Annotated in this window: 59 protein-coding genes, 17 tRNA genes and 1 other annotated feature (1 of these 77 running past the window's edge); of the genes, 68 read left to right on the top strand and 8 right to left on the bottom strand. The window is 43.0% G+C overall.

What is annotated here, in order from left to right; translation table 11 throughout:
• Positions 1-67 precede the first annotated feature (67 nt).
• From FD17_RS04270 to FD17_RS04350, 17 genes are all read left to right on the top strand, one after another.
• Positions 68-140 (top strand) — tRNA-Thr (locus FD17_RS04270).
• A 4-nt stretch (positions 141-144) separates the two neighbouring features.
• Positions 145-216: transfer RNA gene (locus tag FD17_RS04275), tRNA-Gly, on the top strand.
• Between the two features lie 6 nt (positions 217-222).
• Positions 223-308, top strand: a tRNA-Leu gene (locus FD17_RS04280).
• Between the two features lie 6 nt (positions 309-314).
• Positions 315-388: transfer RNA gene (locus tag FD17_RS04285), tRNA-Arg, on the top strand.
• Positions 389-397: 9 nt separating this feature from the next.
• Positions 398-471: transfer RNA gene (locus tag FD17_RS04290), tRNA-Pro, on the top strand.
• Between the two features lie 25 nt (positions 472-496).
• Positions 497-570, top strand: a tRNA-Met gene (locus FD17_RS04295).
• 10 nt (positions 571-580) lie between these two features.
• Positions 581-654, top strand: a tRNA-Ile gene (locus FD17_RS04300).
• Between the two features lie 39 nt (positions 655-693).
• A tRNA-Ser gene (locus FD17_RS04305) sits at positions 694-781 on the top strand.
• Positions 782-787: 6 nt separating this feature from the next.
• Positions 788-861, top strand: a tRNA-Met gene (locus FD17_RS04310).
• Between the two features lie 4 nt (positions 862-865).
• Positions 866-939, top strand: a tRNA-Asp gene (locus tag FD17_RS04315).
• Positions 940-943: 4 nt separating this feature from the next.
• A tRNA-Phe gene (locus tag FD17_RS04320) sits at positions 944-1016 on the top strand.
• 20 nt (positions 1017-1036) lie between these two features.
• Positions 1037-1107, top strand: a tRNA-Gly gene (locus FD17_RS04325).
• Between the two features lie 12 nt (positions 1108-1119).
• A tRNA-Ile gene (locus FD17_RS04330) sits at positions 1120-1193 on the top strand.
• Between the two features lie 7 nt (positions 1194-1200).
• Positions 1201-1288, top strand: a tRNA-Ser gene (locus FD17_RS04335).
• An 8-nt stretch (positions 1289-1296) separates the two neighbouring features.
• Positions 1297-1368 (top strand) — tRNA-Glu (locus FD17_RS04340).
• 21 nt (positions 1369-1389) lie between these two features.
• Positions 1390-1463 (top strand) — tRNA-Met (locus tag FD17_RS04345).
• A 4-nt stretch (positions 1464-1467) separates the two neighbouring features.
• Positions 1468-1541: transfer RNA gene (locus tag FD17_RS04350), tRNA-Asp, on the top strand.
• A gap of 255 nt (positions 1542-1796) precedes the next feature.
• Here the strand turns inward: FD17_RS04350 and FD17_RS04355 are convergent.
• Positions 1797-2300: a hypothetical protein gene (locus FD17_RS04355; protein ID WP_057823972.1), complete on the bottom strand. Its 504-nt coding sequence runs from the start codon at positions 2298-2300 to the stop codon at positions 1797-1799.
• A gap of 113 nt (positions 2301-2413) precedes the next feature.
• Between FD17_RS04355 and FD17_RS04360 the strand changes: the two genes are divergently transcribed.
• The 3 genes from FD17_RS04360 (at position 2414) to FD17_RS04370 (ending at position 4463) form a co-directional block, all read left to right on the top strand.
• Positions 2414-3154 (top strand): MBL fold metallo-hydrolase, encoded by a 741-nt coding sequence (locus FD17_RS04360; RefSeq protein WP_057823975.1) that lies wholly within the window; start codon positions 2414-2416, stop codon positions 3152-3154.
• Positions 3155-3267: 113 nt separating this feature from the next.
• The gene (spx, locus tag FD17_RS04365) at positions 3268-3666 is read left to right on the top strand and encodes a transcriptional regulator Spx (protein WP_057823977.1); all 399 of its coding nucleotides are present in this window, start codon (positions 3268-3270) and stop codon (positions 3664-3666) included.
• 116 nt (positions 3667-3782) lie between these two features.
• A complete protein-coding gene (locus FD17_RS04370; RefSeq protein ID WP_057823979.1) occupies positions 3783-4463 on the top strand; it encodes an adaptor protein MecA in 681 nt (226 codons plus the stop codon).
• Positions 4464-4528: 65 nt separating this feature from the next.
• Here the strand turns inward: FD17_RS04370 and FD17_RS04375 are convergent, their stop codons facing one another.
• Genes FD17_RS04375 through FD17_RS04385 form a run of 3 tightly spaced genes read right to left on the bottom strand, consistent with a single transcriptional unit; the run spans position 4529 to position 8198 of the window.
• Positions 4529-5521 (bottom strand): glycosyltransferase family 2 protein, encoded by a 993-nt coding sequence (locus FD17_RS04375; protein WP_057823981.1) that lies wholly within the window; start codon positions 5519-5521, stop codon positions 4529-4531.
• 15 nt (positions 5522-5536) lie between these two features.
• Positions 5537-7846: a glycosyltransferase family 39 protein gene (locus FD17_RS04380; protein ID WP_057823983.1), complete on the bottom strand. Its 2310-nt coding sequence runs from the start codon at positions 7844-7846 to the stop codon at positions 5537-5539.
• A complete protein-coding gene (locus FD17_RS04385) occupies positions 7833-8198 on the bottom strand; it encodes a GtrA family protein (RefSeq protein ID WP_235803172.1) in 366 nt (121 codons plus the stop codon). The genes FD17_RS04380 and FD17_RS04385 overlap by 14 nt, the downstream gene beginning before the upstream one ends.
• Positions 8199-8418: 220 nt before the next feature.
• On the opposite strand from FD17_RS04385, the gene FD17_RS04390 reads away from it, so the two are divergent.
• Positions 8419-9111 (top strand): response regulator transcription factor, encoded by a 693-nt coding sequence (locus FD17_RS04390; RefSeq protein WP_057823985.1) that lies wholly within the window; start codon positions 8419-8421, stop codon positions 9109-9111.
• Positions 9108-10421 (top strand): sensor histidine kinase, encoded by a 1314-nt coding sequence (locus FD17_RS04395; protein WP_057823987.1) that lies wholly within the window; start codon positions 9108-9110, stop codon positions 10419-10421. The genes FD17_RS04390 and FD17_RS04395 overlap by 4 nt, the downstream gene beginning before the upstream one ends.
• Before the next feature lie 121 nt (positions 10422-10542).
• Here FD17_RS04395 and FD17_RS04400 read toward each other — a convergent pair whose 3' ends face one another.
• The gene (locus FD17_RS04400; RefSeq protein WP_057823989.1) at positions 10543-12075 is read right to left on the bottom strand and encodes a gamma-glutamylcysteine synthetase; all 1533 of its coding nucleotides are present in this window, start codon (positions 12073-12075) and stop codon (positions 10543-10545) included.
• Positions 12076-12230: 155 nt separating this feature from the next.
• Between FD17_RS04400 and FD17_RS04405 the strand changes: the two genes are divergently transcribed.
• Both FD17_RS04405 and pepF read left to right on the top strand, forming a co-directional pair.
• The gene (locus tag FD17_RS04405; protein ID WP_057823992.1) at positions 12231-13370 is read left to right on the top strand and encodes a competence protein CoiA; all 1140 of its coding nucleotides are present in this window, start codon (positions 12231-12233) and stop codon (positions 13368-13370) included.
• Positions 13371-13402: 32 nt separating this feature from the next.
• Positions 13403-15214, top strand: a complete 1812-nt coding sequence (gene pepF, locus FD17_RS04410) for an oligoendopeptidase F (RefSeq protein ID WP_057823994.1) — start codon at positions 13403-13405, stop codon at positions 15212-15214.
• Between the two features lie 68 nt (positions 15215-15282).
• Here the strand turns inward: pepF and FD17_RS04415 are convergent, their stop codons facing one another.
• A complete protein-coding gene (locus FD17_RS04415) occupies positions 15283-15912 on the bottom strand; it encodes a DsbA family protein (protein WP_057823995.1) in 630 nt (209 codons plus the stop codon).
• A gap of 212 nt (positions 15913-16124) precedes the next feature.
• Here FD17_RS04415 and yjbM point away from each other — a divergent pair, with 212 nt between their 5' ends.
• The 6 genes from yjbM (at position 16125) to FD17_RS04445 (ending at position 22300) form a co-directional block, all read left to right on the top strand.
• Positions 16125-16778 carry a GTP diphosphokinase gene (gene yjbM / locus FD17_RS04420; RefSeq protein WP_057823997.1) on the top strand — a complete coding sequence of 218 codons (654 nt, stop codon included), beginning with the start codon at positions 16125-16127 and terminating at the stop codon, positions 16776-16778.
• On the top strand, positions 16756-17568 hold the full coding sequence (locus FD17_RS04425; protein WP_057823999.1) for an NAD kinase: 813 nt from the start codon (positions 16756-16758) through the stop codon (positions 17566-17568). Before yjbM ends, FD17_RS04425 begins: the two co-directional genes overlap by 23 nt.
• Entirely contained in the window at positions 17561-18454 is an 894-nt protein-coding gene (locus tag FD17_RS04430; protein ID WP_057824000.1) for an RluA family pseudouridine synthase, read from the top strand. The genes FD17_RS04425 and FD17_RS04430 overlap by 8 nt, the downstream gene beginning before the upstream one ends.
• Positions 18455-18561: 107 nt before the next feature.
• Complete coding sequence (locus FD17_RS04435) at positions 18562-19410, top strand: methyltransferase domain-containing protein (RefSeq protein WP_057824002.1); 849 nt, start codon at positions 18562-18564, stop codon at positions 19408-19410.
• A 17-nt stretch (positions 19411-19427) separates the two neighbouring features.
• Positions 19428-19940 (top strand): tRNA (cytidine(34)-2'-O)-methyltransferase, encoded by a 513-nt coding sequence (locus FD17_RS04440; RefSeq protein WP_057824004.1) that lies wholly within the window; start codon positions 19428-19430, stop codon positions 19938-19940.
• Between the two features lie 32 nt (positions 19941-19972).
• Positions 19973-22300, top strand: a complete 2328-nt coding sequence (locus FD17_RS04445) for a DNA translocase FtsK (RefSeq protein ID WP_057824006.1) — start codon at positions 19973-19975, stop codon at positions 22298-22300.
• Between the two features lie 45 nt (positions 22301-22345).
• Here the strand turns inward: FD17_RS04445 and FD17_RS13040 are convergent, their stop codons facing one another.
• Positions 22346-22492, bottom strand: coding sequence for a DUF4044 domain-containing protein (locus tag FD17_RS13040; RefSeq protein WP_420864816.1), 147 nt, complete (start codon positions 22490-22492; stop codon positions 22346-22348).
• 59 nt (positions 22493-22551) lie between these two features.
• On the opposite strand from FD17_RS13040, the gene FD17_RS04450 reads away from it, so the two are divergent.
• The 35 genes from FD17_RS04450 to mnmA all read left to right on the top strand — a co-directional run bounded on the left by FD17_RS04450 (position 22552) and on the right by mnmA (position 54826).
• Positions 22552-22935, top strand: coding sequence for a DUF3397 domain-containing protein (locus FD17_RS04450; RefSeq protein WP_057824008.1), 384 nt, complete (start codon positions 22552-22554; stop codon positions 22933-22935).
• 236 nt (positions 22936-23171) lie between these two features.
• A complete protein-coding gene (gene mraZ / locus FD17_RS04455) occupies positions 23172-23597 on the top strand; it encodes a division/cell wall cluster transcriptional repressor MraZ (RefSeq protein WP_057824010.1) in 426 nt (141 codons plus the stop codon).
• Positions 23598-23628: 31 nt separating this feature from the next.
• A complete protein-coding gene (gene rsmH, locus FD17_RS04460) occupies positions 23629-24576 on the top strand; it encodes a 16S rRNA (cytosine(1402)-N(4))-methyltransferase RsmH (RefSeq protein WP_057824012.1) in 948 nt (315 codons plus the stop codon).
• 21 nt (positions 24577-24597) lie between these two features.
• A complete protein-coding gene (gene ftsL, locus FD17_RS04465; protein ID WP_057824014.1) occupies positions 24598-24972 on the top strand; it encodes a cell division protein FtsL in 375 nt (124 codons plus the stop codon).
• Entirely contained in the window at positions 24969-27128 is a 2160-nt protein-coding gene (locus FD17_RS04470) for a penicillin-binding transpeptidase domain-containing protein (RefSeq protein WP_057824016.1), read from the top strand. The genes ftsL and FD17_RS04470 overlap by 4 nt, the downstream gene beginning before the upstream one ends.
• 22 nt (positions 27129-27150) lie before the next feature.
• The gene (gene mraY, locus FD17_RS04475; RefSeq protein ID WP_420864817.1) at positions 27151-28110 is read left to right on the top strand and encodes a phospho-N-acetylmuramoyl-pentapeptide-transferase; all 960 of its coding nucleotides are present in this window, start codon (positions 27151-27153) and stop codon (positions 28108-28110) included.
• Positions 28111-28183: 73 nt separating this feature from the next.
• Positions 28184-29563, top strand: coding sequence for a UDP-N-acetylmuramoyl-L-alanine--D-glutamate ligase (murD, locus tag FD17_RS04480; RefSeq protein WP_057824021.1), 1380 nt, complete (start codon positions 28184-28186; stop codon positions 29561-29563).
• A complete protein-coding gene (gene murG / locus FD17_RS04485) occupies positions 29563-30654 on the top strand; it encodes an undecaprenyldiphospho-muramoylpentapeptide beta-N-acetylglucosaminyltransferase (protein WP_057824022.1) in 1092 nt (363 codons plus the stop codon). The genes murD and murG overlap by 1 nt, the downstream gene beginning before the upstream one ends.
• A gap of 24 nt (positions 30655-30678) precedes the next feature.
• Positions 30679-31458, top strand: coding sequence for a cell division protein FtsQ/DivIB (locus FD17_RS04490; RefSeq protein WP_057824024.1), 780 nt, complete (start codon positions 30679-30681; stop codon positions 31456-31458).
• 88 nt (positions 31459-31546) lie between these two features.
• Positions 31547-32851: a cell division protein FtsA gene (ftsA, locus tag FD17_RS04495; protein WP_176744959.1), complete on the top strand. Its 1305-nt coding sequence runs from the start codon at positions 31547-31549 to the stop codon at positions 32849-32851.
• Between the two features lie 27 nt (positions 32852-32878).
• Positions 32879-34165 (top strand): cell division protein FtsZ, encoded by a 1287-nt coding sequence (ftsZ, locus tag FD17_RS04500; RefSeq protein WP_057824028.1) that lies wholly within the window; start codon positions 32879-32881, stop codon positions 34163-34165.
• A gap of 48 nt (positions 34166-34213) precedes the next feature.
• Positions 34214-34558, top strand: a complete 345-nt coding sequence (locus FD17_RS04505; protein WP_057824031.1) for a cell division protein SepF — start codon at positions 34214-34216, stop codon at positions 34556-34558.
• A gap of 26 nt (positions 34559-34584) precedes the next feature.
• Positions 34585-34860, top strand: coding sequence for a YggT family protein (locus FD17_RS04510; protein ID WP_082617131.1), 276 nt, complete (start codon positions 34585-34587; stop codon positions 34858-34860).
• A gap of 36 nt (positions 34861-34896) precedes the next feature.
• Entirely contained in the window at positions 34897-35688 is a 792-nt protein-coding gene (locus FD17_RS04515; protein ID WP_082617132.1) for a YlmH family RNA-binding protein, read from the top strand.
• A 15-nt stretch (positions 35689-35703) separates the two neighbouring features.
• On the top strand, positions 35704-36384 hold the full coding sequence (locus FD17_RS04520; RefSeq protein WP_057824032.1) for a DivIVA domain-containing protein: 681 nt from the start codon (positions 35704-35706) through the stop codon (positions 36382-36384).
• A 575-nt stretch (positions 36385-36959) separates the two neighbouring features.
• Complete coding sequence (ileS, locus tag FD17_RS04525) at positions 36960-39764, top strand: isoleucine--tRNA ligase (protein ID WP_057824034.1); 2805 nt, start codon at positions 36960-36962, stop codon at positions 39762-39764.
• A 396-nt stretch (positions 39765-40160) separates the two neighbouring features.
• The gene (locus tag FD17_RS04530; protein ID WP_057824036.1) at positions 40161-40370 is read left to right on the top strand and encodes a cold-shock protein; all 210 of its coding nucleotides are present in this window, start codon (positions 40161-40163) and stop codon (positions 40368-40370) included.
• A 67-nt stretch (positions 40371-40437) separates the two neighbouring features.
• The gene (locus FD17_RS04535; protein ID WP_057824038.1) at positions 40438-40980 is read left to right on the top strand and encodes an NUDIX hydrolase; all 543 of its coding nucleotides are present in this window, start codon (positions 40438-40440) and stop codon (positions 40978-40980) included.
• A gap of 13 nt (positions 40981-40993) precedes the next feature.
• Positions 40994-41323, top strand: coding sequence for a hypothetical protein (locus FD17_RS04540; protein WP_057824041.1), 330 nt, complete (start codon positions 40994-40996; stop codon positions 41321-41323).
• Positions 41324-41334: 11 nt separating this feature from the next.
• Positions 41335-42024 carry a 5'-methylthioadenosine/adenosylhomocysteine nucleosidase gene (locus FD17_RS04545; RefSeq protein ID WP_057824042.1) on the top strand — a complete coding sequence of 230 codons (690 nt, stop codon included), beginning with the start codon at positions 41335-41337 and terminating at the stop codon, positions 42022-42024.
• Between the two features lie 18 nt (positions 42025-42042).
• On the top strand, positions 42043-43206 hold the full coding sequence (locus FD17_RS04550; protein ID WP_057824044.1) for a cysteine desulfurase family protein: 1164 nt from the start codon (positions 42043-42045) through the stop codon (positions 43204-43206).
• Positions 43206-43550: a DUF1831 domain-containing protein gene (locus FD17_RS04555; protein ID WP_057824046.1), complete on the top strand. Its 345-nt coding sequence runs from the start codon at positions 43206-43208 to the stop codon at positions 43548-43550. The genes FD17_RS04550 and FD17_RS04555 overlap by 1 nt, the downstream gene beginning before the upstream one ends.
• A 326-nt stretch (positions 43551-43876) precedes the next feature.
• On the top strand, positions 43877-44902 hold the full coding sequence (locus FD17_RS04560) for a branched-chain amino acid aminotransferase (protein WP_057824048.1): 1026 nt from the start codon (positions 43877-43879) through the stop codon (positions 44900-44902).
• Positions 44903-45058: 156 nt separating this feature from the next.
• Positions 45059-46096, top strand: coding sequence for a branched-chain amino acid aminotransferase (locus FD17_RS04565; RefSeq protein WP_057824051.1), 1038 nt, complete (start codon positions 45059-45061; stop codon positions 46094-46096).
• A 79-nt stretch (positions 46097-46175) separates the two neighbouring features.
• The gene (hisJ, locus tag FD17_RS04570) at positions 46176-47012 is read left to right on the top strand and encodes a histidinol-phosphatase HisJ (protein WP_191983125.1); all 837 of its coding nucleotides are present in this window, start codon (positions 46176-46178) and stop codon (positions 47010-47012) included.
• A gap of 60 nt (positions 47013-47072) precedes the next feature.
• Positions 47073-47327, top strand: a binding site (T-box leader).
• Positions 47328-47377: 50 nt separating this feature from the next.
• Positions 47378-48520, top strand: coding sequence for an ATP phosphoribosyltransferase regulatory subunit (locus FD17_RS04575; protein ID WP_235803173.1), 1143 nt, complete (start codon positions 47378-47380; stop codon positions 48518-48520).
• A 4-nt stretch (positions 48521-48524) separates the two neighbouring features.
• Positions 48525-49178 (top strand): ATP phosphoribosyltransferase, encoded by a 654-nt coding sequence (gene hisG, locus FD17_RS04580; protein WP_057824055.1) that lies wholly within the window; start codon positions 48525-48527, stop codon positions 49176-49178.
• Positions 49179-49183: 5 nt separating this feature from the next.
• The gene (gene hisB / locus FD17_RS04585; RefSeq protein WP_057824057.1) at positions 49184-49768 is read left to right on the top strand and encodes an imidazoleglycerol-phosphate dehydratase HisB; all 585 of its coding nucleotides are present in this window, start codon (positions 49184-49186) and stop codon (positions 49766-49768) included.
• Positions 49768-50394, top strand: a complete 627-nt coding sequence (hisH, locus tag FD17_RS04590; RefSeq protein ID WP_057824059.1) for an imidazole glycerol phosphate synthase subunit HisH — start codon at positions 49768-49770, stop codon at positions 50392-50394. Before hisB ends, hisH begins: the two co-directional genes overlap by 1 nt.
• Complete coding sequence (hisA, locus tag FD17_RS04595) at positions 50372-51100, top strand: 1-(5-phosphoribosyl)-5-[(5-phosphoribosylamino)methylideneamino]imidazole-4-carboxamide isomerase (protein ID WP_057824061.1); 729 nt, start codon at positions 50372-50374, stop codon at positions 51098-51100. Before hisH ends, hisA begins: the two co-directional genes overlap by 23 nt.
• On the top strand, positions 51090-51848 hold the full coding sequence (gene hisF, locus FD17_RS04600) for an imidazole glycerol phosphate synthase subunit HisF (protein WP_057824064.1): 759 nt from the start codon (positions 51090-51092) through the stop codon (positions 51846-51848). Before hisA ends, hisF begins: the two co-directional genes overlap by 11 nt.
• Positions 51845-52180, top strand: a complete 336-nt coding sequence (gene hisI, locus FD17_RS04605) for a phosphoribosyl-AMP cyclohydrolase (RefSeq protein ID WP_057824066.1) — start codon at positions 51845-51847, stop codon at positions 52178-52180. The genes hisF and hisI overlap by 4 nt, the downstream gene beginning before the upstream one ends.
• 3 nt (positions 52181-52183) lie before the next feature.
• Positions 52184-52504 (top strand): phosphoribosyl-ATP diphosphatase, encoded by a 321-nt coding sequence (gene hisE / locus FD17_RS04610; protein ID WP_057824068.1) that lies wholly within the window; start codon positions 52184-52186, stop codon positions 52502-52504.
• Between the two features lie 2 nt (positions 52505-52506).
• Positions 52507-53586 (top strand): histidinol-phosphate transaminase, encoded by a 1080-nt coding sequence (gene hisC / locus FD17_RS04615; protein ID WP_057824070.1) that lies wholly within the window; start codon positions 52507-52509, stop codon positions 53584-53586.
• Positions 53587-53701: 115 nt separating this feature from the next.
• Positions 53702-54826: a tRNA 2-thiouridine(34) synthase MnmA gene (gene mnmA / locus FD17_RS04620; protein ID WP_057824072.1), complete on the top strand. Its 1125-nt coding sequence runs from the start codon at positions 53702-53704 to the stop codon at positions 54824-54826.
• 75 nt (positions 54827-54901) lie between these two features.
• On the opposite strand, the gene FD17_RS04625 is transcribed toward mnmA, so the two are convergent.
• Positions 54902-55297 carry an iron-sulfur cluster biosynthesis family protein gene (locus tag FD17_RS04625; protein ID WP_057824074.1) on the bottom strand — a complete coding sequence of 132 codons (396 nt, stop codon included), beginning with the start codon at positions 55295-55297 and terminating at the stop codon, positions 54902-54904.
• A 144-nt stretch (positions 55298-55441) separates the two neighbouring features.
• Here FD17_RS04625 and FD17_RS04630 point away from each other — a divergent pair, with 144 nt between their 5' ends.
• The 3 genes in view from FD17_RS04630 to recD2 are tightly spaced (at most 27 nt apart) and all read left to right on the top strand, a layout consistent with a single transcriptional unit that may run on beyond the window.
• Positions 55442-56098 carry a histidine phosphatase family protein gene (locus FD17_RS04630; RefSeq protein WP_057824076.1) on the top strand — a complete coding sequence of 219 codons (657 nt, stop codon included), beginning with the start codon at positions 55442-55444 and terminating at the stop codon, positions 56096-56098.
• A gap of 8 nt (positions 56099-56106) precedes the next feature.
• A complete protein-coding gene (locus FD17_RS04635) occupies positions 56107-56847 on the top strand; it encodes a tetratricopeptide repeat protein (protein ID WP_057824078.1) in 741 nt (246 codons plus the stop codon).
• A 27-nt stretch (positions 56848-56874) separates the two neighbouring features.
• Positions 56875-57671, top strand: the 5' portion of a protein-coding gene (gene recD2, locus FD17_RS04640; protein WP_082617133.1) for an SF1B family DNA helicase RecD2. It continues 1684 nt past the right edge of the window; the window shows 797 of its 2481 coding nt (coding positions 1-797); it begins with the start codon at positions 56875-56877; its stop codon lies off the right edge, out of view.

Here is a 57671-nt window from a genome sequence, read left to right on the forward strand (position 1 = left end):
GGTCGGCAGTTCGAGACTGCCACGGCTCATTACAATTGAATATTATCAAACGCATAATATTTTGTATGCCGACTTAGCTCAGCTGGCAGAGCACCTGTCTTGTAAACAGGGGGTCGGAAGTTCGAATCTTCTAGTCGGCATTTTGCGGAAGTAGTTCAGTGGTAGAACATCACCTTGCCATGGTGGGGGTCGCGGGTTCGAATCCCGTCTTCCGCTTGTTATGCCGGGGTGGCGGAATTGGCAGACGCACAGGACTTAAAATCCTGCGGTCAGTGATGACCGTACCGGTTCGATCCCGGTCCTCGGCATATTATGCACCCATAGCGCAATTGGATAGAGTGTCTGACTACGAATCAGAAGGTTGTAGGTTCGACTCCTACTGGGTGCATTGTTTTAACGGGAAGTAGCTCAGCTTGGTAGAGCACCTGGTTTGGGACCAGGGGGTCGCAGGTTCGAATCCTGTCTTCCCGATTGATAGAATACTATCATTTTTCATCGCGGTGTAGCTCAGCTGGCTAGAGCGTCCGGTTCATACCCGGGAGGTCGAGGGTTCGATCCCCCCTGCCGCGATATAGGTCTTGGACCTTTAGCTCAGTTGGTTAGAGCAAACGGCTCATAACCGTTCGGTCGTAGGTTCGAGTCCTACAAGGTCCATCGACTCATTTTAATATTGGAGTTTTATACAGCTTTTATGGAGGATTACCCAAGTGGCTGAAGGGGGCGGTCTTGAAAACCGCTAGGTGGGTCAAACCACGCGAGAGTTCGAATCTCTCATCCTCCTTATTATCGCGGGATGGAGCAGTCTGGTAGCTCGTCGGGCTCATAACCCGAAGGTCGTTGGTTCAAACCCAGCTCCCGCAATTTTGGTTCGTTGGTCTAGTTGGTTAGGACGCCTGCCTGTCACGCAGGAGATCACGAGTTCGAGTCTCGTACGAACCGGTTTGGCTCGGTAGCTCAGTCGGTAGAGCAATGCATTGAAGCTGCATGTGTCGGCAGTTCGATTCTGTCCCGCGCCACTTGTTTTGAATATTATTATGCGGGTGTAGTTTAGTGGTAAAACCACAGCCTTCCAAGCTGTTGTCGCGAGTCCGATTCTCGTCACCCGCTTTTTCATATAATGGGCCTATAGCTCAGCTGGTTAGAGCGCACGCCTGATAAGCGTGAGGTCGATGGTTCGAGTCCATTTAGGCCCATATTTTTGGAGAAGTACTCAAGTGGCTGAAGAGGCGCCCCTGCTAAGGGTGTAGGTCGCGTAAGCGGCGCGAGAGTTCGAATCTCTCCTTCTCCGTTTTAAATGACCCGTTGGTCAAGTGGTTAAGACACCGCCCTTTCACGGCGGTAACATGGGTTCAAATCCCGTACGGGTCATTCAAGAAAATATTATATTATCGCGGGATGGAGCAGTCTGGTAGCTCGTCGGGCTCATAACCCGAAGGTCGTTGGTTCAAACCCAGCTCCCGCAATTTTGGTTCGTTGGTCTAGCCGGTTAGGACGCCTGCCTGTCACGCAGGAGATCACGAGTTCGAGTCTCGTACGAACCGGTGGAACAACGAATGCTCAAGTTACTTAGGTAGCTTGTTTTTTTTGCTTAAAATCCTGGTCGGATCGGACGCAATATTCGGTGATCATACTGGTCGTGCCGGTTCGAACCCCACCTCCGGTATTAACTCAAATAAAGTCTGTACTTTTAACCCAAGCCCATTGATTGTAAATCAATAGAAATAAAAAATCCGCAAACCAATGAGATATGTAAAGGATGCCTCATTGATTTGCGGATTTTTAAAATTGTAAATTGTTTATTTGCTTGTTTTCTTAGGAGCTGGGGTGTAATAGGCTTCGTGAGAATAAAAGTTTGGTGAATCACGATATTCTTTAGGAATAAATTCATCAGAACTATTTTTCCAAAGTTCGAAGTCGGAATAATCATCCCATGTGCCCAATATGATACGTTGACTGATATCTTTATGATAGTTAAGCGAATAAATTGAATGCATGCCATCAGGAAGACCATCACTGCGGAGCTTGTTGATTCGGGCATCGAAGACTTTTTGTTGATCGAAATTCAAGTCAAGCGTGGAGAAACTGATAAAGCCCTTCCACTTGTCTTCACCACTGTGACTTATAATGTCATAGAACACAGGTGCCTTAAATACAGAGTCCTTTCCAGAATAATCTAAGAGCATATATTCCCCTGGTTGACTGAGTGCTTGATACATGATTAAATCACGATCAGGATGCTCAGCTTTCAATTGTGTCAAAATTTCTTCATTTCCAAATGTTATAACGATCTGATTGTTCATTTGACCCACCTCCTATATACAATTCAATTATACTTTTTTTCAATATTGGAACCAAATATTTACTTCAATTAAGCGTAAAATATATGTGTATCAAAACATAGGGAGGAATTGAGTTGAAATTAACAGTAATCGGTTTTCTTGGCGGCTATCCTGCTAATGGGAATGCCACCAGTAGTTATCTTTTGGAATCTGGAAATTTTAAACTTTTGATTGATTGCGGAAGTGGGGCACTTCTAAGTCTCGAACAAGTTCTTGATCCGCTAAAATTAAACGCTGTGATTCTGAGCCACTATCACCACGATCACACCGCCGATGTTGGTGTCCTTCAATATTACTGGCAATTGCATGAGAAGCGCTACACAGAGCCAATTTTGCCGATTTATGGGCATACCTTGGATCCGATCAACTTTAAAGGGCTTGATTGGCCGAATTCCACAAAGGGCGTTGCCTATGATCCTAATAAGACCACGCATATAGGACCTTTTGATCTGACGTTTTTCAAAACTCATCATCCTGTTCCGGCTTTTGCGATGCGCATCAAAGAAGCAGCCACTGGAAAAGTCCTTGTATTTACTGCAGATACGGCATATTTCGAAGAGTTGACCGATTTTGTGAAGAACGCCGATCTTTTGATGACCGATACGAACTTCTTTGCTGATAAAACCGGCCAAAAATGGCACATGACATCAACGGAGTCTGGCCAACTGGCTCATGATTCCGGTGCCCATAAACTTTTGTTAACTCACTTGCCCGCCATTGGAAACTATCAGCAACTCAAACACGAAGCGCAACAATCTGCAGGGGCAGATCTGCCCATTTTACTCGCAAAAACGCATTTATCTGTGGATATCTAGGTCAAATTTGATCAAAATAAGGTCTTTATAAGTCCTTTTTGTGAATCTTATGATTTATATAACAATCTCCGATATAATCAGTTCAACAAATGATTATTAGGAGGCAACATATTATGAAAGTTAATTTATTATCTACCCCCAGCTGCACCTCTTGTCGAAAGGCCAAACAGTGGCTCATTGATCACAATGTGGAATTTGTCGAACGAAATATTTTCGCCAATCCACTTTCTGAGCAAGAATTAAAACAAATCTTCATGCTTTCAGAAGGAGGCACCGATGATGTGATTTCCACTCGTTCGTTCGTCTTTGATCAATGTAAGGACAAAATGAGTTCGATGACCATCAGCCAGGTGATTTCTCTGTTGGCGATCCATCCTGAACTGATCCGCCGCCCAATTTTAATGGACTCCAAACGGATTGAGTTTGGTTTTAACGAAGACGAAATTCGTTGTTTCTTACCTCGGGTTACTCGAAAATGTGAATTGGAACAGATGGTTCGAGAAGCACTATGAGGATGAAATCTTAATTGCTTGTTAATATCTATATTTAGCCGTATTATTTACTTAGACAATAATATGATACAATGTTATTATTAATTACCCTCAGATATTGAAAGGGGTGGCTAAATATGGAAATGGAACGAATTAATGAGAATACAATTCGTGTACTGATTGGTAATGATGATCTCGATAAGCGTGGGATTACTGTACTGGATTTACTCGGTAACCACAAGCAAATTGAAAGCTTCTTTTACAGTATTCTGGAAGAAGTTGATAAAGACCATCAGTTTCAAAATAATGATGCCGTCACTTTCCAAGTTCTTCCGAACCAAAATGGCTTGGAGTTATTCATCAGTAAGGATGTAGATATGTCTGACAACGACATGTTTGACTCAGGCGACGCTGATTCACAGCGGCCTGAAAAACGTGACCGGGTTTCTAAATATATCGCTGAACATGCCGATAATAATAAACCACAACCTGTAAGTGATAAGAAAACCAACGACGAGTTTGGTCATCAAAAACGAACAGTTATTCTTGAGTTCGATCAACTCGATGACTTCGTATCGCTTGCCAAGGCATTGCGACTTGAAAATGGGACATCAGATTTGTATCTGTATGAAGGTAAATATTACTTGAAGCTGGAATTGTTCAGCAACGACCCCGTTGACATGGTTGTCAGCGATGAAGTGGCAATTGCCAATGAATATGGTAAGAAGACCACCGTTACTGAAGAAGTCCTCAATGAATATGGCCAACATATAATGGAGAATAGTGCATTAGAGTTGAGCAGATATTATTTCAAGTAAAACTTAATCGATTCACACAAAAACGACAGCCACAATCGGCTGTCGTTTTTAGTATGAGTAATTATTTAGTGTTGTAATGCGCGTCCCTTGATCGTTGTCTTATAATACGTCTGCTGACTTTCCGGATCCCGTGAGGGGCGAAACCCCACCGTCTTTGAAACGATGTACAAAGGACGTTTCCTGGATGCCTCAAATACCCGATAAAGGTATGATCCCAGCATCCCAATCGTCAACAGCGTGATGCCAACCATCAAGAAGAGGGCAAATACCGCAAAATGAATGGTATCCATCGTTGTGAATAGTGACGCGATCAGATAGCCGATCCCAAATACAATTGAAAGACTGCCCAGCCAATTGGCAATCTGGAGTGGGAATGATGAAAACGAAGTGATTCCATCCATTGCCAGTCGGACCATCTTTCGAAGCGGGTACTTCGAGGTGCCCGCAATTCGTTCTTGGCGTTCGTAGGTGACGGCAGTCTGTTTGAAGCCAACCCAGCTGACCATTCCTCTTACAAATGGATCAGCCTCATTCATTCGCCTGAGCTGATGAACGACTTGCTTGTCCATCAGTCGAAAGTCACCGGTGTCCAGAGGGATATTGACGCTGGTCATTCGCTTGAGGACGCGGTAGAAGAGTGATGCAGTGGTTTTCTTGAAGAAGCTCTCGCCATCTCTTGAAAGTCGTTTTCCATAAACAACATCGAAACCTTGATGCCATTTATCAATCATATCAACAATCACAGCAGGTGGGTCTTGAAGATCGGCGTCCATCACAACGACGGCATCGCCTTTGGTATACCGGATTCCCGCTGTAATCGCTAATTGATGACCGAAGTTTCTCGAAAATTGGATCAGGCGGATGTTTTGATTAGATTCTTGATTTTTTTCGATTAATTTAACGCTGTTGTCTTGGGAACCATCATCAACAAAGATAATTTCAAAATTTTGCGGCTGATTGGCAGCAAATTTTTCTAACGTATCGATGGTCGTTTCAATTCCTGCCTCTTCGTTGAAAACTGGCAGTACAATTGAAATCAGTTCTTTGTTTTTATCCATTAAATGGCCTCCTTTTTATTTATAAATTGACGACAGGTCATACAGTACTCCTGATGAGCCCATTCCACCGGCTCCTGACATTGAGCCCCGTTGTTGAGTGGCCTTCTTATTCGTGTTAGCCGACCGCTTCTTAGGAGTGGTTTTGTTATTTTTCGACATTGAAGGTTTTGACCCGGGCTTGCCTTTACCCGATGGCATTTTGCCATTTTTGCCGGTTGGCTTTTGACCAGCTGGTTTTGATGGTGCTGACGACTTTTTCGATTTGGTAGAAGTGCCAGTTCCAGGTCCCCCAACGCCACCCATGGTGTTTGACGTGCTGGTTGACGATTGATACAGACTGGACTTGACTTTGGTAGCATGCTTCTTAATCCAGTTGATAATTGCCGTATTTCCAGATCTACCAGAGTAGTAGAAATATTTCAGATCGCCATTTTTCACCAGCTTTTTAAATTGTGAAAGGGTGATCGCCGGATCGGTACCATTAAAGCCACCCATGGCCATAACCGCTTTGCCGGTTTTAATGATGTATGGGGCCGCCGTTGTTGAATCACTGGTTGCAAACAGGTACTTTGCATTTCCCTGATGTTTTTCAACATAACTGAGGAGTTTCTTGTTGACGGAACTGTTACCCATACCGCCACCACCACCAGGCATCCCACTGCTGCTGGATGTTAATAGGGATGGCCCAGCGGTTGGAATCATCGCTGATTCAGCGGCAATGGTTGGGGTGAGTGACCACCAGGCTGGGGCTGCCATAATCGAAAGAATTCCACCGACCAAAAACGTCTGGAATGCTTTTCCACGGGGAAGAACTGCCAAACCAATCGAGAATCCAATGGCTGCAATTAAGATTGTCCAAGTCAACCATGGATAATAACTGTAGACGTACCAGGATTGAAGGGCCGCCGTTGCAATGATTGCCAACGGAAGCAGATAGAATTTCCAACTGGTTCGCAAGCTGTTTTTAAAGAGGCCGACAAGTGCGGTCAGACCGGTTCCAAATAGTGCAGCGATTGGTGGGGCGAGCATAATCATGTAATAGGGATGAAAGAAACTGGCAATACTGAAGAATCCGTAAACGGGAACCAGCCAGCCGGTCCACAAGATTAATTGTTTTTGTTTAGATGAAAGACTGAACCAACGTTTGCGACGATCTCTGAAGTAAACCAGACCGCCAATTAAACCGAATAACGCAAATGGCAGCAGCCAACTGACTTCTGGTCCAAGCGCAGACTGGAATAGTCTGAATGGCCCGGCAGTCCCGATATTAAAGGCACCGCCACCTCCGCCAGCACCGCCACCGGCACCCATTTTTCCTGGGCCGCCTTTCTTGGCGCCGTTTAGCTGACCTTTCATTTGTTTACCGCCAGGAGGGGTGCCAGTCTTACCGTTTTGTTTCATACCGGTTGGCACTTTTCCGCCGCCGGGCATGCCGCTACCTTTTTTATTCTGGGTCTTGCTGTTCATACCTGCGCCAAATGTACCGCCGGTTCCTGTGGTTTGTCCCAGGAGCCGTTCACTTCCGTTGTATCCGAAAGCCAGCTCAAGCAGTGAGTTTGTCTCTGAACCACCTACATATGGGCGGCTGCTGGCAGGGGTCATATCGACTGAGACCGGATACGCCAGTGTAAAGACCAGCAGTGACACCGATGCTAATGAAAGCTTATAAATCTTTTTCTTCCAGTTTTCATTTGCTGCCAGCCAGTAAAACAAATACATAGCAGGCAAGATCATGAATGCTTGGAGCATCTTGACGTTAAATGCAATTCCAATTAAGCCGAAACTGATCAAGAGTGACCAGATTTTGCGACTGCCAATGGCTTTTTCCAGGAAATACAGGGCCAACATGAGGAAGAACACCAGTGTCGCATCCATGTTGTTAGTTCTGGAATCAGCAACGACAATTGGTGTTAATGTCAACGCCAGCGCACTGAGCCGACCCGCATTCTTTCCAAAATAGGGTTGAACCAATCGGTACATCAGATAAACCGACCCGACTCCGAATAGAACCGAGGGGAGAACAATGCTCCATCCATGGAGCCCAAAGATTTTGGCACTGATCGCCATGAACCAAAGCGCAACTGGTGGCTTATCGACTGTGATGTAACCAGCGGGATCAAAACTTCCGTACCAAAAATTATGGAAGCTTTCGGTCATACTTTTGATTGCCGCGGTATAAAAAGCATTCGCAGATCCGGCTTTCCAGATCTGCCACCCATAGAGGAACATGGCTAACAGCAGGATAACGCCGAGGATCCAATCAAATCTGAACCTGTGTTTTTGACGATTTTGGGTATTTTCAATATATGAATTATTGGCTGCCATAGTGGCGGACCTCCTTTAAAGTTGTTTTGTGGAATACCCAAAATTTTGAAAGCAGGAAATTGGTGGGTACTGTGATCATAAGACTAATGATTGGAATTAATCGACTGTCAATGAGTGGCCATCCACTCGCAAAATGTGCGAACAGGACACTGATCAGCCAGGTAAACACATAGGTTGCATAGTATTTCCAAATGACTGACTTAACCGATGTTCCGGTTTGGAATACCCAGCGATTGCTCAAGGTCAACCCCAACAATGAGGTGATTCCATATCCGATTGCCATTGCCACCGTTGCGTTGGTTGGGTTGAGCAATGCCAAGTAGATTACATAGGTTAAAACCGTGTTAATCAAGCCGGTGATGCCAAATTTAAATAATTGCTTTGTACTTGTTATGGCTCATTCACTCCTTTCTTAATTGCTGAAATGAGTTTATCTGTTCAACCATAAAACAAGCTTAAAACTTTTGATTTATGATAAGTTATGTCTAACTTAGTTGACGGCTCAGAAAAAAACCTTTAATTTAATGACAATAGACAAAAGGACAAATCTTAGAAAACGAGGTAACAATTGAATGAAAGAACTTCATATACTAATAATTGAAGATGACGAAGATCTGGCTAAGAGCCTCCAGCTTTTCCTTGACGAATTTGCACAGACAACGGTCTCCCATGATGGCTTTGAAGGCCAAATGCTGGGACAGGAAGGGATTTATGATCTGGTGGTACTAGACTTGATGTTGCCTCAGGTCAGCGGCTACGATATTTTGAAGCATTGGCGAACCGAGGATCACTTAAGCATGCCGGTATTGATTTTGACTGCCAAAGACACCTTGGACGATAAAGTTCACGGCTTTGAACTCGGAGCGGATGATTATCTGACCAAGCCATTCCACCGTGAAGAGCTGATTATGCGGGTAAAAGCACTGCTCAAACGAAGCGGCCATCTTGGCGATGATAACACGTTGTCGGTCGGTCCCTTTAAAGTCAATTTGAGCAACCGAATTGTCGAGGTTAACGGCAAGGAGCTAGAGTTGAACGGTAAGGAATTCGATTTATTGGTATACTTTATCCAAAATCCCGATACGATTATCACCAAGGATCAAATTTTTGACCGCTTATGGGGATTTGAGTCTGAGACGGCTATCTCTGTGGTCGAGGTCTATATGAGCAATTTACGAAAAAAACTCAAAAAAGCCTCATCCCTTCAGCCCATCAAGACTTTGCGAAACGTCGGTTATATGTTTGAAACGGAGGAATCGGATTGAAAAAACGCGATCCGCAGCAAAAACAGCAGCTATCACTTTTCGTTAAAGAATTGGTGGGGTTTGCCCTGTTATTTGCTGTGCTTGGGTTAGTGGTGTTCTTCTTCTTTCACCAATCAATTTATAAAAATATTGACCAGGGCCTGGTTACCCAAAAACAAAATGTGTTGAGTAACCGTAAAGCGCCGCAGTTTCGGACCGGTGGCGGGAATGCGCAGTCTCCGGCTCCTGCAAAGCCGAATAACGGCGACACGCCATTTCGAACCAATATTTTAGTTTTCAATAAAAAGGGTCAGATTATTAATGCTCAAATGTTAGGTAATCGGATTTATAATTTGTTTATTAATACGGAACTGGATAAATCCGAGGTCAACAAGGTTCGTGAAGTGACATTAATGTCGACGGATAACACCCTCCATTACTTCAGAACGTTGCTGATTAAGGTGCCAAAATCCAATTCAAATCCCATTTATGCAGGAAATTACGTTTTAATCTTAGAAAACATTGATACTGACCTAATGGCGGTCAATAGTTTTAAGCGTTCGCTGTTAATCACACTGTTCTTCTTCTGGATTGTCGCGATCGCAATTGCTTACTACCTTTCCCGATCAAGCATGAGACCGATCATGGAAGCATGGAAACGTCAGCGCCAATTCAGTGCAAATGCCGCTCACGAATTACGAACCCCACTGACGGTTATCCAAAATCAAATGGAGTACATGCTGACCAAACCGAAGACTAAAGTGATTGATCAGGTTGATCCAATTTCAACTTCCCTTGACGAAGTCCGCCACCTGCAGACGCTGACAAACCGTTTGTTGATGCTGGCACGTTCGGATTCGGGAAGAATCGAAATCAATAAGGTGGAAGTCGACCTGCAACCATGGTTTAAACAAATTCTCAAACCGTATGAAGATATTGCTGCCAGTCAGCACAAATCGATGGTGACCGTTCTTAAAGCAGAAGGATCCGGTCATTTAGACGAAGACTTGATCCGCCAGCTTTTAATTATTTTGCTGGATAACGCAATCAAATATACACCTGCCGGGGGAACGGTAACAGTGCTGACACTGCTCGTCCGTGATCGGTTGACTATTGAGGTTCGAGATACCGGAGCCGGAATTCCCGATGCGGACAAAAAACGCATTTTTGAAAGATTCTACCGTTCGGATAAATCAAGAAATTCAAAAACTGGTGGCAACGGCCTGGGATTGGCCATCGCCAAGTGGATTGTTCAGCAGCATGCCGGAACAATTACTGTCAAGGATAACCATCCAAAGGGAACTGTATTTAGCGTTTCTTTCAAGATTTGATCGTTATAGAATGTTTTTCAATTTATGGTAATATTTCTACTAAGCTCATACAAAAAAAGACAAACCAACAATTTCCGAATTCGGAGATGATTGGTTTGTCTTTTATTTTGTAGTTAAAGTTCTAAATCTTATCTTGTTCTGCGGCTTTTTTGATACCTGGAAATAAATCGTACAAGTACGTCAACGGTTCCACTTTACCAACTTTATCTGTATAGACAACCTGGGTAACGTTGTCGTAAGTCAGGGTAATTAAGGATTCGCCATCCTCATCCTTGACCACATAGTATCGGATTCCAAGCTGTATGGCATGAAAAATCAGGCGTTGCGCATCAAAGGAAATGTTTCCCATAGAGGGCAGTAGTGTTGGGGCACCGAGACGCTGTGCCCGCCGTCTTTTTGCAACGGTAACGCCAAAATCCATTAAGCTGTCGTTTTTGATGTGTTTGAGAAGCATCGCTGACGCCGTCAATTCAGGGTGGGTGATAACCTCACTGAAATCGTCCAATGCTTGGAGCTGTTCAGAGTGGGCATGAAGTGATTTTGCCATGCTGATTAATTCTTTAAAAATCTTCATTCCTTCCGCTTCCTTGAACGTTACCTGATCAGGATTTTCAAGGGCCACCTGATTATTGTCGGCAAATGACTGTTGTAAATCATCGGCAATATTTTCATGATCTACTGGAGTTACCAATAAATAGACCAGGAAGAATTTTAGAAAATACATTGCATGACGGCTAAGGCCGTTTGGGGTGAAGGGGGTGTTATCGAGAACTCGGAACTCCAAATAAGAAATGCCTTTTGTCCGGTAATCTTTGATTAATTCCTGCCCGCGTAGTCGAACCGGCCCATAGAATTCTGCTTTTGAATATAATTCATGGTCATCAATTGCACTGTTCAAACCATTAATATAGTGGTCCAAGCTCGCATAGATGGTTGTATCGACTTTGTCTTCCGGTTCATTGACATAACCGTAGATACTGTTTCGAATACTACGGACAGGATGGCTGAGCTGTTCCGGTGTTTTTCCAGAGAAAAAGCCTTTTTCAGCAATCGGGCTGGCACCGAACAAGTAGGTTAACAGCCAACGGTGAAGGACGAAGTTTTGAGCCAGTTGGAAATACAGCGCATTTTTGAATTCAACCAATGACTTGAACTGGTCTCGGTAATGGACGTACAGTCGGTTGATCACCGGCTCAGGAATGCTGAAGTTGACATGAACGCCGGTAATAATTTTACGGGCGACGCCGTACTTGTCGGTTAAATAATCTCGATACTTCGCATAAGCCGGTCGGCCAAAATGTTTCTTGATGAATTCTTTATCTTCGGCATTCATTGCCGGTGGCATACTGAGCGGCCAAAACGCTTCTGACTTATCGATTGAGCGGGTCAGAACAGTCTGAAGGGTATCCAGCTGATCCAAGACCCCGCCGATATTTGGATTGGGGTCGGTAATAATTTCGTTCATTGATTCCGAAAAATCTGATTGTAAGTATGGATGATAACGTCTGGAGCCCAAATTTTGTGGATAGGGCAGTTGACTAAGTCGGCCGTGATTATCGATTCGGTGCTCCTCAATTTCGATACCAATTAGGCTATGATAAAGCTGTTCAGCAACGTGTTCTTCTTGAATGTATGTTAGTAAGTTTTTCAGCATGTTAGTCCCCCGGCCGGATTGATTTACTCACAATTATAAACAAATATCAGCAGAATGGTAGTATTACTGCCGTTCTGATCAAAACGTAAGGATATTTTTAATTTCTAAACAAAATTCGCACTGTTTTCCGTAGATAAATTAGAGAAGGTGAAAACATGCTGATAGCAATGATGAACGAACAATTAATTAACGCGACTGAGCTAACACGCGACATGATTATAAAAGATCAATTAATTTGCCCATGCTGTAAGGAAAGGGTTATTTTTAAGCACGGAAAATATCGAATCCCTCATTTCAGTCACAAAACCAACTCGATTTGTCGACATTTCAGCGAAAATGAAAGTCAGGCTCACTTGACCGGTAAACTGGTCTTTCAAAAACAACTTGAACAAATGGGCATTAAGACCGTCTTGGAATATAATCTGCCGGACATTGAGCAGCGGGCGGATGTGTTCCTACCCGATGAACAGGCAATCTTAGAATACCAGTGCAGTCCGATTTCATATGCGGATATTGCCCGGCGGACGGTCAACTACAAGAAACTGGGGATCGATGTTTTATGGATTCTGGGCGACCGTCATTTAAATGCCGCCAAGCGGTTGGACGGGGTGGCCAAGTTTGCTCGATTTCATACCAAACTGGGCTTTTATATCGTGTTTTATTCGGCAAGTAATCGTCAATTTCGGCTTGACTTTCAAATCAGGGAAGTTTCAGGGAAATTAACCAGTCAGGTGCGTTTATTTACTGATCTAAAGGAACTGAAAAAATTTGTGGGACGCGTCAAACAAGATGCTGCTATCTGTTCTGAACGCCGAAGTCGTCTGTTGATGTTAAATCAGATTAAACGCATTCAGAGAGGCGTTGTGATGCAGAATTCAACCTATCTCGATATGATTACAGCCTGCTACCGGCAGGGGAAGATTTTCGTGGGATGCCCAATCGTCTGCCATGGAAAAAGTGGGGATGGCCTGCCGATTTTTCGGCGTTGCGGCTTGTGTTGGCGGGTATGGATCGTCCTCCAACTCTTCTCAGGGGAATATGACGAGGTGTCCAACCAACAGTTGAACTGGCTGTTCAAACAGTCAGTTCAACTGTTTGGCCAGCAATTTGCCCAAGTTGATGACTATGTCCGGCTTTTCCAAATGGCATTTACAAGCTTCATTTTCAGCTTACGGGCCAATGGTTATCTTCGCCATACCATTAACGGTGTGAAGATTATCCAATCGCCAACTTGGTTTGACAGTTATGATCAAAAAAGGCAATATATTATGACTGAAAAGCCCGTGGTGTGCTAACCTATTGTTAACTAACAATTAAGGAGGACATTATGACGAAAACACAAGAATTGCCTCTTAGAAAAGACGTCCCAGAAGCTTTGACATGGGATTTAACAACAGTTTATTCTTCGGACAAAGATTTTGACAAAGATTTTGAGGAAGTCGCCGCCGGGACAAAAAAGTTTGCCGGCTTGAGCGGTACAATTGAGAAAGATGCCCAAGCATTGCTGACAGCCACTGAGGACTTGATGACCCTCAGTCGAAAATTGGAAAAGGTATATGTATATGCTCAGCTCAAGAACGATCAGGATACCAGTGAAGACAAGTACCAGGCGATGTATTCCCGGGCAGAATCGTTGGGTGCCCAATTTGGGGCGGCAACAGCATGGTTCGAACCCGAACTGCTGAAGATTTCCAACAGCCAAATGGCGCAATATTATCAAGATGAACCCAAGCTTGATGGATACAAGCGTTTCTTTGATCAGACCTTTGAACGGCGTGACCACATATTAGGCAACGATGTTGAAAAGGTTCTTGCCGGAGCTGACGATATTTTCTCATCCGGTGAGAAGACATTTGGCATTTTGGATAACACCGATTTGTCATTCCCAGTCGTAACTGACGAAAATGGCAACAAGGTTAAGCTTTCACAGGGTGTTTACGGTATTTTGCTTGAATCAACGGATCAAAGTGTTCGTAAAGAAGCTTTTCAAAAGTTGTATGAAGTTTACAATCAATTTCAACATACCTTAGCCTCCACTTTGACAACCAATGTGAAGAACCACAATTTTAAGGCAAACATCCGTCATTACAACAGTGCTTTGGAAGCCGCACTTGCCGGCAATGAAGTTCCAACCGACGTTTACGATAATTTGATCAAGGTTGTCAATGAGCACTTGGATCTTCTGCACCGATACGTTGCTTTGAGAAAAAAGATTCTTGGTCTTGATGAACTTCATATGTACGATATGTATACGTCACTGGTTGGTAAAAAATCACCAAAATATACATTTGAACAGTCAAAGCAAATTGCCTTGGAAGCTTTGCAGGTAATGGGTCCCGACTATGTCAGCCACGTAAAAGAAGAGTTTAATGGACGCTGGATCGATGTTGTTGAAAACAAATTCAAGCGAAGCGGCGGCTATTCTTCAGGAACCTATGATACCAATCCTTATATTCTGTTGAACTGGAAAGATAATCTGGATAACCTGTACACTTTGATCCATGAAACGGGTCACAGCATGCACAGTTACTATTCACATCATAATCAGCCATATCAATACGGTGATTATTCAATCTTTGTGGCTGAAATTGCCTCAACTACCAATGAAAACATTTTGACTGATTATTTGTTGAATAAGTTCAAAGATAATGATGAAATGAAACGGTTTATTTTGAATTATTATCTTGATGGGTTCAAGGGAACCGTATTCCGTCAAACCCAATTTGCGGAATTTGAACAGTACATTCACGAACAGGACGCCAAGGGGCAACCGTTGACTGCCAAATTTATGGATGATTATTATCGTGATCTTAATCAGAAGTATTATGGCGACTCAGTGATTTCTGATCCCCAAATTGGATTGGAATGGTCACGAATTCCACATTTCTATTACAATTTCTATGTCTATCAATATTCAACTGGCTTTGCCGCAGCTTCAACTTTAGCTGACGGAATCGTTAACGGTGATCAATCCAACGTTGACAAGTATTTGAATTATTTAAAATCCGGTAGTTCGGACATTCCAACCAATGTCATGAAAAAAGCCGGTGTTGATATGACCAAGCCCGAGTATCTCGAGAAAGCCTTCCAAATTTTTGAGAAACGGCTGAACGAATTTGAGCAGTTGTACAACAAATAATAGTCAAACCACAAAAGCGCAGGTAACTGGGAATTTCCCAGTTGCCTGCGCTTTTGTAGTGGAGCTGACTAATTAAATCGTAAATTCGTTTTTGGATATGGCGCCTTGATTGGTTTGGCTGGCTTTCGGCTTGCTTCCTCAAAGTGGGCAGCGGATCCGAGACTTTTTGCACAGAAGCCAAACAGTGAATTATAGTCGAAATCTTTGATGCGAATGCCACAATCATCAACGTCGGAATTGAACAGGACAGTTGTTGATGGATCGTCAATTTCCATTTCGTGGACGACGCGTTGATCACAGCGGAACATTTTTTCTGCAAGGTCGCTTCTGCGGTCTTCTTTGAACATGTCGACATCCAAACCGTTTCTTTCAGCCAGCTTATACACCAGTTCATCGGTGTAAGGTTCTTCATTGATTAACAGTTCCTTTTGAAGATCCATCAAGAAGCGACGGCCAAACTTTTTGCCTTGAAACGACGCTGCCTTGAAGTCCAAAATTGCGTCATACGGCAGGTTCTGATCAAGATGGCTAAGTTGTTTGTTCTTCGTAAAGTTGTGAAGTATTTTGATGTTCAGCATTGTAACGAATCTAACGCTGATCTGTTTATTTAATTTTTGTGAAATACGTTCGATCGTCTTTTCGGCGTCGTAGCAATGTCGATTAAGTGGATCAACGAATAAATAAATCTCAAGTACCATTATTGCCCCTCCATGTGCAACCGACAACAAAATTAATATACTAATTATTTTCTTCATTAAGAATAACAAATTCTCACACAAAAACAACAATTTTGCTTGAAGTGTGCATGCAACATTGGAAAAATTGGCTAATATGGTAAAATTAAGTCTGATTGAATTTTGTGTTGAACAATTATAGATTGATTTTAACACAACAGATTGGAAGTGTTAGCTTGGTTGAAAATTGGGATGATTTTTTAGTGCCTTACAAACAAGCTGTAGACGAATTAAAAGTGAAGCTGCGTGGAATCCGAGCACAGTTTTTAAAAATTGATGGCAGAAGTCCGATTGAGTTTGTGACCGGTCGGGTTAAACCTGTTGATAGTATCAAAGAAAAAATGGTTAGAAGACACATTTCTGAAGATCGGCTTGAAGAAGATATGGAAGATATCGCCGGCCTGAGGATCATGTGCCAGTTTGTTGAAGATATTTATCAGGTTGTTGACTTACTGCGTAAACGAACCGATATTAATATTCTCGAAGAACGGGATTATGTTCATAACAAGAAGCCCAGTGGGTATCGTTCATACCATATTATTTTTGAGTACCCGGTTCAAATGCTGTCCGGTGAAAAAGTTATTTTAGCCGAAATTCAGGTTAGAACCTTGGCTATGAATTTCTGGGCTACCGTTGAGCATTCCCTAAACTACAAGTACAAAGGTGAATTTCCGGATGATTTAAAGACCCGACTGGAGCGCTCAGCAGAAGCCGCTTTCCACTTGGATGAAGAAATGTCGGAAATTCGTGATGAGCTTCAAGAAGTTAAAAAGCAGGGACCAGACAAAGATGTAAGGAAGTCGTCTGATGAAAATAGCCATCTACAGTAATCTTGGGGAGTCGTCGAACATTGTGGCAACTTCACTGAAGAAAAAAATTGAAGAATCCCCTGATTTGAGTATTGATGGTTTGAATCCGGAGATTGTTATCTCAGTGGGAGGGGATGGGACACTTCTGTCCGCATTTCATCACTATCAGGATATTAGTGACCGGATTCGATTGGTTGGTATCCACACGGGCCACCTGGGATTTTACACCGATTGGCGGGATTATGAGGTCTCCGAGCTGGTTAACAGCTTGGAACACGACAACGGTCAAAGTGTGACTTATCCATTGTTGGATATCAAAGTTAACTACGTGAATGGTGGACCGTCAGACTACGGCCTTGCCCTCAATGAATCGACCCTCAAGCAGATCAGCGGTTCGATGGTGGCTGACGTTTATATTAAAGATACACTATTTGAAAGCTTCCGGGGTGATGGCTTGTGTGTCTCCACTCCCAGCGGCTCAACAGCTTATAACAAGTCAGTTGGTGGCGCAATCATCAACCCAACCCTTAATGCCATTCAAATGGCAGAGATTTCCTCGATTAATAACCGGGTTTTCAGAACGTTGGGTTCACCGCTGATCATTTCACCTGACGAGTGGGTTAAAGTTGTTCCCAAAAGCGCCAATCGAACCATCCTAACCTGTGATCATCAAATTATCTCCAAGGAAGCCGTTGAATCAGTGGAATATCGGATATCAAAACGACGGATCGCATTTGCCCAGTATCGGCATACGCAATTTTGGCGTCGGGTAAGCAATTCCTTTATTGGGAAGGTTAACCTGGATGACTGATTTTACATGGCAGTATACGGGAGAATCACCAATTAAGGTTAGGACGTTCATTATGGGGTATGGGATTACCCGGACATTATTGAAAAAAATTAAATACCATGGTGGACAGACCTTGGTGAACGGTGAAGAGTCGTTGGTCAACCGGATGTTACAGACGGGGGACACCGTTAAAGTTGTTCTGCCTCCCGAACCGGAAAATGACCATGTTGATGTTTCAAATGTCCCAATCGAGATCGTCCATGAAGATCCAAACTTTTTGGTTGTGAATAAACCTGCCGGGGTGGCCTCGGTCCCATCACATAATTATTCGGCGGACTCTTTGGTTAACCGGGTGAAGGGCTATTATCAGCGGCGGGGATATGCCAATCAGAAGATCCATATTGTAACTCGCCTCGACAAAGACACCAGCGGTCTGGTGATATTTGCCAAACACCACTTTGCTCATTCGGTGCTTGATAAGCAGCTTAAGGACCGGACGATTCAAAAAAAGTATTTGGCAATCGTCGCCGGAAGAATCTCCAGCCCTCATTTTGAAATTTACCTGCCGATTGGCAGAACAGAGGATTCGTTTGTTAAGCGGCAGGTGACAGGTTCAGGCAAAATGTCTGTGACTGAGGCTTGGACAGTGTGCCGATTACCTCACCAGACACTTCTTAAGGTTCAGCTGCACACGGGCCGGACTCACCAGATCAGGGTGCATATGGAAGCAATCGGGCATCCGCTGATTGGGGACTGGCTGTATAACCCGGATGACCATTCGATGTCTCGACAAGCATTACATTGTGCGGAACTGACGTTTTACGATCCATTCATGGGGAGAAATATTCACTGTGAAGCACCATTGCCCAATGACATGAAATCGTACATTAATCTGTATAAACTTTAATAGCAATCTAGTAAGCTTCCAACAAAATTTGCGTTTGGAATTTTGACCCGGAAGCTTATTTGTATGGCCGCTGTGATATAATGAACTGCGTTTGTGGAGGATTTTAAGTGAAAAAGATTGATTTTGGCAGAGAATTTGTGAATCAGCATTTAAATTTATTCCGTTGCCCCGTCTGCAAGTTACCATTTGACGAGGTAACCGGATATAGTTTGGTGTGTCCAAATAATCATTCCTTTGATCTTTCCAAGAAAGGGACATTATTTTTTCTGACCAAACAGGCTAACAATGAATATGACAAATCAATGCTTCAGGCCCGCCATAACATATTACAGGCAGGGTTGTTTGACCCGATCGTCAATGAAATCGCCAAGCATCTGAGTGATCAGCCTGAAATAATCTTAGATGTTGGCTGCGGGGAAGGAACCCCGCTTGCGCGACTGCTGAAATTGAGAAATCAGCGGGATACGGCCATTGGGTTTGATATTTCCAAAGATGGCATTAACCTCGCAACACAGCAGCCGGTTGATGCGTTCTTCTGTGTGGCTGATTTGGCCCGGTTGCCGTTTAACAACCACAGTTTTTCGACAATTATTGATTTGTTTTCACCATCCGCCTACGATGAGTTCAACCGGGTGGCCCAATCCGGCGGGAAGCTGATTAAGATTATCCCCAACAGCCACTATTTGTTTGAACTCAGAGAAGCTTTGTTTGGAAAAGGACAGAAAAACAGTTCGTATTCCAATGAAAAAGTTTTCGATTTATTTATGACTCATTATCCAGATGCTTCTATTCATGAGCTTACATATCCATTTTTAATTCCTGAAGGGATGCAGCAGGACATGATGATCATGACACCATTGCACTGGGGAAAAGATCGACAAGCAGACGCTATCCAGAAAGTCGACGGGATGAAATCAATTACCGTTGATGTTTCAGTGATGGTTGCTGATTTTTAAATTAATTGGAGGATAACATGACTAATCACATCGTATTATTTGAACCCTTAATGCCGGCTAATACCGGCAACATTGCCCGGACGTGTGCAGGAACCGACACAGTTCTTGACTTGATTGAGCCGCTGGGCTTTGATATCGACAACAAGCATTTAAAGCGGGCCGGACTTGATTATTGGGATAAAGTCCAAATCAATTATCATAAGAATTTGCCTGAATTTTTGAAGACGGTTAAGGATCCGAAGAACCTGTTTTTGGTCTCCAAATTTGCCAATCAGGATTACACTGATCCCGACTATTCGGACTCCACTCAGGACTACTACCTGCTGTTCGGTAAAGAAACCACTGGGTTGCCCGAACCGTTTATGCGTAAAAATCCTGAAAAGGCAATTCGCATTCCACAAGATGATGATAATATCCGTGCGCTTAATTTATCCAACACTTGTGCCATTGTGATTTATGAAGTATTAAGACAACAAAGTTTCAATCATTTGGAACGAACGCACAAATATGAACATGATAAGCTGAAGTAGGCTACATGAATCCAAACGAGAGGAGACAAGCGATGAAGACCAAACGGACACCAAAGAAAACCGTTAAAAAACGTGGGCGACCACGTAAGTCATCAAAGACAACCAACCGTCAGTCAAGCTTTTTGCGCAAATATGCCATTAATATCATCGGTGGCGTTTGTGCGATTTTAGCCTTGCTAGGGCTGTTCCAGGCCGGCATTGTCGGCATTTTTATGATTAATGTTGCCAGAATTTTTGTCGGAAGTCTTTATCCGCTGTTTCTTTTGTTGGGCGTGGTCGGCGGTGTTTGGCTGGCGGGATTTTCTCGGCTGCCAAGTATCAAGGCAAAATACACCTGGGGAACCCTTTTGGTTTTGCTGGGAGTGCTTGTCTGGCTGACGTTGATCGAGTATGTTCAAGCCGCCCAACCGGTTAACTTCATCAGTTTTAACTGGGAAAAGCTTGTCGATGATATTGTATCGGCAAATGACGATTCAAATATCGGCGGCGGGATTCTTGCAACGATCGTATTCTATGTATGCCATTTATTATTCGGCAAAATTGGAACCGGAATTGTTTCGAGCCTTGTAATTGTATTTGGTGGATTTGTGCTGTTTGACATTTCCTTTGCCAAGATTTTTGTTGCTTTACGGTCATGTTTGACCTTTTTAAAAGCTCAAGCCACCAAGTTGGGTCAGCATCGCACTCAAAAGCGGACAAAAGCCCCTGTTAAGCGTCCTTCTGTACCGGTGGAGGATAATCACCCTCAAGTCGATGAATCGTCCGACAGCACAGATAATGAGCCAAATAAGCTGTCGGGCTCATCAATTACAATTTCTGGGATGCCGGTTACCGAAGCTGATAAGCAGGCCAAAAAGTCTCAGACTAAGGAAGTTCAGCCCAAAGAAGACGAGAAGCCGGATGAAAGTTCCGACGTTGATCTGGTGGATGTTAAAGAGGATGATTCATACAAGCTGCCAACGACAGACTTGCTGACTCAGATTCCCCAAGATGATCAATCCGGCGAATTAAAGTCGATTGACCATAATGCTCAGGTGTTACAGAAAACATTGGACAGTTTTGGTGTCAAAGCCGAGATCAAGCATGTCAGTCTGGGGCCATCAGTAACCAAATATGAACTCCATCCAGACATTGGTGTTAAAGTCAGCCGAATTGTTAATTTGGCCGATGATATTGCCCTTGCACTGGCTGCCAAAGATATTCGGATTGAAGCGCCAATTCCAGGTAAATCTTTAATTGGGATTGAAGTGCCCAACCGAAAAATTGCCACAGTTTCATTCCGTGATGTGGTTGAGCATCAACCGGATAACCATGGCCATGTCCTTCAGGTGCCACTTGGCAAGGATGTCAATGGCAACGTTATTACGGCTGATTTGACTAAAATGCCGCATCTGCTGATTGCCGGATCCACCGGTAGTGGTAAATCTGTGGCAATCAATGGCATTATTACCAGCATTTTGCTTCATGCCAAGCCAAGCCAGGTCAAATTAATGCTGATTGATCCCAAGAAGGTTGAATTAGGTGTCTATAATGGAATTCCCCATCTTTTGAGCCCGGTTGTTTCCGAACCTAAGAAGGCTGCCAGAGCACTTCAAAAAGTGGTTTCCGAAATGGAAAACCGTTATGAGCTGTTTGCCAAGTTTGGCCAGCGGAAAATCAGTACGTATAATGATTTTGTCGCTAAAAATAATCGCGAGAATGATACCAAGATTCAGCCAATGCCCTATATCGTTGTGATTGTCGATGAATTGGCTGATTTGATGATGACTGTTTCAAATGATGTTGAAGCTGCAATTATTCGATTGGCACAAATGGGCCGGGCAGCTGGAATTCACATGATTCTGGCTACCCAGCGTCCCTCTGTGGACGTTATCACCGGGTTGATCAAAGCAAACGTTCCTTCAAGAATTGCGTTTGCTGTTTCAAGCGGAATTGATTCACGAACCATTATTGATACCAATGGTGCTGAAAAGCTTCTCGGTCGTGGAGATATGCTGTTTCTACCGATTGATTCCAACACGCCAATCCGAGTACAAGGGGCATTCATTTCTGACAAGGATGTTTCCAGAGTCGTCAAATTTATCACTGACCAACAGTCAGCCGACTATGATGAGTCGATGATCGTCAGCGATGAAGAAATTAAGGAAGAAGATCAAGAGGATTCCGAAGACGACCTGTTCAACGATGCCCTGGCATTTGTTGTTGACCAGCAAAAAGCCAGCACCTCTCTACTTCAGCGGCATTTCCGAATTGGTTATAACCGGGCCGCCCGATTGATTGATGATTTGGAAAAACGCGGTTATATTGGTCCTCAAGATGGTAGTCGGCCAAGACAGGTATATAAAGAAAAGAGCGAATAAAAAAAGCAGACAGGTAAATTCCTGTCTGCTTCGCGGTTCGTTTGATTAAAGGAAAGTCATGATTGCGGAGATGACCAATGAACTAACGGTCGCAATGATCATGATCCAAACGAATACCAATGTGATTTTTTGAAATCTTGTTCTCTTTTTTCGCGCCAATATTTGCACCACTTTCTCTTGTATTCCATACACAGTTTAACTATCATTATCGTTCAATGCAATATGTTTTGTCAAAATCAGGAGGGTTACTCATGCATATTTCTCCTTGGATGACTGACACGGCGACGTTTTTTATCCAATTATTGATTCTTTTTGTTGTTGCCGGGTTCTTAGTTATTTTAAGAAAAAATCGATTTTTTCGATTAAAAGTCAAAATAAAGCCGTTGGATTTTTGGCCGCCAATCTTGTTATATTTTATCCACGAGATAAGCAGGAGAGGACTATCCGGATCGTTTATTCCGGAAGTGGTGATTGTTTGGCTGGGACTGACTCTGATTGTCCTGATCTGGCAGATTTTCACCAACCCACATCTAACTTATAAGAAATTCTTTGTGACCTTTTGGCGATTCAGCGATTTGTTTTTATTTCTGTGCTGGGTTGTTGTGGGGATTTACGTTATTTTTCAAGCAATTTAATATTTTTAAATATATCGGATCAAAGCAGTCAAAATGCTTTGATCTTTTTTTACGCAAAAAAATGGGAGAACTTCACCACTTTATCCAAATCGCTGACAAATCAATGTTTGCACGACCTTCTAAGAGATAAAATCACGTTAAATAACAAAACTTTTACAAAATGGAGCGATACGTGGTTGATAGTGGTGGATTGTGGTAGAATGTGAATGTAAACTGAAATTGGGGGTGATGACGGTATGTTCATGGGTGAATATCAACACAATATTGATGCCAAAGGACGTATCATCATCCCTGCAAAGTTTCGTCAGGACTTGGGCGACAAGCTCGTTGTTACCCGGGGAATGGATGGATGTTTATTTGGATATCCAATGAGTGAGTGGGAAAAGGTTGAACAAAAAATCGACACTTTGCCCGTGAATAAAAAAGATGCTCGTTATTTCACCAGGTTCTTCTTCTCAGCCGCTGTTGAATGCGAATTTGATAAGCAGGGAAGAATCAATATTCCAAGTACTTTAAGAGAATATGCCAGCATCGAGAAAAAATGTGTGGTTGTCGGTGTTTCCAATCGTTTTGAAATTTGGAGTGACGACCGCTGGAACGACTTTAGCAATGAAGCTGAACAGAACTTTAATGATATCGCTGAAAATATGATTGACTTTTAACAGACACAAAATAAGGGACGGGGGTGATCGAATGTCTGAATTTAAGCATGTGACCGTTTTATTAAACGAAGCGGTTAAGGGGTTGAATATTAATCCTGATGGCATATATGTCGATGCCACTTTAGGTGGCGGCGGCCATACCAGCAAGATCCTTGAACAACTGACAAACGGTCATCTTTACTCATTTGACCAGGATGAAGAAGCAATTGATTACAATAAGCAGCATCTGGCCAAATATATTGAATCAGGGAAATTAACTCTGATCCATGATAATTTTCGAAATTTAAAAAATGCCTTACAAAATGTTGAAGTAACTGGAATTGATGGAATCGTCTATGATTTGGGCGTTTCGTCACCACAGTTTGATGAAGCGGGTAGAGGTTTTAGCTACCGCTTCGATGCCCGCCTGGATATGCGGATGGATCAGGATAATCCAGTGGACGCATGGAAGATTGTGAACGAATGGCCATATGAAAAGCTCGTTCGAATTTTTTATCGCTATGGTGAAGAAAAATTTTCCAAGTCGATTGCCCGCCGGATTGAAGCCGTGCGTAAAGAGCATCCAATTGATACCACCAACGATCTGGTGGAAGTGATTAAAGAAGGAATCCCTGCAGCAGCAAGGCGTCACGGCGGCCATCCGGCCAAGAAGGTTTTTCAGGCGATCCGCATTGCCGTGAATGATGAGCTGTCTGCTCTTGAAGATTCTTTGGAACAGGCACTTGATTTATTAAACGTTAATGGGAGAATTAGTGTTATAACGTTTCAATCATTGGAAGACCGGTTGGTTAAGACGATGTTTAAAGAAAAAACATCTTTGCCGGACCTTCCTCCTAATTTGCCTATTATTCCTGAAGGTATTAAGCCAAAATTTAAAAGCATTACCAGAAAGCCAATTATTCCGACCGAAGCTGAATTAGAAGAAAATCATCGCTCACATAGTGCCAAGTTGAGAATAATTGAACGAATCAAAAAATAGGATAAAGGAAGATTACATATTATGGCTCAAAATAACTTAGCTCGTAACCTAACAGCAGAACCCAAACCGTACGTTTCCAGTCCCGAACACAAACAAATCAAGAAAGTCAGCATCTCAAAGGCACTTAAACTGTCATCATTTGAGAAGCTGTTAATTGTATGTGGAAGTGCTGTCTTAACTGTGTTAATGTTAGTAGTTGTATCGTCAAAAATTGCTTTGTCGAATTCGCAACACGAACTTCAGCATTTGGACAACCGAATTGTGAACGTTCGTAATAATAATACGAATCTAAAACAGCAGATCGGGGAACTGCAAAGTAGCTCCCGTCTGGACAAAATTGCCCACAAGAGTGGCATGTCACTCTCAAACGCAAATATAAGGAATGTTACTAAATGAAGGATTCATCTGATCGTTCCGCAGACAAACTGAATGCCCGTAAAAGCCGGAAAATTGTTGGGATAAGTCTGTTCCTTGCATTTTTCCTGCTTTTTGCATTTTTAGGTACTCGTTTATTGGTCATTGCGGTAGGGAAAAATGTTAAAAACGTCAATTTAAACGACCGAGCAGAAAAATTATATACACAAACACAGGTCCTCAAAGCAAAGCGAGGGTCTATTTATGATTCAGACGGAAACCCAATTGCTGAAGATACCAGTACATATTCGTTATACGCTGTGTTGGATAAGAGCCAAAAGGGATTAAACGGCAAGCCACTTTACGTTGTTAACAAATCAAAGACCGCAGATGTGATATCAAAGTATCTGCCTATTTCGAAGAAAAAAGCGCTTAAGATTCTGTCACCCAAGAATAAACAACCTTTCCAAGTTGAATTTGGAAGTGCAGGCACCAACATTTCATTGTTGACCAAGAAAAAGATTGAAGCTGCCAAGCTGCCGGGAATTGATTTTGTTCAAAAACAGGCTCGGTTATATCCAAACGGGATTTTTTCATCTAATCTGATTGGGGTCGCTGTATCAAAGACCAATAAAAAGACTGGTACTGCTGATCTAATCGGGCAAATGGGAATTGAGAAGGCCTTTAACAAAACTTTGGCGGGCACAAACGGTTATAAAGATGCCCAATATGATGTATACGGGTACAAGCTGCCGGGCAAGCAACAGAAAGAAAAGCCGGTTAAAAATGGCAATAATATTTACACGACAATTGATTCCAGAATTCAGACTTTGCTTGAAAGCGAAATGAGTTCTGTTCAGTCCCAGGTTCATCCAGCAGGTATGAATGCCGTATTAATGGATGCTAAAACGGGTAAGATTGTGGCTGCATCGCAACGGCCGACTTTCAATGCCTCCACCTTGAACGGAATTGGATCGGCTTGGACCAATACATTAACAGCCGACACTTATGAGCCTGGGTCTACCATGAAAGTCTTCACTCTGTCCGCATCAATTAACTCTGGACATTACAACGGGACCGACACTTATGAGTCAGGACGTTATTCAATCGATGGCAAAATTGTTCCTGATTGGAACCCGGCCGGCTGGGGATATATTACTTACAACAAAGGGTTTGCCCTTTCAAGTAACGTTGCGATGGCCCACCTGGAACAGCAGATGGGGCCGAAGACCTGGAAAAAATATATCCAAAGATTTGGATTTCTGAAGAGCACAAACAGTGGCCTGCCTGGTGAGCTGGGCGGTCGACTTCAGTTCAATTATCCAATCGAACAGGCTGACACTTCATTTGGGCAAGGAATTGAAGTCACAACCATGCAAATGATGCAGGCTTTATCTGCAGTTTCAAATAATGGTACAATGATGAAGCCGTACTTTATTTCTAAAATCACAAATCCTGCCAATAACAAAACAATCAAAAAATACGGTAAACAAGTTGTTGGCCATCCGATTAGCGCAAAAACGGCTAAGGAAGTCCGTAAACACATGCAGGATGTTGTTTACAAGTCTTACGGGATCGGTGCGGATTATAAGATTAAAGGGTATCGGGTTGCTGCAAAGACTGGTACTGCTCAAGTCAGCAATGGTGCTGGCGGGTATGCATCCGGTGATGACAGTTATCTATATTCTGTTGCCGGGATGGTTCCGGCCAACAACCCACGCTACGTGATGTTTATCACAATGAAGCAGCCAAAACTGAATGGTTTAAAGACGGCCACCCAATTAATGGCAGAGATTTTCAAACCTGTCATTACCCGGGCACTTCAGAACTCCAATTCCAAGCAGGCAACTGTTAAGCGTCGGGTGCCGTCGGTCACATATCAGACCACGACGTATGCCAAACGAATCATGAACGAAAAGGGATTTGATGTGGTCACAATTGGTGACGGGGATACAATTAGTAAGCAATCTCCAAGCGCCGGTCAATCTGCCAATGAACAAAAGCGAATCTTCCTGTTAACCAACAAGGGCTGGAAGATGCCACGAATTATTGGTTGGAGTAAACATGATGTTGAAACCTTCTGCTCGCTGACTGGATTGAAGCTGGAATCCACCGGAAGTGGCTATGCCGATAGTCAAAGCATTAACTTTGAAAAATCAATTGACACCGGTGACGTTTTAAAAGTAAATTTTGAATAATTAAGGATGGTAAATGTCTATTATGGGTAATTGGTTGACACCTTTATTAAGCACGTTTTTAATAACGGCAGTATTCATGCCGAGTTTAATTAAATATTTTCGGAGTCGTCATGAAGGCCAGATGATTCGAGAGGAAGGCCCATCATGGCATGAAAAGAAATCTGGGACTCCCACAATGGGTGGAATCTTATTTATTATCGCCATTGTCCTAACCGATCTTGTGTTTGGTTGGGTCAAAAATATGCTGAATCCGACATTGCTGATCCTACTGTTTGTCCTGATTGCTTATGGGTTGATCGGGATGTGGGATGACAGTATTAAGCTGTTCCGTCGTCAAAACGAAGGATTAAAAGCTTGGCAGAAACTGCTGGGCCAGATTGTGGCTGCCGTTGTTTTCTCGGCAGTATACATACATGAAGGTTTTCCAATGGCAATTAAAATTCCCTTTGGGGGAGACCTTCGATTAGGTTACTGGTACATTTTATTCATTGTTTTTTGGCTGGTTGGCTTTTCAAATGCCGTCAACTTAACCGATGGATTGGATGGGCTGGTTGCCGGATTAGGAACCATTTCGTTTGCAGCATATGGAATTATTGCTGTTGTTCAACATCAGGTTGAAGTGGCTGTATTTTGTTTCTCGGTTGTCGGCGGTCTATTGGCATTCTTTATCTTCAATCACAAGCCGGCAAAAATTTTTATGGGTGATATGGGATCATTAGCACTTGGCGGTGCCCTTGCTTGTGTATCGGTATTGGTTCACCATGAATTTTCTTTATTGATCATTGGTATTATTTATGTCTGCGAAACTGCAAGTGTGATTATTCAGGTTGGTTCATTCAAGCTGACCGGTAAGCGGGTTTTCAAGATGACGCCGATTCACCACCACTTTGAAATGTGCGGCTGGTCTGAATGGAAGATTGATATCATTTTCTGGCTGGTTGCTCTTGTGGCTTCCGCACTAAGCATCATGACGATTGTATAGAGGTTGGAACAAAACGGCTGGTTTTGTATCCAGCCTATTTGACTATTCAAACAATGAAAAACGAGGGAATATAATGAAAAACATTGATGATTATAAAAATAAACGCGTTTTAGTTCTTGGTGCAGGAAAAAGCGGTACTCACGCAGCCATGCTATTAAAAGAATTAGGCGCTTCTGTGGTCTTAAGCGATTCAAAGCCAAGCTCCGAACTTCCTGAAGTGGCTGAGCTCAATGATGCTGGCATTCAAACAGTGACGGGCAAGCAGGATCCTGCAATCTTGGATGACGGGTTTGATATCATGGTCAAAAATCCGGGAATTCCATATGACAACGCTGTGGTTGCAGCTGCCGTTGATCATCATCTGCCGATCATCACCGAAGTTGAACTGGCATCACAAATTACCGATGCCGAGATTATCGGCGTTACCGGAAGCAATGGAAAAACCACAACCGTTACGATGATCACGAAAATCTTGAATCAGGAGCGTGAGCATGGTCAGGCTTACGCAGCCGGAAACATTGGCATTTCTGCAACGGAAACAGCGAAGAAAGCCACCGCTGATGACACAATTGTGATGGAACTTTCAAGTTTCATGCTTTTGGGTATCAAAACGCTTCACCCGCACGTTGCTGTATTAACCAACATTTTCTCAAATCATTTGGATTATCATAAAACCAGAGAGAATTACGTGAACGCAAAAATGCGAATTACCATGAATCAAACGCCCGACGACTTCTTCGTTGTCAACTTTGATTCCGATGAGTGGCGGGGCTTGAGCAAGCGAAGTGCTGCTCAGGTTGTTCCGTTTGCAAGAACGTCTGAAATTGACAAAGGAGCATACGAAAAGAACGGGAAGTTGTATTATAACGACGAGTTCATTATGAATGCCGAAGACATCAAAGTTCCCGGAAAGCAGAACGTCGAAAACGCGTTGGCTGCGATTGCATGCGCGAAAGTACTTGGCAAATCCAATCTGGCAATTACCAATGTTTTGGAAACCTTCACCGGTGTCCGTCATCGGCTCCAATTTGTTTTGGAAGCAAATGGGCGAAAATTCTATAATGATTCGAAGGCAACTGATATCGAAGCTACCCAGATGGCCCTTGAGGGATTTGATAAGCCGGTTGTGTTATTAGCCGGAGGATTGGATCGCGGATATACTTTTGATAAATTGGTTCCGCAATTCAAAGAGCATGTCAAAGCTGCCGTATTATTCGGAGAAACTGCAGATTTACTAGAAGATTCATTACAGAAAGCCGGAATTACCGACATTCAAAAAGTTGATAATATTGATGAAGCTGTTCCTGCAGCATATTCGTACAGTGATGAAGGGGATATTGTCCTGCTTTCACCAGCGAATGCCAGTTGGGACCAGTTCAAGACCTTTGAAGAACGTGGTGATCGGTATATTAAGGATGTCGAAAAGTTGACAAATAAGCAGGAGGGGCACTAATGCGTTTAATAATTTCTGGTGGTGGTACCGGTGGTCACATTTACCCGGCACTTGCTATTATTGAAGATTTACTCAAACAGGAGCCGGATTCCGAAGTGTTATACGTCGGATCAAAGCGGGGGCTGGAGAGCTCAATTGTTCCGGAGCAGGGAATTAAGTTTGTGGCTCTGGAGATTCAAGGCTTTAAGCGTTCTCTTTCACTGGAAAATTTTAAAACAATTGCCCTGTTTTTAAAGAGTGTTCACGAATCCAAGAAGATCATTCGAGATTTTAAACCGGATATCGTCATTGGAACTGGGGGATACGTTTCCGGTGCGGTTGTCTACGCTGCTGCAAAAGCCCATATTCCAACCATGATTCATGAGCAAAACAGTGCCGTTGGTTTAACCAATAAGTTTTTAAGCCGGTATGTTGACAAAATTGCAATCGGCTTTCATGAGGCAGCTGACCAGTTTCCAAAAGAAAAAGTTGTTTTTGCCGGCAACCCACGGGCTCAACAGGTTGCCAACATGAAGAGCACATTCAAATGGTCTGATATCGAGTTGCAGGATGACGAACCAACTGTTCTGGTTTTTGGGGGCAGCCAAGGCGCACCGGCGATTAACAAAGCTGTTATTAGTTCGATCAATGAGTTTAACCACCGCAAATACCAAGTTGTGTTTGTGACCGGCCAGAAACGTTATCAAAATGTTATGGATTTATTGGACAAGACACGGATCAGCAGTAATATCAAGATTTTGCCGTACATAAATAACATGCCGCAGGTCTTACCAAAAGTTTCACTGATTGTGGGTCGCTCAGGTGCTACCAGTATCGCAGAAATTACAGCTCTTGGAATTCCTGCCGTCCTGATCCCCAGCCCTTACGTGACAGCGGATCATCAGACAAAGAATACGATGAGTCTGGTTAATCGCGGGGCAGCAATCATGATTAAGCAGGATGATTTGAATAGCGAAAGCCTCTTGAAGGCAATTGATCAATTGATGCACGATACAAAGGCACGTGAAAGAATGGCAGCAAACTCCAAACAGCTTGGCGTGGTTGACTCAGCTGATGAGATTTTAAATTTGGCAAGGACTTTAATCAAATAGTTTGGTTATCGGGGGTAAGGACTCGTGGGAAAACAAAATCATAATGAGCAGGATCACGGCTTGTTTCGTGATTTTCAAAATCAAAACTTCAAAAAAATGTGGCCGTTAGTAACACTAATTGCCCTCATTTTACTGATGATGATCTTTATGATTTCGTCTTACAGCCGAGTCAAAAGTGTTAGCGTCACCGGTAATGAGATCGTGAGCGACAAGCAGATTAAAGGCTTTTCTCCCGTTAAAAAGGGAACGTCACTTTTTGCGGTTTGGGGGAAAACAGATAAGCTGGCCCAGTCACTCAAACAGCGCAGTATGCGGATGCAATCCGTTAAGATGAAAGTCGTTCATTTTAACCAAGTCAAGATCAAGGTTGAAGAATACCCGACCATTGGTTATTTATATGTGCACGGCGGATATCAGCCCATCTTAAAAAGTGGCGTCATTATTAAGGACAAAGTCTTAAATCCAAAAGCCGGCTTTCCGGTTTTGAAAAAATTTAAGAATCCAGAAAAATTGCGTCGGACCATTAAACAATATCGAAGAATCAGTCCACCGGTGAGAGCCGTTATGAACACCATCAGCTTTTCGCCATCCAAAAGTAATCCTGATCGAATCTTCATTCAGATGAGTGATGGCAACAAAGTGTATGCTTCAATCAGCACTTTTGGCGATAAAATGGACTATTATCCAAGCATCAATTCCAAGCTAAAAGTTAAAAGTGTGATTAATTTGGAGGTGGGTGCATACTCATATCCGATTACGAAAAAGAAGTCTTCTTCAAATACGACCACTACGCAGGGTTATTAGAGTCGATTAGTCTTTTTCGAAGGTTATCATTGTGTTAAACTTGTGTTATGTTCAGAAAATATTCTAGATGTGGAGGTTCCTTACATATATGGATAATTCGGGTTTATATGTGGGACTTGATATAGGAACTACCTCAATAAAAGTAATTGTTGCAGAAAAAGTAAAAGGGCAATTGAACGTTATTGGTGTGGGGAATCAGCCTTCCAATGGGTTGAGTCGTGGTGTGATCGTGGATATCGACCAAGCTGCCGAGGCAATTCGAAGTGCTGTAAATCAAGCTCAAGAAAAAGCAAGTATTGAGATTAAAGACGTTATTGTAAGTGTTCCAGCGAACATGTTACGGATTGAACCATGTAATGGGTTGATTACATTAGATGATCAGTCACGTGAAATAACCGAAACCGATGTCCGCAACGTTGCGGCATCAGCTTTGGGAACAAGTTTGCCCCAGGAACGAGAAATTATTGATATTCAACCGGAAGAATTCATTGTTGATGGATTTGATGGGATTAAAGACCCTCGGGGGATGGTTGGTGTCCGCCTTGAGATGCGTGGTAAGTTAATCACGGGTTCCAAGGGCATCATGCACAACTTGGAAAAGGCTGTTGCCAAAGCCGGCTTAAACATTATGTCGACTGTTTTAACACCGTTAGCTGAGAGCCATGTTGTGTTAAATGACGGCGAACAGGACTTTGGAACAATCATTGTTGACTTGGGCGGCGGCCAAACAACTGCCTCTGTCATCCACGATCACCAGTTGAAATATGCCACAACCGATCCAGAAGGTGGTATGTTCATAACGAAAGATATTTCAATTGTTTTGAATACATCAATGGAAAATGCTGAAAAAATCAAACGAGATTATGGCTATGCCGATTCACTCCAAGCTTCAGCTGATAACGAATTTCCCGTGGAAGTTGTCGGTCAATCCGAACCAACTTACATTGATGAACGTTATCTTGCCGAAGTGATTGAAGCCCGCTTAAGTCAAATATTTGACCGGATTAAAGATCGTCTGAATCAAATTCAGGCACTTGATTTGCCAGGTGGAATTGTTTTGACTGGTGGTGTAGCTGCACTCCCAGGAATTGCCGAATTAGCCGCTGACCAATTCAACACTAATGTCAGGGTCTATATTCCTGATCAGATGGGATTGCGACACCCGTCCTTTACAGCTGCACTTTCACTCGTATCATATTTTGCCGATTTGGCAGACGTTGATATGATTGTTAGGTCAGCTGTTGGTGCAACTTTAACCAAGGCTCCTCAGCTCACTCAACCGGAACCAGCTTCGACACCTGTTTCTGGCAAGTCTAAGAAAACTAAGAAACCAACTCAAAAGAAAAAACGCGGTGAAGGAATCAAGAATTTCTTTAGTGATTTCTTTGATTAAGCACTTAAACGGAGGGAAAAGACAATTATGGAATATTCATTAGATTCCACCGATAATCACGGTGCAAATATAAAGGTTATTGGCGTTGGCGGTGGGGGAAGCAATGCCGTTAACACAATGATTAACTCAGATGTAAAGGGTGTTGAATTTATCGTTGCCAACACCGATGTTCAAGCACTTGCAACATCAAAGGCTGAAACCAGAATTCAACTTGGCCCCAAACTGACTCGTGGATTGGGAGCAGGTTCCAATCCTGATGTTGGTGCAAAGGCGGCCGAAGAAAGTGAAGAAGCAATCACTGAGGCACTGGAAGGTGCAGACATGATCTTTGTCACTGCCGGAATGGGTGGTGGTACCGGTAACGGTGCAGCCCCAATTGTAGCTAAAATCGCTAAGGACCAAGGTGCTCTTACAGTGGGCGTTGTTACCCGTCCATTCAGTTTTGAAGGACCACGTCGTGCAAAGTATGCCGATGAAGGGGTTGCCCAACTAAAAGAAAACGTTGACACCTTGATTGTTATTTCCAACAACCGATTACTTGAAATGGTTGATAAAAAGACGCCAATGATGGATGCCTTTAAGGAAGCCGACAATGTATTGCGTCAAGGTGTTCAGGGTATTTCAGACCTGATTACCAGTCCCGGATATGTTAACTTGGACTTTGCCGATGTTAAAACAACCATGCAGGATCAAGGTTCTGCTTTGATGGGTGTTGGTACAGCCAACGGCGAAAACCGGACTGCTGAGGCAACTAAGAAAGCCATTTCTTCACCACTTCTTGAAGTATCTATTGATGGTGCAGAACAAGTCTTGTTAAACATTACCGGTGGACCGGATCTTTCATTGTTCGAAGCACAAGATGCTTCAGACATTGTATCCCAAGCTGCAACCGATGACGTTAACATTATCTTTGGTACCTCAATTGACGAATCATTGGGTGATGAGGTTCGGGTAACTGTTATTGCCACAGGCATTGACAAAAAGAAAGCTGAAAAGGGTCGAATGGCTTCGCGTCGGACCAGATCAGCTCGTCCACAGCCAACTGCCCGTCCACACAGTGACCGACAAGCTCCTGAAACTGATCAGCCACAAAGTAACTCAAATTCAAAGAGTGATCCACTTGGTAACTGGGACATCCGCAAGCAGCCAGCTGCAACTCGTCCGGCTGCTCAAGATGAGTTCAGTGATGTTGAGAAAAAGGATTTTGATCCTTTCCAACCCGACGTTAAATCCGATGATTCAAAGTCAGATACCAGTGATGATTCTCAAGACGATATTCCACCATTCTTCAAGCACCGTCGTCGTGACAAATAATTTTATTTGACCGGTGTGAATGTTTGGTGAAATGTGAAAGGACACGAAATGCCAAAATTTAATTTAGCTAATTTTTTTGGGATGGATACAGACCAACCAGAAAATCAAATTGATAAGCCGGCGGACAACGTTGTAATGATGAACAGGCAAGAGCCTGAAACAAGTAGCATCATTGTGTTTGAACCTGTTAACTATACGGATGTTGACACCATTGCCCAAAAATTATTGGAGGACAGTGCTGTTATCATCAAGTTGGATAAATTGGATAACAATTCAGCTGCCAGGATGGTCGATTTCTTGAATGGTGTTTTATTCGCAATTCACGGATCGATTAATCGACTTGGCAGAAACATCTTTATTTGTTCACCAAAAAAATTTCAAGTAACTGAGTAATCTCGACAAATTAAGGAGCAACCTATTTGGCAACATTTGTTTTTTACGCAATTTGGCTCATCAATAAAGCCATTAGTATTTATATGTTGTGTATTGTGGTATATGCACTGATGAGTTGGTTTCCGAATTCTTACGGAACAGCAATTGGAAGATTTTTAGCCCGGATTGTTGAACCGTTTGAAAGTCTGTTTAACTTTGCAACAATTGGAATGATTAGTCTCGCACCGATTGTTGCTCTGGCAGTACTCTCATTTGTTCAAATGGGAGTTAATTATTTGGGGCAGCTGCTTTTAGGTTATTAGCAAATTATGACCGTTTCAGGCAGAGGGGGAAATATCTTGGTAGACACAAACATTTCGCAACACTACCGACCGGCTGAATTGCCTTTTTTAGAGTCAATTGATAGTCTCAGCGGGAGAGTTGCAAATGAATATCGACCGATCCTTACTGATTTTTTAAATCCTAGACAACTTTATATACTTGAAACAATCGTTAACAGATACGAAGGTGTCTCATTTCAAACTTTTGGCGGGTACTCTTCTGCTGAATTAAAACGAGCAATTGCTTTTCCGGATTATTTTGTTCCCAAGGCTGATGACTTCAACATTACTGCATTTCAGATTGATTATCCCAGCAAGTTTGCCACACTCTCACATGGTCAAATTCTCGGATCGATTATGGGAACCGGGATTGATCGGGATGTGATTGGCGATATCGTTACGGATGGCTTGAATTGGCAATTTATGTGCGAATCAGAGATGGCCGATTATGTTCGAGCTCAAGTTGATCGGATTGGGAAAATTAAAATCAAATTGAAAGAAATTTCACCTGAAGAGATTATTATTCCAGTTGATGAAAGTGAAGAAGTTACGACAACCGTTGCTTCTTTGCGGGTTGACGCTTTAGTTAGTGAAGGATTCCACATTTCCCGTCACCACGCCAAGGAATTGGTTGAGGGTGGCATGATCAAAATTAACTGGGAAGATGCCGGACGTCCTGATCTGGAAATTTCCATTCAGGATATTATTTCCGTTCGTGGTTTTGGCAGACTGGTTGTTCAAGATATTGCCGGCACAACTAAAAAGGGTAAGATTCGAATTGTATTGAAAGTATATAATCGAAATAAATAGGAGGATTGAATCACTATGGTATTAAGTCCACAAGATATTCACAACAAGGAATTTTCAACAAAGTTACGAGGCTATAATGTTGACGAGGTCAATGATTTTCTTGATCAAGTTATCAAAGACTATCAGATCATTTTACAGGAAAATAAGGATTTGAACTCTCAATTGAATGAGTCCAAGGACAAGCTTTCTTACTTCAATGATTTGAAGGATTCTTTGAACCAATCCATCCTAGTTGCCCAGGAAGCTGCCGACAAAGTAAAGACCAATTCAAAGAAAGAGGCCGAAATCACCAGTCGTGAGGCCCAAAAGAAAGCTGACGACATTTTGAATGCTGCCAGTGATAAAGCTGATGCCGTTCTTGAAGAAGCATCTAAGCGTGCGAAGAAATTAGCGATTGAAACAGATGATCTTAAGAAAAACACCCGGGTATTCCGTCAACGTCTTCAGGTCATGCTTGAAAGCCAACTTGAAGTTATCAAAGGCTCCGATTGGGACCGATTAGTTGAAGAAAAGCCAACTACAACTTATGAAGATATCGAAAAAGTTGTTGGAAGCCTTGACAAGACTGCAAACCCAGGGGTAGAATCTGAAACTAAACAGAGTAATGGTGCCGAGGCAGTTGAAGACACTCCTGTTGCGGATGATTCAAAGGAAACCGTTGTGATTTATCCAGATGGCAGTACAAAAAATGAATAACTAATCGATTAGAGAACAGAAAGTTATTGACTGATACAACAGCGAGCTGAAGAAAGTGGAAGTTCAGCAGTCACCAGTCAGTAAATCGATCACCTCTAGTACATAAATCGATTATCTTAAGAGATAGAATTGTAAAATTCTAAAATTGGGTGGTACCACGAAGACTTCGTCCCTTGTGACGGGGTCTTTTTTTGTAGAGTGTGAGCTGGGGCGGTTAGTAACTGGAGTCTAAGGTGGTTCCACCGGGAATCGAGTTTGATTTTCGGTGGAACCACCTTAGATGCAGGTTACTGCCCCAGCGAGCACGTTTCAATAGAGTGCGACGAAACCCGGGTGTCCCCGGAGCATAAGGTAAAAGATTGAATGGCAAACGGTTTGTGTTTGTCGTTGAATCTTTTGCATTATGCAGTAGGGGGCAGGGTTGTCGAAGCACATTTTCGCCAGGTAGCAGTAGAAAATAAACTTGTGGTCTTAGACACAGGTTACTGCACCACCAGAACCATCAGCAACCAAGTACCAACCACACCAACACACCATTACTCCAAATAAACATAACCATGAAAGGAAGTTCAGCAATGCGGGTAAAAGATACGTTAAACTTAGGCAAAACCAAGTTCAAGATGCGCGGTAATCTTCCTGTTAAAGAAGTCGATCGTCAAAAGGCTTGGGAAGACAATGATGTTTATCAACAAAGACAAAAATTAAACGAGGGTAAACCAACTTTCGTGCTTCATGATGGGCCTCCATATGCCAATGGTGATATTCATATGGGCCATGCAATGAATAAAATTTCCAAGGATATCATTGTTCGCTACAAATCAATGACCGGTTATCGTTCACCATACGTTCCCGGATGGGATACTCATGGCCTTCCAATTGAGCAAAAGTTGACTCAGGCCGGGTATGACCGCAAGAAGATGTCAACAAACGATTTCCGTAAATTATGTCATGACTATGCATTGAAGCAGGTTGAACGTCAAAAAGAAGAATTCAAACGATTGGGTGTTTCTGGTGATTGGGATAACCCATACCTCACTTTAAAGCCTGAATTTGAAGCTCAAGAAGTTCGAGTTTTTGGTGCTTTTGCCAAGCGTGGATTGATCTATAAAGGTAAAAAACCAGTTTATTGGTCATGGTCATCTGAATCAGCCCTTGCCGAAGCCGAAGTTGAATATCATGACATCACTTCTCCAACTGCATTTTATGGTGAACATGTTGTGGATGGAAAAGGCGTCTTGGATGACGACACATACATGGTCGTTTGGACAACCACCCCATGGACGATTCCAGCCTCTGAAGGAATTACAGTTGATGCCGGTTTTGATTATTCTGTTGTTCAGCCTGAAGGCGAGACCAGAAAATTTGTGATTGCCACTGAATTGGTTAATAAAGTTGCCGAATTGATTGGCTGGACCAATGTTAAGACAATCAAGACGGTTAAAGGCCAAGAGCTCGAAGGCATCTTAGCTGAGCATCCATTTGATCACAGCCGTAAATTATTAACGATGTTGGGCGATTTCGTTGACCTTGAAGAAGGTACCGGATTAGTCCATACCGCTCCTGGTTATGGTGAAGATGACTTTAACATCGGCCGTAAATACGGTTTGGATATTTTTGCGCCAGTTGATGATAAGGGATACTTAACCAAAGAGTCTGGCGAAGACTTTGCAGGTGTTTTCTATGACGACGCTAACAAGATTGCCCTCGATAAATTAAAGGACGCCAACTTGCTGCTTCACTACATGCCATTGAAGCATAGTTATCCATTTGACTGGCGGACAAAAAAGCCGATCATCTTCCGGGCAACGCCACAGTGGTTCGCTTCAGTTGACAAAATTAAAGATGAAATTTTGAAATCTTTGGATGACGTTGAATTCTTCCCTGATTGGGGTAAGGTTCGATTAGCCAATATGATTAAAAACCGTGGTGACTGGGTTATCTCACGTCAACGGGTTTGGGGTGTGCCACTTCCAATCTTCTATGGTGAAGATGGAGAAGCCATCATTACCGAAGAAACTGTTAACCACGTTGCCGATTTGTTTGAAAAACATGGTTCTGACATCTGGTTTGAAAAAGATGCCAAGGACTTATTGCCTGAAGGTTTCACCAGCGAGCATTCACCAAACGGCAAATTCACTAAAGAAAATGACATCATGGATGTTTGGTTCGATTCAGGTTCCTCACATCAAGGTGTTTTGGAAGAACGCAAAGATTTAACCTATCCAGCTGATATGTATTTGGAAGGTTCCGATCAATATCGTGGTTGGTTCAACTCAAGCTTAATTACCAGTGTTGCGGTTTCCGGAAAAGCTCCATACAAGCAAGTTGTTTCTCAAGGATTTACCCTTGATGGCAATGGTCATAAGATGAGTAAATCACTTGGCAATACCATTGCGCCAATCGATGTGATTAAGAAGATGGGTGCTGAAATTGTCCGTCTTTGGGTAACATCTGTTGATACTTCAGCTGATGTTCGTGTAAGTACCGAGAATTTTGTTAAAATTTCTGATTCTTACAAGAAGATCCGGAACACGATGCGGTTCTTGTTAGCCAACACTTCCGACTTTGATCCTAAGGAAAACACCGTTGCTTTTGACGACTTGGAAGCTCAAGATCAATACATGCTGGTTCTCTTCAACAAATTCCTTGCTGATACCAGAAGCTACATGGAACGATATGATTTCTTGGACTGGAACAAGCGGGTTGTTGAATTCATTACCAACGATCTTTCTGCATTCTACTTGGATATTGCCAAGGATATTGTTTATATTGACAAGCAGGATGGTCACAAACGCCGTTCAATGCAGACCGTTATGTATGAAATTACGGTTGGCTTAACCAAGCTGATGACACCTGTTTTGCCACATACAACTGAAGAAATTTGGGGCTTCCTTCACGAACCCGAAGAATTTGTTCAATTGACTGATATCCCTGAACCAAAACAGTTTGACCATGACGCTGAAATCTTGGCCAACTGGACTAAATTCAGAAGTTATCGTGATGATGTCCTTAAAGTGCTTGAAGAGGCTCGTGACGCTAAGAAGATTGGTAAATCATCCGAAGCCGCATTAACAATTTACGCCACCAGTGAAGTTGCCGACTTAATGAATAGTTTGAACACTGATCTGGCAACTGTTCTGATGGTTTCACAATTAGAAGTAAAAGACTTCAAAGATGCTCCTGAGAATAGTACCAAGTTTGACAGTGACGGTTTGGCATTGTTGGTTGACGCTGCAGTTGGTAAGACCTGCGAACGTTGTCGTTTGGTTCGCCAAGATGTTGGTGCCGACAGCGACTATCCAACATTCTGTGCATCATGTGCAAAAATTGTCCGCGATCAGTTCCCTGAAACTGCAAGCGAAGGCTTCGAAGAAAAATAATTTGTTGATTTAGCTGATGATAATTTAAGATTCATCAAATTGTGTTTCAATATTTATCATTTAACATTAAAATGAGACTATGACGATTTATCGTTGTGGTCTTATTTTTTTAAACGTGCTTCAACGGTCCTGATGCTCACTTCTAAGTGCACTTTAACTAAAACCCAAGACCGGGGTTTCAGTCAAAGTACTCTTAGAAACCGCATCACCCGGACCTTGTCGCACTCTATCGAAACGTGCTTCGACGGTCCCGATGCTAACTTCTAAGTGCACTTTAACTAAAACCCAAGACCAGGGTTTCAGTCAAAGTACCCTTAGAAACCGCATNAGGGTTTCAGTCAAAGTACCCTTAGAAACCGCATCACCCGGACCTCGTCGCACTCTAGGAGGATGCTCTTGCTTACCGGAAAAATTAAAAGTTACAACCCACAAAATGCATTTGGCTTTATCACTCAAGACAGCGGTGAAGATGATTTGTTTTTCTTCAAAAATGCTTTTCCTGAAGATCAATATGGCACCATTCAAATCGGCAGCCCGGTTGAATACGTCGTTGTTCAAGGACAAAAGGGGTCGCAAGCTGCCAAAGCCCACGTTACAGACAAATAACCGTCTTGATTGCAAAGATCAGGCTTTATTTGTAGAATGTTAATATTAACTAAAAAAGGTGATCGAGTTGGATTTTGAAGAACGAGTAGTTGGCAGTGAAAAAATTTACGATGGTGCCATTATTAATGTTGAGAAGCAAACCGTTAAGCTGCCTGATGGTCAGACTTCCTTTCGGGAAATTGTTCATCATTCTGGTGCGGTCGGTATTCTAGCCCTCACTAAAGACAATAAGATTATTCTTGAAAAACAGTGGCGGGCCCCTGTTAAGAAAACCACTATTGAGATTCCTGCCGGTAAGGTTGACGGCCGGGACAGCAGCTTTCATGACACAGTTGTCCGGGAACTGAACGAAGAGATTCGTTATGTTCCAAAAACGATCAAAGAACTTTATGGCTTTTATTCATCCGTTGGCTTTTCTGATGAGTTTATGAAGCTCTATCTGGCAGAAGATTTGGAACCAGTCAAAAACCAATTACCACGTGATAAGGGCGAGTTTCTTGAAGTATTTGAAAAAACGATGGATGAAGCCATCCAAATGATTGCGGACGGCGAAATTCAAGATGCAAAAACCATTACTGCAATTCAGTATTGGCAGTTAATGCAAAAGTAGGTGACCATTTAACTTGGCGATCGATGATAACAAAAAGGGTGATGGGAAGCCATTAACCCGGGAACAGTACCGAAAATTAAAGCTTCAACAAGAAGAAGATTTTGAAGCCCGCGATAAACGGCGGGTACAGGTTGAACGGGAATATGCCAGAAAGCATCAACAAGGAGAACCAATTGCACAACCTGAACCTCAGCCAACAACCCGTGCCCACGAAAATGTTAAGCCGGCAGAAGATTTTAAGACACCGCGATGGCATCGAATTAATCGTAAATTGAATTGGACAATCACAATCTTAATTTTGTTGATGGTGGTCGTCTTTTTGGTGTTGTTTTTTGTTAACTAAGGAGAATTTAAATGACTTACGGAATTATTTGTGCAATGGACGAAGAACTTGCAATCCTGAAAGAAGCCTTGTCTGGCGAACAAACTAAACACTATGGCAATGCCGATTATTATCTTGGCGCTATTCATGGTCAACAATTAGTGATTGTTAAATCAGGAATTGGTAAAGTTCAAGCTGGAATAACGACATCGACTTTAATTAATGCGTTCCATGTGGATGCGGTGATTAATTCGGGCTCGGCTGGTGGAATTGGTGATGGCTTATCCGTGGGTGACATTGTTGTTGCAACTGAAACAGCCTATCACGATGTCGATGTGACCACTTCTGGTTATAAAGTGGGCCAGCTGCCTGGATTTCCAGCAAGATTTCCTGCGTCTGACAAGTTGGCTGCCAAAATTGTTAAAGCTGCCAAGAATAGCGGCGTTCCTGCTCATGAAGGCTTGATCGTTTCGGGCGATCAATTTATTGCCGATAGCAACAAAATTGCTGAGATCAAACGTAACTTCCCAGATGCCCTTTGTTCGGAAATGGAAGGGGCAGCCGTTGGCCAGGTTGCCTATCAAAATAAGATTCCTTATGCTGTTATTCGGGCAATGTCGGATGTTGGCGATGAAAATGCTGAAATGAGTTTTGATAAGTTTATTATCATTGCCGGGAAAAAATCCGGTCAGATGTTGATTGACCTCTTTAAGAACGAGTGAATTTAGGAAGTGAAAATAGTGAAAGAAATATATTTGGACAACGCTGCTACAACCCCGGTTTCCGAGGAAGTTTACACTGAATTGATGGACAAGTACAAAAACATTTATGGAAATGCTTCAACACTATATGGATTGGGACGCGAATCCAAAGCAATTATGGAGAGTTCCAGAGATATCATTGCCAAAAGCATTAACGCTGATCCCGACGACATTGTCTTTACAAGCGGTGGCTCAGAGAGTGATAACACTGCGATAACTCAAACTGCTATTGCCCGGAAATCACTTGGGAATCACATTATTACGACGGCAATTGAGCATGAAGCCGTTTTAAGGCCCTGTGAGGCTCTTGAAAAGATGGGGTTCAGAGTTACCTATTTACCGGTCGATCAGTACGGAAACATCTCATTAGACGACTTTAAAGCTGCATTGGACGATGACACCATCCTGGTTTCCATTATGACTGGAAATAACGAGGTTGGTTCTGTTATGCCGATTCACGAAATCGGTGAGATTTTGAAAGACCATCAAGCCTGGTTCCACACTGATGCGGTTCAGGCTTATGGTTTGTTGGATATTGATGTTCAACGCGATCACATTGACATGCTTTCAACTTCCGCCCACAAGATTAACGGGCCTAAGATGATTGGTTTCTTGTATCGTCGCAAGGGCGTTAATTTTCCAAGCTTGATCAAGGGTGGCGATCAAGAAGAAAAGCGTCGTGCCGGCACTGAAAATGTTCCTGCCATCGCTGGATTTGCCAAAGCAGTTGAGACGATTACTTCCGAAGAAAAGGCTCACCGTCAATCCAAATATTTGAAATTTAAGCATTATATTGCCGATAAACTAAAGGCAAATGGTGTTGAGTTTGAAGTCAACGGCCGGATTACTGAAGATAATTTAAATCATGTGTTTAATATTTGGCTCAAAGGAGTTTCAACCTACGTGATGCAGACAAATCTGGATCTCGCTGGGATTGCTGTATCCGGTGGTTCGGCATGTACTGCCGGCAGCATTGAGCCTTCCCACGTCCTGGTTGCAATGTATGGTAAAGACAGCCCACGCATAAGTGAGTCAATCCGAATCAGCTTTGGGCGGTATAATGAAATTGAAGACCTGGACAAACTGGTAGATGCAATTACCAAGATTGTTAATCGGGTAAAAAACAAGGGGGTAAAGATGTAATGGCATTTTCAAAAACTGGTAAGGTAAACGGTGACGATACAGTTTATGAATTGAAAGACAACGTTAAGCGTTTCACCTTACGTGATTTAGGATTTATTGAAGGTAAAACCGGTGTCTTTTCGTTGGAAAAATCACTCGATCCAACGTCACCTTATAACGCAAATTATAAGTTCAAAATGAAGGTTGATAAAGAATTGACCGGTTTCAGAATGGCGATTACCACCGGTAATGGTTTGGAAAAGGTCAACATCTTCAACAACCCGGATACTGAACAAAGTGTTGAACAATATCAATTTATTATTAACGATCTGATTGATCGGGATGTCATCAAAAGACAAGTGTGATGAGCGTCAATTGCGTCGAATTAAGTTTAATCGAAGTAACCATGACTTTTGCATAAACTAAAAAATCATTTGCTTAACAGCCACCAACTCAACCAAATGAGTTGGTGGCTGTTTTATTTTTTCGAAAACCATTGACACTGTAATACAAAAGGAATAAATTAGACAATAATTAAGATATGATGATAAACGGATAAGTAATGATCTTATGAACAACTCAGAGCGCCACGTTCGTCTGATGATTTCTTACATATCTGAATTGTAGAAACCATACTTAGTTACAACGCTTATCACCTGCTTAATCAATATTTTAAGGAGGACACATATACATGGCAAAACAAAAGTTAGAAGATCTTGATTGGACCAACCTTGGATTCGCATATCGGGATTTACCATATAGTTATAACGAGGAATTTAAGGATGGCAAGTGGCAAAATGGTGGCTTGACCACTGACTCATCGTTAACCTTCAACGAAGCAGCCGAAGACTTACATTACGGTCAGGAAGTTTTTGAAGGGATGAAGGCATATCGTACAAAGGACGGCAAAATTCAGCTTTTCCGTCCCAACATGAATGCAAAGCGTTTCAACAATTCGGCTGATCGATTAGTCATGGAACGTTACCCAGAAGATAAATTTGTTGATGCTGTAAAGCAGGTTGTTAAAGCCAACGCAGACTTTGTCCCACCGTACGGTACCGGCGGTTCACTTTACATTCGCCCGTTTATGGTTGGAACTGAACCATTAGTTGGTGTTTCACCTTCATCAACCTACACTTTCCATATTTATGCCACTCCGGTTGGTGCCTATATCAAAGGGCTTCATCCAATGCCATACATGGTCAGCAAGTATGACCGAGCCGCATATGCCGGAACCGGTCAGGCCAAGACAGCCGGTAACTATGCCGGTAGTTTGTTAGCCGCAAAGGAAGCCAAAGATAACGGCTTTGCTGGTGAACTTTATCTGGATCCTCGTCAACATAAGTACATTGATGAATTTGGCGGTGCCAACTTCTACGCTATCGGCAAAGATGGTAAGTTCTACACCCCAAAGTCTCACTCAATCCTGCCTTCAATCACGAAGAAGTCAATCTTACAAATCGCAAAAGACTTAGGATTGGATCCTTCCGAAACCAACATTGACGTTAATGATCTTGATGAATATACAGAAGCAGGGGCCATGGGTACTGCCGCCGTTATTTCACCAGTTGGTTCATTAACCAATAATGGCAAGAAGCATGTCTTCTACAGTGAAACTGAACCAGGACCCGTTACTCAAAAACTTTACGATACATTGTTTGGTATTCAATCAGGTGATGTAGAAGATAAATATGGCTGGGTTGTTCCAGTCGAATAATGATTAAATGAAAGTTGGCTGTCGTCATTGACGATGGCCACTTTTTTGATGTCAAAACGACCTGAAAGCGATTGACATTTTCGTCATCAAACATTAGAATATTAGAAATTGGTTAGACCGATTAAATACTTACTACATATCCTCAGGAGGGACACTATGGCAAAAGCAAAACCGGCAGCACAAATTGATTGGGAAAACTTGGGATTCGATTATATGGATTTACCATATCGATTCTTAGCCCATTATAAAGATGGTCAATGGGATGATGGCGAATTGACCGAAGACGGAACGTTACATATCAGCGAAGGCTCGACCGGACTCCACTATGGTCAGGCTGATTTCGAAGGACTCAAAGCATACCGAACAAAGGACGGCAGCATTAATTTATTCAGACCGGATCAAAATGCTCAACGGATGCAAAGATCCTGTGCCCGTTTATTAATGCCGGCATTCCCGGAAGACAAATTTGTTGCGGCAGTTAAAAAAGTGGTCGCAGCCAATGCAGATTACGTACCGCCATACGGTACCGGTGGGACGTTATACTTACGGCCGTTGATGATTGGGGTTGGCGGCAACATCGGCGTTCATCCCGCACAGGAATATATCTTCACTATTTTTGCAATGCCCGTTGGCGCCTACTACAAGGGTGGCTTAAAGCCAACGAATTTCACAACTTCATACTACGATCGGGCTGCTCCTCATGGGACTGGTCAAAGCAAAGTCGGCGGTAATTATGGTGGTAGCCTGCTTCCTGGAGATGAAGCCCATAAAGCCGGGTATTCTGACGTGATTTACCTGGATCCAGCAACTCATACCAAGATCGAAGAAGCCGGTTCGGCCAACTTCTTTGGAATTACCAAAGATGACCAGTTTGTGACACCCAAATCAGATTCCATTTTACCAAGTATTACCAAGTACTCACTACTTTATCTGGCAGAACATCGCTTGGGCTTAAAAGCAGTTGAAGGGGATGTCTTCATTGACGATCTGGATCGCTTTAAAGAGGCCGGCGCTATGGGAACGGCAGCTGTTATTGCACCAATCGGCGGGATCGAGTATAAAGACAAGCTTCACGTTTTCTACAGTGAAACAGAGGTCGCTCCGATCACCAAGAAACTATACAATGAGTTGACTGGCATCCAATTCGGGGATGTTGAAGCCCCAGAAGGCTGGATTCAAAAAGTTGAAGTATAAATGATTTTGACAGAGGCTGATTTCCCTACAATGAACGGGAAACAGCCTTTTTCTGAAAGAAAGATCGGGGGCAGGTACATTGATTAAAAGAGAAGGTCATTCACATACAGAGTTTTGTCCCCATGGCAGTGGTGATGATGTCGAGTTGATGATTCAAAAGGCCATCAAGTTGGGCTTTAAAGAATATAGCATTACCGAACATTCGCCGTTGCCGGAAGAATTCGCCGATTTTTACCAGGGTCAATTGACAGGTTTAACGGAAGCGTCAATGGCTGCAGCTGATTTGGATGCCTATTTTGCCAAAGCTAATCATATGAGAGAAAAGTATGCTGATCAAATTAAAATTCACATTGGGTTTGAAGTCGACTATCTTGCCGATTTTACCGACTGGACACGTGAATTTTTGAATCAGTATGGTCCTCAAACGACTGACAACATTCTTTCGGTTCATTTTATGAAAGGTAAGAATGGTAAATATTGGTGTGTTGACGATACCCCCGAGGACTTTCGAGAAGGGCTTTTGAGTCAGAACCCTCATTCACAAGAATTATATGCGGCATATTTTCACGAGGTCTTGGCATCAGCCCAAGCTGATCTGGGTCAATATGCCCCGAACCGAATCGGCCACATGACGTTGATTAAGAAATTTCAGGATCTGTTTGATTTGGACCGGAAATTCTCATCAGATAATGGGCAAATCATCACTTCAATATTGCATACAGTTAAAGAGCAGGGCAGAGAACTGGATCTGAACGCTGCCGGACTTTATAAACAATTCTGTAATGAACAGTATCCAACCTATTCCATCATCAAGATGGCAAAACAATTAAAGATTCCAATGGTTTATGGAAGTGACGCCCATAGCATTGATGATATTGGCCGCGGATACAATGGCGTGGTTTCTTTAGCTGAATAAATGGCTTGACTTTTAAATGGTTCATGATATTATATGAAGTTAATAAAGATAATTTAATAAAATAAGGTTTTGATTAGAAAAAGTAATCGGCATCTAAATTAAAGAGAGCTCCGTGGCTGAGAAGGAGTATTTTGAACCGGTGAACACACATCTATGAACCAATCGGTTGAACATAGTAGGCCGGTTCGCATGTTTAGCGTTATCAGGGTTACCATATCTGTTATCACAGGATGACTAGATATTGGCAACGTAAGGCCGGCTACTGTGAGGTAGCGGCAAATTGAGGTGGAACCACGACTTTAAGGCGTCCTCGAAGACTGGATATCAGTTTTCGAGGACTTTTTTTATAGAAATAGGAAGTGAGCATGATGAAAAATACTAATTTACCCAGTGGGACCCGTGATGAATTTGGAATCGAAGCAGAGGTCAAAGAAACAATTCAAAACAAACTTTTTAAGACATTTCGTCAGCGGGGGTTCAGAAAGCTGACGACTCCCGTACTGGAATATTCAGATGTTTTTAAACCACTGAGCGCGGAAGATTATCGACCATACCAACTGTTGGACGATCAAGGTGAGCCGTTGGTGTTGCGTCCCGACCTGACGCTTCCGGTTGCCCGGGTGATGAGTACGACGGGAATCGAATTGCCGGTTAAGTGGTATTACGGCGGCGACGTTTTCCGAGTAAAGAAACAACTATCCGGCAGTTATAATCAGCTTACCCAAGCCGGCATTGAAATTGTTGGCTACAAAGGTCTGAAAGCAGACTGGGAGTGCTTGGAGGTTGCCCTTTCCGGATGCAAATCCATGGGAATTGAAAATGTCACCATTGAATTGAGTCACGCAAAATTTGTGGATACCTTAATTGAACAGCTGGAACTACCAGATCCGACCAAAGACAGTTTGAAACAGGCGCTCTTTGCCAAAGATCTTAGTAAATACAGCCAGTTGTCCCAGCCACTCAGTGATACGCAATTTGGCCGATTCTTGGGTGAATGGCCATGGTTGTTTGGCAACTTTGATACAGTGATGGCTGTTGTTGAAACCTTACCTGAAATCGATGGCCTTCAGTCCATTATCACCAGTTTGAAATCGACTGCAGCCTTTATTAATCAATTATTTCCTGAGGCTAACGTTACGCTTGATTTAAGCATTCCTTCACCGCAAAGCTATTACACGGGCATGGCATTTCGTGGTTTTACCGACAAATCGGCTGGCTATCTGTTCAGTGGCGGTCGATATGATGATCTGTTGACGAATTTTCAAAATGTTAAAACATCAGCTGTTGGTGTGGCTTTCGATGTTGATGCGTTGGTTGAACGGACGAGTTTACCGGATGACCAACCCGGCGCGTTGATATTTTTCACCAGTGATCAATGGCAGCAGGCAGAAGAAACATTGGCAAAGGTCCCTAATTCGACATTGTGTCTGACGGACAGCTTTGAATCAGCCCAACGGCTTGCGGCCAGTTCCAACAGTCGCTTGATCGATTTAACAAAAAGCAGGTGAAAAAATGGAACGAATAAAAATTGCCCTTACAAAGGGCCGTACAGAAGATCAAGTTGTCCCGTTACTTGAAGCAGCCGGTATTAATTGCGACGGCATCCGAAATAAGCAGCGGAGATTGATATTTGACGAAGATCCCCGCTATGAAATTATTTTGGTGAAGGGACCTGACGTTCTGACATATCTTAATAATGGGTCAGTTCAAATCGGCATCGTTGGTAGTGATATTTTAACCGAGCAGGAAAATTTCCAATATGCGATGCTCGATCTCGATGTTGGTAAATGTCGATTCGTCCTGGCATCAACCAAGAATTTTAATCCACAAGCGCATCGGCGAAAGATTATCGCAACCAAGTATCCAAACATTACCAAACGGTATTTCCAAGGGATTGGCGAAGACGTTGAGATTATTAAAATTGAAGGATCCGTTGAATTGGCCCCTTTAATTGGATTGGCTGATGCCATTGTCGATATTGTTGAGACTGGTAATACCCTCCGTGAGAACAACCTTCAAATATATGCCAAGCTGCAGCCCGTCAACACTAAAGTCGTCGTCAATCGGCTGGCTTTAAGACAGTATCAGCCGCAGATCAAAGAATTGATCGCAAACCTGGAAAATGCCAACCAACAGATGGTTCAGTCGAAACTAATCAAGGAGTGAGCAAAATGAGAACAGCAACAATTTCCCGCAACACAAAAGAAACCCAGATTGAACTAAGCCTCAACCTGGATGACTATTCAAACATTCGAATTGATACAGGGATTGGTTTCTTCAATCATATGCTTGACGCATTTGCCAGACACGGCCGTTTTGGACTGGTTGTCAAGGCCAAAGGCGATTTAGACGTTGACCCTCACCACACAACCGAAGATGTTGGGATTGCATTGGGCATGGCACTCAAAGAAGCGCTCGGTGACAAGGCTGGAATTGAACGCTTTGGCTCTGCCCTGATTCCGCTTGATGAAACCCTCAGCCGGGTCGTCATTGATCTTTCCGGACGATCTTATCTGGTATTCAAAGCTGAATTTGAAAATGATCACTTGGGTGGATACGATACCGAAGTAACCGAAGACTTCTTCCAAGCATTTGCTTTTAATGCAGAAATGAACGTTCACGCAGAAGTCTTATATGGAAGAAACACGCATCACAAAATTGAAACACTGTTTAAAGCACTGGGTAGATCACTAAGAGCAGCGGTTACCATTAATCCAGAGATTAAGGGGATTCCATCGACCAAGGGGGTTATCTAATGATTGTGATCATTGATTATGATACTGGGAATACACGGAACGTGAAGAATGCTTTGGATTATCTGGGCGTTCCCAACCAATTATCGGCTGATCCCAAGCAGATTTTGGCGGCTGATGGGCTGATTTTACCGGGCGTAGGAGCGTTTAAAAAGGCAATGGATTCTCTTAATGAACGGGGACTGGTGACCACAATCCGGCAGGCAGCCGATAAAGGGATTCCGATGCTGGGAATCTGTTTAGGGATGCAGCTGCTTTTTGATAAAAGTTTTGAGTTCGGTGAATCGGCTGGATTGGGCTTGATTCCCGGCGAAGTTGTGCCAATTCCTGCCAACCTTGGGGTCAAGGTGCCACACATGGGCTGGGATAAGAATCAGTCACAGCAGGCCGATGTTTTGGCGGACAAATTTAATGGTCAGTTCAGCTACTTCGTTCATTCCTTCTATGTTGAGACAGCCCCAGAAAATATTTTATCGACAGTCGATTATGGGATTGAGATTCCCAGTATCGTTAGAAAAGACAATGTTATTGGATTTCAATTTCATCCTGAAAAAAGCGGTGAGGTTGGATTAAATGGATTGGCAAAGTTCAAGGAGATGGTGGAAAATGCAGATTATTCCCGCAATTGATTTAAAAAATCAGCAAAGTGTCAGATTATATCAGGGTGATTTTAAACAAACCACAATTATCAACGACTCGCCATTGGATCAGGCTTTGGCAATTGAAAAGGCCGGATTGGGAAATCTTCATCTGGTTGACCTCGATGGCGCAAAGTCAGGTCGGCCTGTCAATCGGGCAACAATTGAAGCGATTTGTTCTGAAACCGGACTTCAAGTTGAAGTTGGCGGCGGTATTCGCTCACTTTCTCAAATCAATACGTACCTCACTTCCGGCGTTAACCGGGTCATCCTTGGGTCGGCAGCATTAAATGATCCAACCTTGGTTCAGCAGGCGATTGAGCAATTTGGCGCAGACCAAATCGTCGTTGGAATTGATGGAAAAAATGGTCGGGTTGCCGTTTCCGGATGGCTTGAGCAAAGTTCTGTTGAAATGAGCGAACTGATGGCTTCGATGGTTGCCTTTGGGGTTAAAACCTTTGTGGTAACTGACATTTCTCGTGACGGTACCATGACCGGTCCAAATACCAATCAATTAAAGGGCCTTCAAATCAAGTTTCCTGAAGCAACCGTTGTGGCTTCTGGCGGGATTCGCAACGTGGCTGACCTGAAACAATTGGAAACAGCGGGCATTAAAGCTGCAATTATTGGTAAGGCGATGGCAACCGGCGATCTGCCGCTTCAAGTATTGGCGGAGGTGAATGCCAATGTTGGCTAAACGAATTATTCCCTGTCTGGATGTTGACCATGGGCGCGTCAAAAAGGGTGTTAATTTTGTGAACCTTCAAGACGTTGGCGACCCGACTGAAATTGCGGCTGCTTATCAGAAGCAGGGAGCCGATGAACTGGTGTTTTTGGACATCACTGCCACAAACGAAAAACGCAAAGCAATCGTTGAAACGATTGAGCAGGTGGCGACTCAAGTATTTATGCCCCTGACCGTTGGCGGCGGGATTCACAGCGTCGACGATATGCAAAACTTGTTGAAGGCTGGTGCCGACAAGACGGCGGTCAACTCGGCAGCAGTCAGCAATCCGGAATTAATAACAGAAGGGGCTGAGAAGTTTGGTGCCCAGTGCATTGTGTTAGCGATTGACGCCAAATGGAATCCAGACACACAGCAATACGATGTTTACGTTAACGGTGGGCGGAAACAAACGCCTTTAAATGCAATTGAATGGGCCAAACGGGGTGTTGAACTTGGTGCCGGGGAATTGCTGGTCACCAGTATGGATAAAGACGGCACCAAGAGTGGCTATGATATTGAGTTATACAAACAACTGACAGAGGCGGTTAATGTGCCGGTTATTGCTTCAGGCGGGTGCGGGAAACTTCAGGATTTTGCCGATGTGTTCGACCAATCTCAAGTTGACGGTGCGCTGGCTGCTTCGGTTTTTCATTTTGGTGAATTGACAATTCCAGATGTGAAAAACGATTTGCGTAAAGATGGGGTGACAGTTCGATGAAACCTGATTTCAAAAAATATCCGGACGGCCTGGTACCGACAATTGTGATTGATGACAATACCAAGCAGGTCTTGATGATGGCCTATGTAAATGAAGAAAGCTTTAACTTAAGTATGAAGACGCGACAGACCTGGTTTTGGTCCCGCAGCCGACAGGAATTGTGGCATAAGGGCGAAACTAGTGGCAACACCCAGGAAATTGTCTCGATTGACATTGACTGTGATGAAGATACATTGTTAATGAAAGTGATTCCGGCTGGGCCGGCATGCCATACCGGCCACACCAGCTGCTTTTATCGAACAATTCTGCCGGAGCAGGCAAAGGAGGAATAAGTTATGCAAGATTTAGACGAATTATATAAATTAATTTTGGAGAGAAAAAGCAACCCTGAAAAAGGGTCATACACAGATTACTTATTTACCAAAGGTTTGGACAAGATTCTCAAGAAAGTCGGTGAAGAGGCAACCGAGGTGGTGGTTGCCGCCAAGAACCCATCCGATCCTGATTTCATTCTTGAAGTGGCCGATTTGGCCTATCACGTTGAAGTTTTGATGGCTGAACGGGGAATTACCCCTGACCAGATTAAAAAGGAGCTTGCCGGACGCGAAGGTAAGCAAAGCATTACAAAGGATCGAAAAGAAATTAAGGAGTGGTAGGAATGGTCAAAGAAGCCGTCAAACACTTGGAACCATACGTTCCCGAATTAACTCTGGAGCAGCTTAAGCAGCAAAAGGGCTTGAAAAAGCTGGTCCGGTTATCGGCTAATGAAAATGCATATGGCACGTCACCAGATGTGGCAAAAGCATTGGACAAGTGGCATTACGCCGACTCAAATTTGTATCCGGACAGCAATGCCGAAGAGTTGAGGGAAATCATTGCTTCTCAGTTTGATATCAAACCGAATAAGCTGATTTTTGGGAATGGCTTGGATGAAATCATCGAACTTTTATCGCGGGTTATTTTGGAACCTGGGGATGAAGTCCTTGATCCGGAACCGACCTTTTCCGAGTATGCCCTTCATTCCGAGATTGAGGGCGCAAAACTTAAATCAGTTCCCTTGGATGAATCCGGCAGAATTGATTTAAATGCCTTGACTCGCGAAATAACGCCAAAGACAAAAATGATTTGGCTGTGCAACCCCAATAATCCAACTGGCACTTTTTTGGAGCCCAAGGCAATCCGGTCCTTTATTGCAGAAGTTTCCAAGTCGGTGACGGTGATTGTTGACGAAGCCTACATTGATTTCACAGGGAACGCGCGCGATTCAGTTGTTCCGTTGACGGCTGAGTTTGAAAATCTGGTGGTACTTCGGACATTTTCAAAAGCATATGGTTTGGCCAACTTCCGCGTTGGGTTTGCGATTTGTTCCGAGCCTTTGATTGGCTACTTACAGGCAGTTCGGCTACCGTACAACCTAAGCACCTTTGCTGAAATCGCTGCGACCGCTGCGTTTAAAGATCAGTCATTTGTAGCTGGTGCCGTAAAAAAGATTATTGATGAACGACAAAAATGGGAACATTTTCTGATTAAATCCGGACTCCCATTTTATGATTCCGCAACTAATTTTATCTTCTTTCAAGTAAAGGGTGGCGATGCAAATGCGCTTCACGAATTTTTGCTGGAAAACGGTTATTTACTTCGGAATGGTTTACGCAAGGACTGGCTGCGGGTTACAATCGGCCGACCGGAAGACAATCAGGCCGTTCAAACCCTGATCACCAAATTTCTTGGACAATAATTTTACTTACAAAAAGTAGCATTCATTTCGAGAATGCGTTAATATTAGTTTTACTGGAAATTACGACCTTCAACTCGTGGATTCTCCAGAATCTAATTGAAATGATGGTGGTTTTATGCAAGACAACAGTCAAACTCGGGTTGTTGTTGGTATGAGTGGGGGAGTCGACTCTTCTGTCGTCGCTTATCTGCTCAAACAACAAGGATACGATGTGATTGGCGTTTTCATGAAGAACTGGGATGATACTGATGAAAACGGCGTATGTACTGCAACCGAAGACTATAAAGACGTTGCTAAAGTCGCTAACCGAATCGGCATCCCATATTATTCTGTTAACTTTGAAAAGGAGTATTGGGACCGCGTGTTCACGTACTTCTTAGACGAGTATAAAAAAGGCAGAACTCCCGATCCTGACGTTATTTGTAATAAGGAAATCAAATTCAAAGCATTCTTGGATTACGCTTTGGAATTGGGTGCCGATTACATTGCAACCGGACACTATGCCCAATTGACTCGTGATGCAGATGGTCATAACCATTTACTCCGGGCATCCGATGGCAACAAGGACCAGACATACTTCCTGAGTCAACTTTCCGCAGAACAGCTTGACCGCGTCATGTTCCCAATTGGCAACCTGGTTAAGCCTGATGTTCGAAAGATTGCCCGTGAAGCAGGTTTGGCAACTGCTGATAAGAAAGATTCGGTTGGAATTTGTTTTATTGGCGAAAAGAACTTTAAAAACTTCCTTGGCCATTATCTGCCTGCAACTCCAGGTAAGATGATGACGGTTGACGGCGAAGTTAAGGGTCAACACGATGGCTTGATGTATTACACAATCGGCCAGCGTCGCGGACTTGGAATCGGTGGTGATGGTGTTGACAACCAGCCATGGTTCGTTGTCGGTAAAGATTTGAAGAAGAATATTTTATACGTTGGCAAGGGTTACCACAATCCGTTGTTGTATGCTGATTATCTTGAGGCATCAGACATTCATTGGGTTAACAACCTTGACCGCGGCAAAGATTTCCACTGCACAGCCAAGTTCCGTTATCGTCAAAAGGATACCGGCGTGACGGTTCATATCAGTGATGATGGCAAATCTGTTCGGGTTGATTTTGACGCTCCGGTTCGGGCAATTACACCTGGACAGGCTGTTGTATTCTATGATGGCGACGAGTGTCTTGGATCAGCAATCATTGACGCTGCTTACAAGCAGGCAAAAGAGTTGCAGTATGTATAGTCAAAATAAAAAAGTTGACGTTTTTCGTCAACTTTTTTATTTTGCTCAATATTCATATCTCTTTACACAATTTAATCAGCAGCCGGAACTGCTGGCAGTCATTCCTTTTTTGAATGCTGCCAACACATCGGCTCCTTTTGTAATTTGAACGGCGCCGTCGAGTAACTCTGCGTCATCACTGAGACGAATGCTGTTTGCTTGAAAATCCATCTTCAGGCCCTTTCCTAAAAAGGTTAGGTCATAGTTTGAAGTATAGAAAGGCAAGCCGGCATTGTTTTCTAATTTAACCGGGTAGGCCGGATCCGGAGCATGTATAATAACGATGTTGAAGTTTGCGCCAATGGTACATGCGCCGCCTTTTAACGAGTACTTGCCGCCACCGTCGTCTGCAATTAAGAGCAGGGTTTGATTCTGGAAGCGCGGGCCATTAAGCAGATGGATCATTGAATCTGATAATTGAATTTTTGCCATAAAAAATCACCTCTAATTACATTGTACACAACCAGTCAAGAAGTAAAAGCTAATTTTTAATTAGAAATATGGTGATGTTTTTGAAATCAGGCGATTTTCCTGTCATAATGTAAGAAGCTAAAATTAGTTTTGGAGGAATGCAATTTGACTAAGTTGTACTTTGTTCGGCATGGCAAAACAGAATGGAACCTTGAAAGCCGCTATCAAGGTGCTGGTGGCGATTCACCGTTACTTCCCCAAAGCTATGATGAAATGGATATGTTGGGGAGGCATTTTCAAAAAGTGGCGTTTGCCCACATATATGCCAGTCCAATCAAGCGAGCCCGGGTAACTGCTGCGCGAATCAACCGCAAATTAAAGAAACACGTGAAGATTTCTTTACTGTCACGGCTGGAAGAATTTCATTTGGGAAAAATGGAAGGCCAGAAATTTGCCGATGTTGAGCAGCAATATCCCGAAGAATTCGAAGATTTTCGAAACCATCCCGATTTGTATAATCCAAAGAATATTGGCGGTGAAAGCTATCGGGATGTCATTAATCGGATGACCCCGGCAATCAGTGCGATTGTCAAGGCATATCCGAATGACAATATTATGATTGTCAGTCACGGTGCCGCGTTAAACGCTGAGATCAACGCTTTACTCGAAGTGCCACTCCCAGACCTACGAAAACGCGGTGGCCTTGCCAACACCAGCACGACTATTTTGGAAAGTACTGATGGCGGACAATCCTATCAGTTGATTGACTGGAACGATACCAGTTATTTGAACAAAAAATTAGACCCGACAGATTTGGTATAGGTGACGATATGGCAAATAATTCTGATAAAATCAAAAAATTACAAAAACAAAATCAGGAAAATCAGCGTAATTATACTAAGAAACGTGAAGCGGAAGAAGCCAAGGCTAAAGCTGCCATTCATAAGCTGGTTGAAAAGGTCGATCGAGATCCCAACAATTACCATCACTACTATGATTTGGCAACTTTTCTGGTGGAAGCAAAGGATTATGAACAGGCTGAGGAGCTTTTGATGAAGGCGCTCGGCTTATTTGATAAATCTTCTCAAGATGTTAAAGACACGCTGAGGTTTGGGCTTGGAAATGTGTACTATGCCGCAGAAGAGTACGACAAGGCCATTAAGATCTTTCAAGAGATTAACGACAAGAAGCTCCAAGCTGAATCCTATATTATGCTTGCCCAAAGTTATATGGCAAAAGGTGATAACAAGCGGGCAATGGTTTTCGCGCTGTCTGCTCAAAGTGCCAGACATGACGATCCGGATGTGAACCAGATGATCGGCGATAATTTATTGGCACTCGGTAACTTTGCCCAGGCTGCCGGCTTTTATGACATTGTATTAAAAGCCGAACCAGAAAACGGCAAGGCTAACTTTAACCGCGGACTGGTGGCAATGGTTAACGGCGAAGACTTTGAAAAATACTTTGCGAAGGCCAAACAGTCTGATCCTGATTATTTTAACAAAGGTCAGCAGAAGCTTAAGGATATTGAAAAAGTTATTCAAATTAACAAAGATAAGAAACAAAAGTAATACTTAAGATGAACAAGGAGGACCGTCTTGGACCGTTCAATGGATTTATTTGGCTCAGAACAAAATAATCACGAACCACAATATGTTGATGGCCGATTAAAGGCGATCTTCTTTTCGAGTAACGACAGTTTTTACAAAGTCGTTCTGGTTGAAATTACTGATACAAATGTTAATTGGCCGGAAGAAGAAATTGTTGTCACTGGGAATTTTGGTGACTTGGTAGAAGAAAACAGTTACCACTTCACTGGCAAATTGGTGGACCATCCCCGTTACGGCAAACAGTTTCAGGCCGCCAATTACACCAGTGTCATTGCAACGACTCGCGAAGGGGTCGTCAAATATTTATCCGGTGACCAATTTCCGGGAATCGGTAAAAAGACTGCTGAGAGAGTTGTCGACGTTTTGGGCGATGATGCAATCGAAAAAATAACGGCTGACAGTCGGGTCCTTGATGATGTGCCAATCAGTCCAAAATTACGAACAGCAATTGTTGAAAATCTAAATACCGATGATAACTTGGAAAAAGTGATTGTCGGGCTTAACAGCTATGGTTTCTCCAGTGCGATCGCTTCGGCAATTTATCAAAAATACCATGAAGACGCCTTGAAAATTATTTCAGAAAATCCTTATCAACTCGTTGAAGATATTGACGGGATCAGCTTTAAAAAGGCCGATGCCATTGCGTTGAGATTAGGAATTGTCCCTGATTCCAACGAGCGCATTCGGGCTGGACTGATGTATGCGATTGATGAATTGTGCCTGCAAAACGGGGATACCTATACGACCACGGCACCTTTGATTGAAACAGCCACCAGCGTTTTGGA

Origin of the sequence: Lentilactobacillus sunkii DSM 19904 (assembly GCF_001435575.1) — a bacterium.
Lineage (GTDB): Bacteria > Bacillota > Bacilli > Lactobacillales > Lactobacillaceae > Lentilactobacillus > Lentilactobacillus sunkii.

Coding starts and splice junctions, on each gene's coding strand:
- FD17_RS04355 (WP_057823972.1), bottom strand. CDS start 2,300: ATGAACAATCAGATCGTTATAACATTTGGAAATGAAGAAATTTTGACA.
- spx (WP_057823977.1), top strand. CDS start 3,268: ATGAAAGTTAATTTATTATCTACCCCCAGCTGCACCTCTTGTCGAAAG.
- FD17_RS04370 (WP_057823979.1), top strand. CDS start 3,783: ATGGAAATGGAACGAATTAATGAGAATACAATTCGTGTACTGATTGGT.
- FD17_RS04375 (WP_057823981.1), bottom strand. CDS start 5,521: ATGGATAAAAACAAAGAACTGATTTCAATTGTACTGCCAGTTTTCAAC.
- FD17_RS04380 (WP_057823983.1), bottom strand. CDS start 7,846: ATGGCAGCCAATAATTCATATATTGAAAATACCCAAAATCGTCAAAAA.
- FD17_RS04390 (WP_057823985.1), top strand. CDS start 8,419: ATGAAAGAACTTCATATACTAATAATTGAAGATGACGAAGATCTGGCT.
- FD17_RS04400 (WP_057823989.1), bottom strand. CDS start 12,075: ATGCTGAAAAACTTACTAACATACATTCAAGAAGAACACGTTGCTGAA.
- FD17_RS04405 (WP_057823992.1), top strand. CDS start 12,231: ATGCTGATAGCAATGATGAACGAACAATTAATTAACGCGACTGAGCTA.
- pepF (WP_057823994.1), top strand. CDS start 13,403: ATGACGAAAACACAAGAATTGCCTCTTAGAAAAGACGTCCCAGAAGCT.
- FD17_RS04415 (WP_057823995.1), bottom strand. CDS start 15,912: ATGGTACTTGAGATTTATTTATTCGTTGATCCACTTAATCGACATTGC.
- FD17_RS04425 (WP_057823999.1), top strand. CDS start 16,756: ATGAAAATAGCCATCTACAGTAATCTTGGGGAGTCGTCGAACATTGTG.
- FD17_RS04430 (WP_057824000.1), top strand. CDS start 17,561: ATGACTGATTTTACATGGCAGTATACGGGAGAATCACCAATTAAGGTT.
- FD17_RS04440 (WP_057824004.1), top strand. CDS start 19,428: ATGACTAATCACATCGTATTATTTGAACCCTTAATGCCGGCTAATACC.
- FD17_RS04445 (WP_057824006.1), top strand. CDS start 19,973: ATGAAGACCAAACGGACACCAAAGAAAACCGTTAAAAAACGTGGGCGA.
- FD17_RS04450 (WP_057824008.1), top strand. CDS start 22,552: ATGCATATTTCTCCTTGGATGACTGACACGGCGACGTTTTTTATCCAA.
- mraZ (WP_057824010.1), top strand. CDS start 23,172: ATGTTCATGGGTGAATATCAACACAATATTGATGCCAAAGGACGTATC.
- rsmH (WP_057824012.1), top strand. CDS start 23,629: ATGTCTGAATTTAAGCATGTGACCGTTTTATTAAACGAAGCGGTTAAG.
- ftsL (WP_057824014.1), top strand. CDS start 24,598: ATGGCTCAAAATAACTTAGCTCGTAACCTAACAGCAGAACCCAAACCG.
- FD17_RS04470 (WP_057824016.1), top strand. CDS start 24,969: ATGAAGGATTCATCTGATCGTTCCGCAGACAAACTGAATGCCCGTAAA.
- mraY (WP_420864817.1), top strand. CDS start 27,151: ATGGGTAATTGGTTGACACCTTTATTAAGCACGTTTTTAATAACGGCA.
- murD (WP_057824021.1), top strand. CDS start 28,184: ATGAAAAACATTGATGATTATAAAAATAAACGCGTTTTAGTTCTTGGT.
- murG (WP_057824022.1), top strand. CDS start 29,563: ATGCGTTTAATAATTTCTGGTGGTGGTACCGGTGGTCACATTTACCCG.
- ftsA (WP_176744959.1), top strand. CDS start 31,547: ATGGATAATTCGGGTTTATATGTGGGACTTGATATAGGAACTACCTCA.
- ftsZ (WP_057824028.1), top strand. CDS start 32,879: ATGGAATATTCATTAGATTCCACCGATAATCACGGTGCAAATATAAAG.
- FD17_RS04505 (WP_057824031.1), top strand. CDS start 34,214: ATGCCAAAATTTAATTTAGCTAATTTTTTTGGGATGGATACAGACCAA.
- FD17_RS04520 (WP_057824032.1), top strand. CDS start 35,704: ATGGTATTAAGTCCACAAGATATTCACAACAAGGAATTTTCAACAAAG.
- ileS (WP_057824034.1), top strand. CDS start 36,960: ATGCGGGTAAAAGATACGTTAAACTTAGGCAAAACCAAGTTCAAGATG.
- FD17_RS04545 (WP_057824042.1), top strand. CDS start 41,335: ATGACTTACGGAATTATTTGTGCAATGGACGAAGAACTTGCAATCCTG.
- FD17_RS04555 (WP_057824046.1), top strand. CDS start 43,206: ATGGCATTTTCAAAAACTGGTAAGGTAAACGGTGACGATACAGTTTAT.
- FD17_RS04560 (WP_057824048.1), top strand. CDS start 43,877: ATGGCAAAACAAAAGTTAGAAGATCTTGATTGGACCAACCTTGGATTC.
- FD17_RS04565 (WP_057824051.1), top strand. CDS start 45,059: ATGGCAAAAGCAAAACCGGCAGCACAAATTGATTGGGAAAACTTGGGA.
- FD17_RS04575 (WP_235803173.1), top strand. CDS start 47,378: ATGATGAAAAATACTAATTTACCCAGTGGGACCCGTGATGAATTTGGA.
- hisG (WP_057824055.1), top strand. CDS start 48,525: ATGGAACGAATAAAAATTGCCCTTACAAAGGGCCGTACAGAAGATCAA.
- hisB (WP_057824057.1), top strand. CDS start 49,184: ATGAGAACAGCAACAATTTCCCGCAACACAAAAGAAACCCAGATTGAA.
- hisH (WP_057824059.1), top strand. CDS start 49,768: ATGATTGTGATCATTGATTATGATACTGGGAATACACGGAACGTGAAG.
- hisA (WP_057824061.1), top strand. CDS start 50,372: ATGCAGATTATTCCCGCAATTGATTTAAAAAATCAGCAAAGTGTCAGA.
- hisF (WP_057824064.1), top strand. CDS start 51,090: ATGTTGGCTAAACGAATTATTCCCTGTCTGGATGTTGACCATGGGCGC.
- hisI (WP_057824066.1), top strand. CDS start 51,845: ATGAAACCTGATTTCAAAAAATATCCGGACGGCCTGGTACCGACAATT.
- hisE (WP_057824068.1), top strand. CDS start 52,184: ATGCAAGATTTAGACGAATTATATAAATTAATTTTGGAGAGAAAAAGC.
- hisC (WP_057824070.1), top strand. CDS start 52,507: ATGGTCAAAGAAGCCGTCAAACACTTGGAACCATACGTTCCCGAATTA.
- mnmA (WP_057824072.1), top strand. CDS start 53,702: ATGCAAGACAACAGTCAAACTCGGGTTGTTGTTGGTATGAGTGGGGGA.
- FD17_RS04625 (WP_057824074.1), bottom strand. CDS start 55,297: ATGGCAAAAATTCAATTATCAGATTCAATGATCCATCTGCTTAATGGC.
- FD17_RS04635 (WP_057824078.1), top strand. CDS start 56,107: ATGGCAAATAATTCTGATAAAATCAAAAAATTACAAAAACAAAATCAG.